General features: G+C 37.1%; 44 protein-coding genes and 1 pseudogene (1 of these 45 running past the window's edge). 35 read left to right on the top strand and 10 right to left on the bottom strand.

Annotation, left to right across the window (positions count from 1 at the left end):
* Window positions 1-293: 293 nt before the first annotated feature.
* Window positions 294-686 (bottom strand): hypothetical protein, encoded by a 393-nt coding sequence (locus EDD72_RS12785; protein ID WP_243643742.1) that lies wholly within the window; start codon window positions 684-686, stop codon window positions 294-296.
* Between the two features lie 183 nt (window positions 687-869).
* Here EDD72_RS12785 and EDD72_RS01310 point away from each other — a divergent pair, with 183 nt between their 5' ends.
* Both EDD72_RS01310 and EDD72_RS01305 read left to right on the top strand, forming a co-directional pair.
* The gene (locus EDD72_RS01310; protein ID WP_132766814.1) at window positions 870-1,112 is read left to right on the top strand and encodes an SHOCT domain-containing protein; all 243 of its coding nucleotides are present in this window, start codon (window positions 870-872) and stop codon (window positions 1,110-1,112) included.
* A gap of 322 nt (window positions 1,113-1,434) precedes the next feature.
* Window positions 1,435-2,346, top strand: a complete 912-nt coding sequence (locus tag EDD72_RS01305; protein WP_132766813.1) for a DMT family transporter — start codon at window positions 1,435-1,437, stop codon at window positions 2,344-2,346.
* Between the two features lie 48 nt (window positions 2,347-2,394).
* On the opposite strand, the gene EDD72_RS01300 is transcribed toward EDD72_RS01305, so the two are convergent.
* Window positions 2,395-2,877: an S-ribosylhomocysteine lyase gene (locus EDD72_RS01300; protein ID WP_132766812.1), complete on the bottom strand. Its 483-nt coding sequence runs from the start codon at window positions 2,875-2,877 to the stop codon at window positions 2,395-2,397.
* Window positions 2,878-3,013: 136 nt separating this feature from the next.
* On the opposite strand from EDD72_RS01300, the gene EDD72_RS01295 reads away from it, so the two are divergent.
* From EDD72_RS01295 to EDD72_RS01260, 8 genes and pseudogenes are all read left to right on the top strand, one after another.
* Window positions 3,014-3,241, top strand: a complete 228-nt coding sequence (locus EDD72_RS01295; RefSeq protein WP_165894907.1) for an SHOCT domain-containing protein — start codon at window positions 3,014-3,016, stop codon at window positions 3,239-3,241.
* A gap of 39 nt (window positions 3,242-3,280) precedes the next feature.
* Window positions 3,281-3,760: a hypothetical protein gene (locus tag EDD72_RS01290; protein WP_132766810.1), complete on the top strand. Its 480-nt coding sequence runs from the start codon at window positions 3,281-3,283 to the stop codon at window positions 3,758-3,760.
* A gap of 808 nt (window positions 3,761-4,568) precedes the next feature.
* Window positions 4,569-5,549, top strand: a complete 981-nt coding sequence (locus EDD72_RS01285) for an ABC transporter substrate-binding protein (protein WP_132766809.1) — start codon at window positions 4,569-4,571, stop codon at window positions 5,547-5,549.
* 312 nt (window positions 5,550-5,861) lie between these two features.
* Window positions 5,862-6,115 (top strand): annotated as a pseudogene (locus tag EDD72_RS12780) (reverse transcriptase domain-containing protein); the annotation flags it as partial.
* Window positions 6,116-6,248: 133 nt separating this feature from the next.
* Window positions 6,249-7,883 (top strand): biotin/lipoyl-containing protein, encoded by a 1,635-nt coding sequence (locus EDD72_RS01275; RefSeq protein WP_165894905.1) that lies wholly within the window; start codon window positions 6,249-6,251, stop codon window positions 7,881-7,883.
* A gap of 3 nt (window positions 7,884-7,886) precedes the next feature.
* Window positions 7,887-8,627 carry an ABC transporter ATP-binding protein gene (locus tag EDD72_RS01270; protein WP_132766807.1) on the top strand — a complete coding sequence of 247 codons (741 nt, stop codon included), beginning with the start codon at window positions 7,887-7,889 and terminating at the stop codon, window positions 8,625-8,627.
* Entirely contained in the window at window positions 8,624-9,793 is a 1,170-nt protein-coding gene (locus EDD72_RS01265; RefSeq protein ID WP_132766806.1) for an ABC transporter permease, read from the top strand. Before EDD72_RS01270 ends, EDD72_RS01265 begins: the two co-directional genes overlap by 4 nt.
* Window positions 9,794-9,811: 18 nt before the next feature.
* Window positions 9,812-10,300 carry a hypothetical protein gene (locus EDD72_RS01260; protein WP_132766805.1) on the top strand — a complete coding sequence of 163 codons (489 nt, stop codon included), beginning with the start codon at window positions 9,812-9,814 and terminating at the stop codon, window positions 10,298-10,300.
* A 311-nt stretch (window positions 10,301-10,611) separates the two neighbouring features.
* On the opposite strand, the gene EDD72_RS12650 is transcribed toward EDD72_RS01260, so the two are convergent.
* The 3 genes from EDD72_RS12650 to EDD72_RS12445 form a co-directional block, all read right to left on the bottom strand.
* Window positions 10,612-11,157, bottom strand: coding sequence for a hypothetical protein (locus EDD72_RS12650; RefSeq protein WP_207893604.1), 546 nt, complete (start codon window positions 11,155-11,157; stop codon window positions 10,612-10,614).
* 329 nt (window positions 11,158-11,486) lie between these two features.
* Window positions 11,487-11,699, bottom strand: coding sequence for a hypothetical protein (locus tag EDD72_RS01250; RefSeq protein WP_132766804.1), 213 nt, complete (start codon window positions 11,697-11,699; stop codon window positions 11,487-11,489).
* Window positions 11,692-11,853, bottom strand: a complete 162-nt coding sequence (locus tag EDD72_RS12445) for a hypothetical protein (RefSeq protein ID WP_165894903.1) — start codon at window positions 11,851-11,853, stop codon at window positions 11,692-11,694. Before EDD72_RS12445 ends, EDD72_RS01250 begins: the two co-directional genes overlap by 8 nt.
* Window positions 11,854-11,998: 145 nt before the next feature.
* Here EDD72_RS12445 and EDD72_RS01245 point away from each other — a divergent pair, with 145 nt between their 5' ends.
* From EDD72_RS01245 to EDD72_RS01205, 9 genes are all read left to right on the top strand, one after another.
* Window positions 11,999-12,334 carry a hypothetical protein gene (locus EDD72_RS01245; protein ID WP_132766803.1) on the top strand — a complete coding sequence of 112 codons (336 nt, stop codon included), beginning with the start codon at window positions 11,999-12,001 and terminating at the stop codon, window positions 12,332-12,334.
* A gap of 69 nt (window positions 12,335-12,403) precedes the next feature.
* Window positions 12,404-13,510, top strand: a complete 1,107-nt coding sequence (locus EDD72_RS01240; RefSeq protein WP_243643741.1) for a M24 family metallopeptidase — start codon at window positions 12,404-12,406, stop codon at window positions 13,508-13,510.
* A gap of 80 nt (window positions 13,511-13,590) precedes the next feature.
* Complete coding sequence (locus EDD72_RS01235; protein ID WP_132766802.1) at window positions 13,591-13,824, top strand: alpha/beta-type small acid-soluble spore protein; 234 nt, start codon at window positions 13,591-13,593, stop codon at window positions 13,822-13,824.
* A gap of 139 nt (window positions 13,825-13,963) precedes the next feature.
* Window positions 13,964-17,215 (top strand): PD-(D/E)XK nuclease family protein, encoded by a 3,252-nt coding sequence (locus EDD72_RS01230; RefSeq protein WP_132766801.1) that lies wholly within the window; start codon window positions 13,964-13,966, stop codon window positions 17,213-17,215.
* A 2-nt stretch (window positions 17,216-17,217) separates the two neighbouring features.
* Window positions 17,218-20,802, top strand: coding sequence for a UvrD-helicase domain-containing protein (locus EDD72_RS01225; protein ID WP_132766800.1), 3,585 nt, complete (start codon window positions 17,218-17,220; stop codon window positions 20,800-20,802).
* Between the two features lie 19 nt (window positions 20,803-20,821).
* Window positions 20,822-22,582 (top strand): LytS/YhcK type 5TM receptor domain-containing protein, encoded by a 1,761-nt coding sequence (locus tag EDD72_RS01220; RefSeq protein WP_132766799.1) that lies wholly within the window; start codon window positions 20,822-20,824, stop codon window positions 22,580-22,582.
* On the top strand, window positions 22,579-23,355 hold the full coding sequence (locus EDD72_RS01215) for a LytR/AlgR family response regulator transcription factor (protein WP_132766798.1): 777 nt from the start codon (window positions 22,579-22,581) through the stop codon (window positions 23,353-23,355). The genes EDD72_RS01220 and EDD72_RS01215 overlap by 4 nt, the downstream gene beginning before the upstream one ends.
* A gap of 150 nt (window positions 23,356-23,505) precedes the next feature.
* A complete protein-coding gene (locus EDD72_RS01210; protein ID WP_132766797.1) occupies window positions 23,506-24,936 on the top strand; it encodes a carbon starvation CstA family protein in 1,431 nt (476 codons plus the stop codon).
* A gap of 33 nt (window positions 24,937-24,969) precedes the next feature.
* Window positions 24,970-25,266, top strand: a complete 297-nt coding sequence (locus tag EDD72_RS01205) for a CC/Se motif family (seleno)protein (RefSeq protein WP_132766796.1) — start codon at window positions 24,970-24,972, stop codon at window positions 25,264-25,266.
* Window positions 25,267-25,348: 82 nt separating this feature from the next.
* Here EDD72_RS01205 and EDD72_RS01200 read toward each other — a convergent pair whose 3' ends face one another.
* A complete protein-coding gene (locus EDD72_RS01200) occupies window positions 25,349-25,696 on the bottom strand; it encodes an SH3 domain-containing protein (RefSeq protein WP_132766795.1) in 348 nt (115 codons plus the stop codon).
* A 168-nt stretch (window positions 25,697-25,864) separates the two neighbouring features.
* On the opposite strand from EDD72_RS01200, the gene EDD72_RS01195 reads away from it, so the two are divergent.
* From EDD72_RS01195 to EDD72_RS12920, 3 genes are all read left to right on the top strand, one after another.
* Window positions 25,865-26,797 (top strand): magnesium transporter CorA family protein, encoded by a 933-nt coding sequence (locus tag EDD72_RS01195; RefSeq protein ID WP_132766794.1) that lies wholly within the window; start codon window positions 25,865-25,867, stop codon window positions 26,795-26,797.
* Between the two features lie 619 nt (window positions 26,798-27,416).
* Complete coding sequence (locus tag EDD72_RS12440; protein ID WP_165894900.1) at window positions 27,417-27,554, top strand: hypothetical protein; 138 nt, start codon at window positions 27,417-27,419, stop codon at window positions 27,552-27,554.
* 103 nt (window positions 27,555-27,657) lie between these two features.
* The gene (locus tag EDD72_RS12920; protein WP_279388071.1) at window positions 27,658-27,789 is read left to right on the top strand and encodes a hypothetical protein; all 132 of its coding nucleotides are present in this window, start codon (window positions 27,658-27,660) and stop codon (window positions 27,787-27,789) included.
* A gap of 1,033 nt (window positions 27,790-28,822) precedes the next feature.
* Here EDD72_RS12920 and EDD72_RS01190 read toward each other — a convergent pair.
* Window positions 28,823-29,896: a TIGR04053 family radical SAM/SPASM domain-containing protein gene (locus EDD72_RS01190; protein WP_424565517.1), complete on the bottom strand. Its 1,074-nt coding sequence runs from the start codon at window positions 29,894-29,896 to the stop codon at window positions 28,823-28,825.
* Window positions 29,897-30,216: 320 nt separating this feature from the next.
* On the opposite strand from EDD72_RS01190, the gene EDD72_RS12435 reads away from it, so the two are divergent.
* The gene (locus EDD72_RS12435) at window positions 30,217-30,393 is read left to right on the top strand and encodes a hypothetical protein (protein WP_165894898.1); all 177 of its coding nucleotides are present in this window, start codon (window positions 30,217-30,219) and stop codon (window positions 30,391-30,393) included.
* A gap of 305 nt (window positions 30,394-30,698) precedes the next feature.
* On the opposite strand, the gene EDD72_RS01185 is transcribed toward EDD72_RS12435, so the two are convergent.
* The 3 genes from EDD72_RS01185 to EDD72_RS01175 all read right to left on the bottom strand — a co-directional run bounded on the left by EDD72_RS01185 (window position 30,699) and on the right by EDD72_RS01175 (window position 32,944).
* A complete protein-coding gene (locus EDD72_RS01185) occupies window positions 30,699-31,394 on the bottom strand; it encodes a Crp/Fnr family transcriptional regulator (RefSeq protein WP_132766793.1) in 696 nt (231 codons plus the stop codon).
* A gap of 14 nt (window positions 31,395-31,408) precedes the next feature.
* A complete protein-coding gene (locus EDD72_RS01180) occupies window positions 31,409-31,990 on the bottom strand; it encodes a 5-formyltetrahydrofolate cyclo-ligase (RefSeq protein ID WP_165894896.1) in 582 nt (193 codons plus the stop codon).
* A gap of 210 nt (window positions 31,991-32,200) precedes the next feature.
* Window positions 32,201-32,944 carry a YwiC-like family protein gene (locus EDD72_RS01175; RefSeq protein ID WP_165894894.1) on the bottom strand — a complete coding sequence of 248 codons (744 nt, stop codon included), beginning with the start codon at window positions 32,942-32,944 and terminating at the stop codon, window positions 32,201-32,203.
* Window positions 32,945-33,095: 151 nt separating this feature from the next.
* Between EDD72_RS01175 and EDD72_RS01170 the strand changes: the two genes are divergently transcribed.
* From EDD72_RS01170 to EDD72_RS01115, 12 genes are all read left to right on the top strand, one after another.
* Complete coding sequence (locus EDD72_RS01170) at window positions 33,096-34,349, top strand: PAS domain-containing sensor histidine kinase (protein WP_132766790.1); 1,254 nt, start codon at window positions 33,096-33,098, stop codon at window positions 34,347-34,349.
* A complete protein-coding gene (locus EDD72_RS01165) occupies window positions 34,318-34,977 on the top strand; it encodes a response regulator transcription factor (RefSeq protein ID WP_132766789.1) in 660 nt (219 codons plus the stop codon). The genes EDD72_RS01170 and EDD72_RS01165 overlap by 32 nt, the downstream gene beginning before the upstream one ends.
* Window positions 34,978-35,016: 39 nt before the next feature.
* The gene (locus tag EDD72_RS01160) at window positions 35,017-35,289 is read left to right on the top strand and encodes a DUF1664 domain-containing protein (RefSeq protein WP_165894892.1); all 273 of its coding nucleotides are present in this window, start codon (window positions 35,017-35,019) and stop codon (window positions 35,287-35,289) included.
* Between the two features lie 624 nt (window positions 35,290-35,913).
* Entirely contained in the window at window positions 35,914-37,230 is a 1,317-nt protein-coding gene (locus EDD72_RS01155; protein ID WP_132766787.1) for an MFS transporter, read from the top strand.
* A gap of 306 nt (window positions 37,231-37,536) precedes the next feature.
* On the top strand, window positions 37,537-41,211 hold the full coding sequence (locus tag EDD72_RS01150) for a nitrate reductase subunit alpha (RefSeq protein ID WP_132766786.1): 3,675 nt from the start codon (window positions 37,537-37,539) through the stop codon (window positions 41,209-41,211).
* A complete protein-coding gene (gene narH, locus EDD72_RS01145) occupies window positions 41,201-42,730 on the top strand; it encodes a nitrate reductase subunit beta (RefSeq protein ID WP_132766785.1) in 1,530 nt (509 codons plus the stop codon). Before EDD72_RS01150 ends, narH begins: the two co-directional genes overlap by 11 nt.
* Window positions 42,720-43,256, top strand: a complete 537-nt coding sequence (gene narJ / locus EDD72_RS01140; protein WP_132766784.1) for a nitrate reductase molybdenum cofactor assembly chaperone — start codon at window positions 42,720-42,722, stop codon at window positions 43,254-43,256. The genes narH and narJ overlap by 11 nt, the downstream gene beginning before the upstream one ends.
* A 2-nt stretch (window positions 43,257-43,258) precedes the next feature.
* A complete protein-coding gene (narI, locus tag EDD72_RS01135) occupies window positions 43,259-43,978 on the top strand; it encodes a respiratory nitrate reductase subunit gamma (RefSeq protein ID WP_132766783.1) in 720 nt (239 codons plus the stop codon).
* 630 nt (window positions 43,979-44,608) lie between these two features.
* Complete coding sequence (locus tag EDD72_RS01130) at window positions 44,609-45,424, top strand: putative bifunctional diguanylate cyclase/phosphodiesterase (RefSeq protein WP_132766782.1); 816 nt, start codon at window positions 44,609-44,611, stop codon at window positions 45,422-45,424.
* A gap of 73 nt (window positions 45,425-45,497) precedes the next feature.
* The gene (locus tag EDD72_RS01125) at window positions 45,498-47,282 is read left to right on the top strand and encodes a methyl-accepting chemotaxis protein (RefSeq protein WP_132766781.1); all 1,785 of its coding nucleotides are present in this window, start codon (window positions 45,498-45,500) and stop codon (window positions 47,280-47,282) included.
* A gap of 172 nt (window positions 47,283-47,454) precedes the next feature.
* Window positions 47,455-48,669 carry a dicarboxylate/amino acid:cation symporter gene (locus EDD72_RS01120; RefSeq protein ID WP_132766780.1) on the top strand — a complete coding sequence of 405 codons (1,215 nt, stop codon included), beginning with the start codon at window positions 47,455-47,457 and terminating at the stop codon, window positions 48,667-48,669.
* A gap of 236 nt (window positions 48,670-48,905) precedes the next feature.
* Window positions 48,906-49,652, top strand: partial view of a hypothetical protein gene (locus EDD72_RS01115; RefSeq protein ID WP_132766779.1) — the 5' portion only. It continues 360 nt past the right edge of the window; only the first 747 of its 1,107 coding nucleotides appear in the window; it begins with the start codon at window positions 48,906-48,908; its stop codon lies beyond the right edge, outside the window.

Genomic DNA, 49,652 nt, shown 5'->3' with positions numbered 1-49,652 from the left:
TACTGCGTAAACTTAGGAACCGTCGTGTACCGAACGGTACGCACGGTGGTGTGGGAGGTCGGTTACTCAAATAATGAGTAACTTCCTACCCGATTTGCATATATTACGGCAACATGCGCCGGTTAAGCATGGAATTTGAAGGAGGTAATTTTATTATGCAAGATGATGTTTTAAATACCCAAACTAATCCAGTTGACCAGAAAGGTTATTTAAAAATTTGCACCAAGGCGGAAATTGAAAAGAAGAAAAAGCGACTGTCCATGTTTCAGTCGCTTTTTAACATCTATGCAATTCTACTCGCTATCTTTTTGGTTTTCTTTTTCATCAGTAGTTTTTTGTGGAATCAATGAATCAGAGATTTCTTCTAAATCAAATTCTTGAATAAATTCATCAATCACCATTTCAAGGGCCTTTAACTCGCCGCGAATTTCAGGATGAATCGCTTTATATTCTTCTTGTTCTAATTGGCGCTTCAACGTATTTCTGCGAATGAACATTCTTTCTAAGAAGTTTAAGATTTTCCCTCTACGAAAAGTTTGGGCCATTGTACGCTTACGGAATATCTCAGGCATTTCTTCACGGCCACAATAATAATGATGTCTCATACCACCACCTCGTTCAAACGGCATCATCATCCCATGTCCATATCCATGAAAAGGCCCTCTTCCCCATTTTTGATGAAACATGTTAAGTCCTCCTTTTTAAACGAATAATGAATATCTTTGTATACAAAAGTATACATTATTTATTTTTGGAATGCAAGGATTAAAAAGTGATTTTTTCTCTTCTCCATAAAAATTTCATAAATCAGTTGTAAATTATTAACCAGAAGGAAGTACAAACTATCAAATAAGAAGGAGGAGACAATTATGGGTCCAGGATTTGGTTATATTGGAGGCTGTGGAATAGGAGGTGGATTTGGTATGATGTTTTTTGGTTTGATTATCATCGGTTTGATTATCTATTTCATCGTAAAAGGTCAAAATAATCATCATCAATATGTACAAAAAAGCGTTCCAAACTCTGAAGCATTAGAGATCGCAAAAATACGACTTGCCAAAGGTGAGATTACAACGGAAGAATATGAAAATATTAGGAAGAATTTACTTTAATTTAAAAACCCGAGAAGGGGAAAAAAGATAATGAAAAAGAAACTTTTGATTGGAATTCTAGCTCCCGCATTGCTATCTCATGTGACAGATGAATCCTGACTTAACAATTGAACAATTAAAAGAACATTATGAAAGCATGCATGGAACTGTTGGATCTTCCAATAGTAACAACTTCCAACTATGATAGCAAAATCTTGATAAAGTGGCCGAATAGGCCGCTTTTTTATATGAGTAAATTTCATACTATCCCAGTCTTTTAAAATCACGAAAAATAGTGTAATCTATATTCCAATATCAGCAAAGACATAGATAGGGGATTAAGATGAAACAAATCTATTATGTTCTACTGCTTTTCACAAGTATGTTATGGGCAGGTAATTTTGTAGCTGGAAAATTTCTAATCGGTCATGCTTCATTTTTAACTTTAACGTCGATTCGTTGGATGATTGCTGTTCTTTTTCTTCTTCCTTTTGTTTGGATAAAAGAAAAAAGATTATTCCCGCCAAAAAAAAGCCTGTTTTTATTGTTCTTAATGGGAATGACTGGGGTTGATCTATTTAATATTTTTATGTTTCTAGCATTGGAAAGAACCAGTGCAGATAATGTAGGGCTGATTTCCGCCCTAAATCCAATTGCGATTGCCATTACCTCTTTTTTTATTTTGAAAGAGAAAATGAGTCTTCGTCAGGTAATAGGGATGGTTCTTTCATTTCTCGGTGTCTTAGTCGTGATTTCTCAAGGAGACTGGCAAAGAATTCTAAACTTTTCTTTTAATACGGGAGATTTATTTATGCTAGCTGCGGTTGGCGCTTGGGGCCTTTATTCAGTTGTTGGGAAAAAGGTGATGAATCAAGTTACTCCCTTTATGTCCACCTTATGGGCAGGAATATTCGGGGTTCTTACCTTGCTACCCTTTAATCTGTTTACGTTTAAAGTTACCAATCCATACGTTTCTTTTTGGTTGGCAACAGGGTATGTAAGTATAGGGGCAACAGTGCTTGGGATGGTCTTTTGGAATCTTGGTGTGCAAAAGATTGGCGGAACGACATCAGGAATGTTTTTAAATTTTAATCCGATCTTTACCGCGATCTTTGCATATGTGTTATTAAATGAACATTTTTCTTTTGTACAAATGATCGGAACGTTATTCGTGATTATTGGAGTTTATATTTTTACATTAAAAAGCAATTCTAAGCAGGCTGAAAAGGATAAAGAGATAAATATATCTGCATAAAAAAAGCGACTGTGTCTACATACAGTCGCTTTCGTATACGATGTAAATTTATTCAAAAACTTGATCCCATTTTTTTCTTTGGGCAAGGACTTTCCTTGCTATTTCTTTAGCCCCTTCAAGACTATGGCTTTTTGCGTTTCCACATTGAATTTCATTGGCTGCTGGGACTTCTGTTGCATGTAAAACATCTTGTAAAGTCTTCTCTAAGACATCTAATATTTCATCATAGTTGGAATGATTCATCACCGTTAAGTAAAAACCTGTTTGACATCCCATCGGACTTAAATCAATCACAGAGTCACAGTGATTCCGAATATTTTCCGCCATTAAATGCTCTAACGAATGAAGGGAAGGCATATCCATAAACTCTTTATTGGGTTGGCAAAAACGTAGGTCATACTTAAAGATTTCATCCCCGTGAATTCCCTTTTTCCTATCTACCAAACGAACATATGGAGCTTTGACTTTTGTATGATCAAGGTTAAAACTTTCAACATTCATCTTCTCACTCACGATTTTCCACTCCTTCATTATGTATAAGTTATTTAAAAATTATCACAAACAAATAAGTATCGCAATGAATAGATCTTCATTTTTTCTGCACATTTATTGTTTATCCTTATTTACGTAAGGGAGAACAAAGTAAATTTTTTAAGGAGGAATGAAAATGTGTGGTCCATTTGGACGTTTTCATGTAGGATATTATGGCCCAATGCAAAGACCAATGGAGTATGATCATCGATCTGAACCCTCGAATATGCAACATCATCAACATGTTAGTGGGACATTGAATCAAGATGAAAGTGCCTTGGGTATTTTACAAAAAAGATATGTAAAGGGCGAAATTTCTGAAGAAGAATATCAAAAAATGAAACGAGTTTTAATTGAGCAATAGTTTAGAAGTAAAAAGTGACGATAAGGAGAGAAAACAATTATGAAGAAAAAGATTGTAACAGGTATTTTGGCTGCAGCATTAGTTCTTGGTGGAGGTACAATGGCTTATGTCAGTTATGCACAATTCAATTCACCACTACTCACGAATAAAGAGCAATCGATTCAGCGAAATGTAAGTGATCGGGTTGAAACACAGCCAATGAACTATGAGTTACCAACAGTTCCATCCGAGTCGCAAAAAAATAGAGCTATACCTAATGTAGAACAAGCAAAAAAAATTATGGAACAGCAAGGAATCAACGTTGAACAAGCTCAAAAAGTTATGGAACAACAAGGTATTGATGTAAACGAGATGTACAAGCTGATGAATTCAGGGGCTAGTTTTGAACAGATGAATGATTTTATGAGCAAACAAAATGTCGATTATGGTAAAATGCAAGAATATATGAACCAAGTGAATCCATATGGAAATGCAAATCGACAAAGCAACAATTTTCAAGGAATGAGAAATTTTAGATAATAAGAGAATACTGTATGTTAATCAATGACCCCCTTTTTATTGAGTGACTGAGTTAGATTCAGTCACTTTTTTTATGTGCGCCCAGCATGGGCGCAAACTAGTCGGTGAAAGTCCGATACGGGGGCTGGTAGTGCCAACCGTTATTTGCCTGCCTTTAATTCTATAAAAATCCATAAAAAATGAATAATTGTAACCGTCAAGTAATTTTGAACACTTTTTGTTAATTAATTTTTAAGAGTTCATTGTAAAATTAAATGCAACAAAATAAATATATAGAAAACGCCATGGTAAATCCGTTATGATTAAGTCGTCCAAAACCATACATAACAGGAGGATTTACCGATGGCTTATTCTAATCATAACACAAAGAAACGTCATTTCAAACATCTCACTCCATATGAACGAGGTCAAATGGCTGCAAGACACCAAATGATCTATTTCTAAAAGAATTGCAAAATGTCGCTTAATCTTACTGGATTTGGTATTTTATATTTTGTTGCATTTATTATTGCAATTTAGGTAAATTTCTAAATAAATAAGCATTTACAAGGTTATCAATAAGTTTTGAAATATAGAATATACAATTTTAAGCGAATCGTCTATTAACTTGAACCTGGCGTTTTTTTCATGGTTCAGGGTATAAAATCAATGGTTATAAAGAATAATGTTCTCTATTTTTTTTCAATGATTATACTTATTTACGAAATTTTAATTCTGTGCTATATTAAAAACCAACAGAATAGAAGATGTTATGTTAGAGTTGAGAATTGGCAAAGAGCCAATGAGGAGAAAATGGAGGAGAGTTTAGATGAGAAGAGGTTTATTTATTGTAATTAGTCTTATTATGGTTTTATCGCTATTTACTGGATGCGTGAAAGAAACCCAACCGGAGAATTCGTCGGTAAAGGATGATTCTTCAAATGCAGTACCACTCAAGATTGGAATTACACAAATTGTGGAGCATCCCTCTTTAGATTCGATTCGTGAAGGTATATTAAAAGGATTAGCAGATAACGGTTTTGAAGATGGCAAGAACATCATCGTAGATTATCGGAATGCTCAAGGAGATCGAAATGTAGCGACTACAATTGCACAAAAATTCGTTACCGATAAAGTAAATATGATCATTGCGATAACCACACCATCTGCACAAGCTGCTTTTCAAGCAACTGAACAGGCAAAAAAGAACATTCCAGTTGTATTCTCTGCGGTTACCGATCCGGTTGCTGCTGGTTTGGTGAAAGCCTTTGACCAACCTGGAGAAAACATTACTGGAACCTCTGATATGGTTCCCATTGAAAAGCAAATTGATTTAATCAAAGAAATGGTACCAGATGTAAAAGCGATTGGTATCGTATATAATTCAGGTGAAGTAAATGCAGAAGTTCAGTTAGGAGCAGCGAAGAAGGCTGCAGAAGCAAAAGGCATCAAAATTGTGGAAGCAGGAGTAACCTCTACTTCAGAAGTGAGTCTAGGAACTGCGTCACTCATCGATAAAGTTGATGCACTTTTTATTCTGAATGATAATATGATTGTTTCTGCTTTGGATGCCGTGTTGAAAGTTGCAAAAGAAGCAAAGATTCCATTATTTGCATCCGATGGGGACTCTGTAAAACGAGGAGCAGTAGCCACTTACGGAATAGATCAATTTATGATTGGGGTTCAAACTGGAGAAATGGCAGCCAAAATTCTCAAAGGTGAATCTCCAAAGAATATTCCTGTTGAGGGAATCAAAGAGGTAACCTTAATCGTTAATGAAGAAGCCAAAAAGAACTTCGGTTTAAAATAGGTAACTGTCACCACACACTTAGAGAACTATTGGAGACAGTTATCTTTGACGATGTTTGAACGGTCTTAAAGAGAATACACTTTGAAAAATGCAGCATTTTGAAAAGGATAGTTTAAATTGAAGAGAATGTATTAAAGAAAAAGGATGGAGTAGATTCCATCCTTTTTTTCGTGCGCCCAGCATGGGCGAAAACTAGTCGTTGAAAGTCCGATACGGAGGCTGGTAGTGCCAACCGCTAGCTTAATTAAGCGGATTGCTAGCGAGCTGAATCATCTCGCACTATGGGGAAATGCTTACGGACAAGGGTGTCCACCGCGAGGTGGTTCATTAAGTCCATTACTAGCTAACATTCTTCTTGATGAAGTCGACAAAGAATTGGGGAAACGGGGACTTAGTTTATGTTGCTTGCTGATGATTGTAATATCTACGATAAAAGTGAAAAGGCTTGCAACAGAGTAATGAGGAACATAAGGAAAATCATTGAAGATCTCCTAAAATTGAAGGTGAATGAAAATAAGAGTGCCGTAGACCTTGTATCCAAAAGGAAATTTCTTGGATTCTCATTCTACTTGGATAAATTACTTTGCATTGCCAAGGCCTTTTTCAATCTTAATACTTTCTTAACAACTTCTAGAAACTTTTGTGAAAAGAAAATGATAGATTAAGCGTAGCTGATGGATAAGAATGGAGGGATCGAATTTGAAGAAAAGGTTAGAAAAATGGAAGACGAAAAAACGATTAACGATTATAGTCCTAAGTGCAGTTGTTCTATTATCAGGTGGGGGATTTAGCTATTATTATCTTACTGCTCAAGAAAATGTAGCAGCAGTATCCTACCAGACAAGCAAGGTTAAGAAAGGTGATCTTACGGTTACGGTGGATAGTTCAGGCGTTATTGAATATGGGAACCAAATGGATATTACGCCTACAGTAAATGGGACAGTTACTAAGATTTATGTTCAAGAAGGTGCAAAGGTTGAAGCAGGTGATCCACTTTTTGCTGTAGACGATAGCAGTTTACAAAATCAGATCAATCAAGCAAAGAATGAGTTGAAAAGCGCTCAGATAAAGTTAGCCGATTTATTACAGACTACTGTAAGTAATGTGAATAAGGTGACTGTTGATCGACTATTAACGATTTATGCACCAGCTGATGGTTATATTCACTATAATGTTCAGACAGGTTCGCCAGTTGGTGGAAGTACAGGAGCAAGTAGTAGCATTGCTACAATTCAAAATAAATCAATAATGAGATTCATTGCGAATGTTCCTGTTGAAAGAATAACTGATGTAAAAGTAGGTCAAGTGGCAGAAATCCAATCTGATGATGGAATAAGTAAAGTTATTGGGAAGGTTGAACGAATCTTCAATACTGAGGTTTGGGTTACCGTCAATAACCCTGGAAATCTGGAAAAAGGGTTAAAAGGAACAGCAGTCATTCAAACAGCAGCAGAACCGATTGAAGATGCAAAAGGGCAATATGAATATGTATCTGATGAAGTTATGGTCTTTTCCAAGGTAAGCGGAAATGTAGAAAAACTATATGTGAACAATGATACCTATGTTAAAAAGGGAACACCGATTATAAAAATTAGTAATCCTTCTTTAATCAATGATATTGAAAGTCAAAAATTAAATATTTCCAATATCCAATTAAAAATTGATCAACTAGAGAAAGAAAAAGACTCCCTAATTCAAAAGGCACCGATTGCAGGAATTATCCGCGATCTATCGATAGCAGAAGGGCAAGCCATAGCTCCATCTAATGCAGGTGGAAGTAGCGGAATCGCAAAGATTGAAAGCAATGATCTAGTAGCAAATATTGAGGTCGATGAAGTGGATATTGCGAAGGTAGCAGTTGGCCAAGAAGCAAATCTAACCATTCAAGCTTTACTAGGGGAAACGATTATTGGAAAAGTTAGCTCCATTTCGACAACTGGAATTGTGAAAGATGGCGTAACAACCTATAAAGTGACGATTATTTTCCCTGCCAATGAAAAAGTAAAAGCGGGAATGACAGTGGATGCTTCAATCATTGTGGCGAAAGCAGAAAATGTTTTAATGGTCCCTAACTCTAGTGTGATTGAAGTAAAAGATGGGAAATCTGTTCGGGTCATGAATGGTGATTTGATCAAGATGAAGCCTGTAGAGGTGGGTATTAGCAACGATACGATGACTGAGATTAAAAGTGGATTATTAGAGACAGATGTTGTCGTCACGGCTGTCGTTACACCCACAACGTCTTCATCCTCTGGTACAACGTCATCTAATTCTTCTCTCGTTCCTTCTAATGTTACCGTTCCAGGTATCAATGGTGGAGGAGGGAGAAAGTAGATTATGTTACGCTTAAATAACATCAACAAGGTCTATGGGATGGGCGATACAGAGTTTTATGCTCTAAAGAACATCGATGTTCATGTGAAGGAAGGCGATTTTGTAGCGATCATGGGACCGTCAGGTTCAGGAAAATCAACATTGATGAATATTTTGGGTTGCTTGGATAAACCGACTTCTGGAGAATACTTTATTGGCGAACATGAAGTGAGTCAGCTTTCGGATGATGCGTTGGCATCGATTCGTAATCAGTATCTTGGATTTATCTTTCAAAACTATAATCTATTGCCAACATTAACTGCCGTTGAAAATGTTGAGCTACCATTAATCTATCGGGGATTAAGTCGTAGTGAGAGACGAGAAAGGGCAGTAGAAGCACTAACAAAGGTTGGATTACAAGAACGGCTCTATCACCGCCCTAGTGAGCTATCTGGAGGACAGCAACAACGGGTCGCTATAGCAAGAGCCATTGCAGGGAATCCTACCGTATTACTAGCAGATGAGCCTACTGGAAACTTAGATAGTCGCTCAGAATTAGAGATTTTGGCGATATTCCAGGATTTGAACCGTCAAGGAATGACGATTTTAATCGTAACTCATGATGAGGTCGTTGCAGAGCATTGTCGTCGAATCATCCATGTTAAAGATGGTGAAATTATGACAAACAAGCTTATCCAAGAAGAATTAAGAAAAGATGCAGCGTATCAATTGACCACACTGCAAGTCAGCGAGGTGGTTGGATGAATCTATTTGAGAGTATACGTATTGCATGGCTTGGAATCAGAGGGAACAAGATTCGGTCGTTACTTACGATCCTTGGAGTGATTATTGGTGTTGCTGCGGTGATCTCGCTGATTTCTATTGGTCAAGGTGTTACGAAAAAGGTATCTTCGCAAATTGAAAGCCTTGGCACAAATTTGATTGTTGTTACAGGAATGAGAAATCAGGGGGGCGTGATTACGAGAGATGACATGAAGTTATTTGACAAATCACAATTAATTTCTAAAGTCGCTCCATCGATTTTTAAAACTGGGGTGAATGTAAAATGGGGAAATTCTACGCTGGGAGTGACGGTAGAAGGAACGAATGAAAACTATATGGATGTTCGAAACTTTCATGTTCAACAAGGAAGATTCATCACAATCGAGGACGTAGAAAAACGAAAACGGGTAGCGATTGTCGGTCAAGATGTGGTAACTGAATTGTTTGCAGGTCAAAGTCCAATTGGAGAAAGCATCACGATAGATGGTCAAAGATACTCTATAGTTGGAGTGATGGAGCCAAAAGGGGAAGTGATGGGGCAAGACCTAGATCACTATATTTTTATACCCGTTAGTTCAGCAGAACGATTATTTGGATCAACAAAACTGAATACGATGTATGTACAGACCGCTTCCTCAGATCAATCTCAGGCTGCGATTAGTGAAATTGCATCCATCTTTGAAGGGAAATTCGGAAAACCAGACCTTGTGAAGATTACTAGTCAAGATCAGCTATTAGGAACGATGGATTCGATGAGTAAAACATTAACGATGATGTTAGGTGCCATTGCAGGAATTTCCTTACTTGTTGGTGGTATTGGAATTATGAATATAATGCTGGTATCTGTTACCGAACGTACTAGAGAGATTGGTATACGCAAAGCCATTGGGGCCAAAAGAAGGGATATTTTATCTCAATTTCTTATTGAATCAATCATTTTAAGTATTTCCGGTGGAATTATAGGGATCATCATTGGAATTATTGTTTCAAAGGTCGTCTCTTCGTCACTTGGTTGGGTAACCATCGTTTCATTTTGGTCGATTCTATTATCCTTCTCGTTCTCTGTATTAGTAGGCATCTTCTTTGGGATTTACCCGGCATTAAAGGCATCAAAACTAGATCCAATAGTCGCTTTACGACATGAATAGAAAATGGGGGAATTGAAAATGAATCAATTTAAAAAAAGCAAGAAAGTAATAGGTATGTTTTTGTTCATTGTTCTAATTGTAACCACGTTTGTCGGTTGTTCGTCATCAACAGCTGCAGATGTAACGACGGATATGACGAAATTCTTTGCTAGTATAAGTCGGATTGAGAGGGAAACCCCTCAAGGATTAAAGCTTACTAAGGAACAAGCAGAACAACTTCTAACCATTATTAATCCAGTTGTAGGAGGAATGCCATTAACTCCAGATTTAGCAGAAACAATGCTAAAGGATGCAGAAAATCTATTAAATAAGGAACAATTAAAAATGATTGAAGATACCAAATCTAAGCTAGGCACACCAACTGAAGGAATGACACCAGGAAGTGACCAAGGACCAGGAAACGGATCAGGAACACCAGGTAACGGTACACCTGGGAGTGGCGCAAATGGTGGAACTAACATGTTCATCCGCTTAGATGAAACAATAACAGAAAACTATTTGAAATAGACGAGGAATCAAACAGCCCATCACTAAGGGAAACTACGACAAAACGAGGCGTGTTACCCCTTGGTTGTTTCGGACCAACCAAGGTTTCCATGTAAATGCAGACTTTAACGGGAGCCTCAACATCTTGTGGCAAGCCTATGAAGGTATTCCCAAGATGATTTAGTCTGTGAGGGATAATGGATGTGTGAACCATCCCAAGCGAATAAGGGTGACCTATTGTAAGGCGGAAACTTAAATACCAATCTTCGCTGAAGAAAGTTCCAATTCTAAAGGATAGGAAGCCCCCACCACTTTAGGTGGTGGGTAGTTCACTATCTTTCATCATCTTCGTCATCAGGTTTTGGGGGTAATCCCATTAGTCCAGGTCCGCCAGGTCCAAAACCACCAGGTCCGCCAGGTCCAAAACCACCAGGTCCGCCAGGTCCAAAACCACCAGGTCCGCTAGGTCCGAAACCATCAGGTTCGCCAGGTCCGAAACCATCAGGTCCGCCAGGTCCAAAACCACCGGGTCCGCCAGGTCCGAAACCACCAGGTCCGCCAGGTCCGAAACCATCAGGTCCGCCAGGTCCGAAACCACCAGGTCCGCCAGGTCCAAAACCACCAGGTCCGCTAGGTCCAAAACCATCAGGTCCGCCAGGTCCGAAACCATCAGGTCCGCTAGGTCCGAAACCACCAGGTCCGCCAGGTCCGAAACCACCGGGTCCGCCGGGTCCGAAACCACCAGGACCTCTCGGACCAGGTCTTCTAGTATTACCCTTATTTTTATTTCCGGGGATTGGACCTCTTGGTCTTCCACGTCTAGTTCTACTTTGTTGAGCCATCTGCCGAATCATATCAAAGAAATTGTTTTGGGCCAAATAATAAACCTCCTTTGATTTTTTTGAAAAGTTCACTATTAAACTATGCACGGGTTGAATAAATTGGAATAAGGGCAAATATCTATTTTTGAAGGAATATCTTCTATGAATGGAGTATCTTTATATCGGATTAATGCTCGCTACGCTTGTCCGATTTTTTCATGGTCGTATTTCTAAATTACTTTTTACGTTATCGGTTTCGTAAGAGTAAGGAAGATTTAGCAAGCCATTATTTTCATGGAGAATATCATTAAGGTTAAAATATAAACAAAAGAATAAAAATAATAAACCAGCCTAAAAATGGGCCGGTTTTTACACTATCTAGGTATTTATTTCAACGATTCAATAAATCTCATCAAGGATTTTCGTTGTTCTGGCGTTAATTCTAATGCAACATCGACTAAATGCTGAATATCTTGCGGCAGGGGTTTATGATTAATTTGCTCCACTCCAAGCTGGTTAATCACATCTTCTAATAATAATTTTGTCTCATCCAATTGTTTATAAATATGTATCAATGATTTTAGAATCGATTCATTCATCGGCTTCCTCTAACACTAATAATTTTTCGATTTCTTTCTTAATCTTAATCAGTTCTTCAGGTGTCATTTTTTTTACATCGCGAATCATATGGTCTAATTTAATCGAACGAAACTCATCAAGATAGGCTGGAATGGATTGAGAACTGATGGCCATTTTTTTACCCCCTTCTATCATTCAGTGCAAGAATTATATTACCACGTCTTTCGGCAAAAATAAACATGAATATAGGCTCAATTTTGTAAGTTCTTGTAGGAAAAAGTCGGATTTAAAGGAATGATTGGTTTTAGGGGGTGGAATAATGGCTTATTTGGTGTATGGTTTGTTTCTCGTTTTACTTGTGGTTGATAATCCGTTTAAAAAAATTCACATTCAGTCAAATTTAAAAAAAATCTTAGACTGGTCTTTATTGATTTCTGCACTGATTCACGGGTTTGTAGAGTGGAGGACTTTAGAACCATTTTCTTTTTCTCCTGCCTTCATTTCTGGGGTTTTATTTTATGGATTGATCTTCACTTTTATTGGTGCAGGTGAAAATAAGGGAATTGAAGATAAAGCAGCAAGAAAAATTTTTAAAAGAATGAGTTGGGTTTTATTGTTTTTTATTAGTTTGTTCCATGTTTTTAAAGTCTTATAATGGAAATAGTTGCTTTTCTAATCAAGTAAAATAGTGGATAAAAATTAAAAAGAGGGGAATTGGGATTCAATGGGTAACGGATTGGATAAAAGAATTGAACGATTCATGAATTGGATGAAAAGAGAGCAAATTGAACTTGCTTTAATTACAACACCAACCAATGTTTATTATTTGACAGGGTTTTATACAAATCCTCACGAACGGTTTATGGGATTATTTTTAACGGTCACCGGTGATGTATTTTTAATTGTGCCTGAATTAGACAAGAATCAAGCGATTGAAAAGAGTGGTTTATCAAGTGTATTAGGTTATTCTGATTCGGAAGGACCTGACTTTATCATCGAAAAAATGGTTCAGGTCAATCGAAACACGCGAATGGGAATTGAACAAGGGAATATCAATTACAAAACGGTTTTATGGCTACAAAGACTGCTTCAGGTTGAAAACTTTCTTGATTTGGAATCAGGTTTTAACGAATTACGACTGATTAAAGATGAAACAGAAATTAAATTCCTTCAAGAAGCAGCTCATTTTGCAGATCGTGCTGTAGAAATTGGAATTCAATCCCTAAAAATCGGAAAAAGCGAATTAGAAATTATTGCCGAAATTGAATATCAATTAAAAAAGCAAGGGATTGAAAGAATGTCTTTTGATACAATGGTTCTTACCGGAAAAAAATCGGCATTACCCCATGGTAAACCGGGAAAAGATAAGATTCAGGAAGGTGATTTCGTCTTATTTGATTTAGGAGTCGTCTTTAATGGTTATTGTTCAGATATTTCTCGAACAGTCGTAATGGGTACTCCTTCAGAAGAACAAAGGAAGATTTATACAATTGTTAAACAAGCCCAACAAATGGCAATTAATGCTGTAAAACCGAATATATCCATTAAACAAATTGACTTAAGTGCAAGAAACTACATTTCCAAAGCAGGGTATGGGGAATATTTTATCCATCGAACTGGTCATGGTTTAGGTCTTGATGTTCATGAATATCCTTCCATTCATGAGAAAAATGAAGGAATCTTAAAAGAAGGAATGGTATTCACGATTGAACCAGGGATATATGTTCCACAAGTAGGTGGGGTACGGATCGAAGACGATGTTATCGTTACTAGAAATGGGGTTCGTGTTTTAACTTCATTCACCAAAGAGTTGATTCAGATCGGGATGTAAAAATTACCAACAAATTTTATGAATGGATATCACCTCTATGACAAATATTATACATACACCACTCAAGGAGGTGATATCAGATGGCAAAAGGACAAGAACGTTCTAGCAACTGGTTAGTAGTACCTCAAGCTGCTCAAGCTCTTGATCAAATGAAATTCGAAATTGCTCAAGAGTTAGGTATCCAAATTCCTGCTGATGGATACATGGGTTTCATCGCTTCTCGCGATAACGGTGCGATTGGGGGTAACATCACCCGTCGTCTCGTTCAAATGGCTGAACAACAATTAGCAGGACAAACTGGTATGACTCGTTAATTTCACTTCAAAACTAAATCACTGGTATACTACGAGGCAGTGGAGCAATCTACTGCCTTTCCTGTTTTTTGTACATCCCCATAAACCAAAAGATATGATAGCATAAAAGGAAAGAATATGGAGGTAAAGGGGATTTGTCATGAAGAAGATCTTTCAATATGATACATATATTCCCTTGGGAACAGGATTATATACATTACCGATTACTCAAGAAAACAAAAAATGGATTTACCTTATTCCAACTGCATCCTTGTTTCTTCGTGTAAAAGAAATCATCAATCGCTTAGAACCTCATTTTGCTCAGATGATCGAGATCATGACTTTTGACCAAATGATGAGAGTACTCACTTCTTATTCTCATTCAAAAAAGATGTTAACTCCATCCAAACAAGAACTCATTGTTAAGAAGGCAGTAGAGAAAGTAAATCAAGAAAAAGGATTTCAATACTTTCGTGATTCCATACATAAAAATGGTTGGCTTCATCAAATTGAAATTTGGTTAGGAGAGATACGACGGGCGAATGTTACTCCTGAACAACTGGCTGTTTTTTGGCGAGAACATTCGCAAAAATACCAAGAATTAATTTGGATCTACCAAACATATAAACAATTATTGGAACATTATTCCTTTATTGATCATGAAGAACCCTACTATTCTTTTCTTTATGATGTCAATACTGAGATTTCTTTGGATCAATATCATGGTATTGTTACCGATCAATTTTATGACTTTTCACCTATTCAAATGAACGTTCTCAACAAAATGGGGAATTTGGGATTAGATATTCTAATTCATCTTGCCATTGATGAAAAGCGAAGCGATTTGTTTCAGTGGACAAGAAATACGATACGTTATTTGCAGGAATTAGACTTTATGATTGAGAAGGGTTCTTACGAAGGAAACGGGGAGCCTATTAATCAAACAATTCAGCAATTAAATCAATCTTTATTTTCAAAGTTTCCTGAGAAAATTCATGCGAATTCAAAGGTTCATCTGTTTGAATCCACAGGAATTCAACGAGAAGTGGAGATGATGGCTGCTGAGATCAAATCTTTAGTTTGGAACCAAAAAGTACCTTTGGAAAAAATAGCTATCATCATCTCTCAACTTGAACAATATGAGGATTCATTGCATAGGGTTATGAGGGATTCAGGAATTCCGATTCGTCTTGCTAAAAAAGAACGTTTGATTCATAATCCGTTTGTACAAGCGATCCTTACCTTACTAAAAGCACTAAATGGGCAAAAAGAATACTGGATCTCTATCATGCTAAGCCCTTATTTTTCATGGAAAAAAAAGATTAATCCTCAGCAGTGGATAATGATCTTTCGTGAATGTGGTTATCCGATCTCTCGATCTACTTGGAATGAACGTTTTGAAAAATATTTGGTTCGGAATGAAGGAAAGAGAGAGAATCTTTTGATCTATAATGATGTGATGCAGCAATTATTTGATCTGCAAGATCAGCTGCCAAAAAAAGGTTCGCATGAACAATTTGCTCAATATCTGCAAAAGATAGAACGAACATTAAAGGTTAAAGAAAAGATCAAACATTTTTTCCTGCAGAATCCAACCGATGAAGCTGCTTTTCGTGATCTAAAAGCGTATGACCAATGGTTTGAAATTAAAAGTGAATTAGCAGAGATCGATCAACTTGTAGAATCGGAGCAAGAAATTCCGTTTTGGGATTGGCTTCAGTCCTTAATTTTAGCTTGTGAACAAAGTACTTATGAATATAGTCAAGGAAAAAAAGCAGGAATTCATATCCTTAAACCAAATCAGATTCGTGGTCGACAATTTCAAGTTGTATTTATTACGGGATTAGTTGAAGGGGAGTTTCCTAGAGCAATAAAAAATGACTGGCTAATGCCCGATGAAGATCGGCGAGAGTTACGACAGTATGGTGTATTTTTGACATTGTCACATGATTATGAGAAACAACAAAAATATCAGTTCTTCCAAAGTATCTCTGCTGCTACAGACCAAATCTATTTGGTATATTCAGCAAAAACCGAAGACGGAAAAGAGCAACTACGTTCCTTTTTTATTGATGAAGTTCTTGATCTCTTTCAAAAAGAGTCGATCGATCATCGAAAACAAGATATCTCAGAAGTGATACCGAGTCATTGGGAAAGTTGTACGTCTGAACGGCAAATGATTACTAAAATTTATCATGAACTTTATCAAGGATTTGACCCTCTTCGGAAAAAAGAGGCTCTGATGCGAAAAAGACAATATGAAAAGAAAGATCGTTTGCTATGGGAGGCGATTGACCGAGGAGTGGAAGTGGAACAGAGAAGGGAAGAACTTGACTCTGCTTATGATGGGATTTTGCAAAATCCACGGTTTAAAAGCGAAATAAAAGAACAATTAGCTAACAAGGTTTGGAGTACTACGCAGTTAAACGAAGCCAATTTTTGCCGCTTCTCTTATTTTGCTACCCATCTCTTAAAACTTTCAGAGTGGGAAGAACAAGAGGAAAGCCTAAATCCAATCGAAAAAGGAGATTTATTTCATCGAATCCTCCAACGGTTTTTTGACCGCTTCCGTCAAGAAAAGGAAGAGAAATTTTCACCTGAACACTATGAAACTTATCGAAAATGGCTGTTGGATATTGCAAAAGAAGAATGGCAATTGATAAAGAATCAAGACCTTCGTTTTCTTGATCCTGTTCTTACGGATTTAGATTTTAAACGGATCCTTCAAGATGTAAAGCAAATTTTGGAACATGAAACCCATTGGCGCGAAAAAAGCAGTACTTATTTCTATCCACAATTCTTAGAGTTGTCTTTCGGTTTGCCAATCGAAGAAGAAATGTTGCGAAATGGTGAGATTGATCCTTCCTCAGTAAAGGAACATGCGAAAGTGAAACTTCGGGAACGGACTCTTTTATTAAGAGGAAAAATCGACCGGGTTGATATCAATCATCAAGGGCAGTTTGTCGTATATGATTACAAATCTGGTCAAGCACCTAACCCAAAAGAAATTAGGGAAGCCGATCATCTTCAGTTGCCGATCTATTTATTCGTTCTTGAAACATTGCTAGGTTTTAATCTTGATCAAGCTGTTGGCGTAGCTTTTTATACGAGAGGTGAAAAACGTCAAGGAGAAAGACCAAAGGATAATCGAAACAAAGGCTTGTGGAAAAGTGATTGGTTAGAACATGTTGGTTTATCGAAACGAATGAAATCACATGTTCAAGAAGAAGATTGGAAGATATGGCTCGAAGGGGTGAAGGAACGAATCGAGCAGTTGTTGGGTCAATTGGAGCAGGGGGATTTTGGCGTATTACCAAACAAGGAATGTCCTACTTATTGTCCTTATCAATATATTTGTCGAAAAGACACTGAGCGAATAAAGAAAAAGCTTCTGGCAAGGGAGGGGAAATAGTCGTGCCGTTTCCATTAACAGAAGAGCAAGCCTATGCTGTGGATACATTACATGTAAATTGTATCGTTCCGGCAGGGGCAGGATCGGGAAAAACGAGAGTGTTAGTCGAACGATATGTAAAGATTATTGAAGAGTCGCAACATATTCCTCACATTCTTGAAAAAATTGTTGCCATTACCTTTACCGAAAAAGCGGCTAGGGAGATGAAAGAACGGATTCGCAAAGAAATGGTGGAACGACAGGATCACGCAAAGGTCAACCAAAATTGGCAACAAGCTGAACTTTGGCAAGAAAATATTCAACGTTTAGAACGGGCGACAATTTCAACCATCCATTCTTTTTGTGCAAAAATTTTGCGTGAGTTTCCGATTGAGGCCAAAATTGATCCTGAATTTCAAGTTTTGGATCAGACACAAATGAGATGGTTATTATTGGATGTGGTAGAAAAAGAACTAAAGAAACAATTAGAAGAGGAGAGAACAAAGGGAATCTCAGCTCTTTATCAATGGGTGATTGCATCAGGATTTCATCGAGCCGTCAGACAAATTGTAAAAGTTTACGAACAAGTGAAAAATTCAGGCTATTCCCTTCAAGAAGTTCGAAAGTTAACAGAAGAACAATTTAAGAAATCTCCTTATGAATGGTTAATCGGTTTTGATGAAGTGATAGATGCAGGAGATGCCCTTTATCATGCGAACGCTCAAGATGGGAACAAAAACTTCAAAACATTTCAAAGTCAATGGCCTGATCTAAAAGAGACCTTAATCAAGGCGAAAAATCAAGGAAATGATCTAGAGCATGTGATTGAAACGCTAGTGAAGTTAACCAGTGGAAACCTAGGAAAGGGAGAAGTAAAAGAACAAAGAGGGCTAGTGAATCAACTAGCCAAAGATCTTCTTGATCAATTAGCAGGGGTCGAACATTTAGAATGGGAAAAAGTCGTCCTTGAATCCTTTTATCCATTATTGGAACAAATCGAAAAAAAGATCAACCAGGAAAAAGAAAGATTAAATGGACTCGATTTTGATGATCTTCAGTTGAGAGTCGTTCAGCTTTTACGTGAAAACCAAGAAGTGAGAAAGAGCATTCAAAATCGTTATTCTTACTTTTTGCTTGATGAGTTTCAAGATAACAACCAAATTCAAAAGATGTTAATTTCTTTATTATTAAAAGATGAAAGAGGAATAATTGAACCAGGACGATTGTTTGTCGTAGGAGATCCCAAACAGTCGATTTATCGTTTCCGTGGTGCGGACGTGTATGTCTTTAAGGAAATGGAAAAAGAGATCATCGAAATGAATGGTCGAGTCGCCCCCTTACAATTTAACTTTCGCTCTCATCCAGATATTATCCAATTTGTCAATCATTTTTTTCAAAAGATCATGTCAACAGATCCAAATTCACCCAACTATTATAAAGACGCAATTGCGAAAGGAAATGTAGAATGTCAGGAAAACCCAATCGAATTCATTCCTATTTATCATGATAGAGAGGATGAGGAATCGGCGCGAGAAAAGGAAGCAGAGGCAATTGCGTTACGGATTGAACAGTTACTGAAAAGAGGAGTTCAACCTGGAGAAATTACCATCCTGTTTCGAGCGATGTTAGATATTAAAACCTATGAACAAGCAATGTCGAAACGAAGGATTCCTTATTATGTGATGGGTGGGCGTGGTTTTTATCAAAAGCAAGAAATTCATGACCTAATTCACGTACTTAAATATATTTTTGATCCTTCAAATAAAATTGCACTTGCTGGTATATTACGTTCACCAATGGTCGGGATTCAAGATGATACATTATATTGGGTCATGAGCCGTTTATCTTCACAACCTGTACACCACCTATCTTTATCGTTGGACGATCTTGAGGAGAATGAAAAGAAAAAATTAGAACATTTCTTCAGTTGGCTCAATCAAGTCCAAAATAAAGTGAGTAGAATTAAGGTTTCGGAGCTACTTCGCTTTTTTTTGGAATTAACCTATTATAAGGCGATCCTACTTTCCTTACCTCAAGGAAGGCAAGCCGTAGCGAACATTGATAAACTCATCCGTTTTGCAGAGAATTTCCCAGGTGATAATCCTTATTCGATCGATGAATTTTTAATGCGATTTGATCGGCTAGTTGAAGATGAAGATCAGGAAACAGAAGCTGCGATTGAATCGGAAATGGGGAATACCGTGAAACTAATGACCATTCATCAATCGAAAGGATTAGAATTTCCATTTGTATTCGTTCCTGATTTAGCAAGAAAACCAATTTCGGAAGACTCTCTCATCCGCTTTGATTCAGATTTTGGATTAACATGTAAGGTTCCTATTGAAGAAGAAGGCTTTGCCGAATCAATTCGCTATCATGTAAGTCGGGAAAAAGAAAAGAAATTAGACCGAGAGGAATCAGCTAGGATTCTCTACGTGGCCATGACGCGAGCCGAAAAGAAACTTTTTCTATCTGGTAAAGTAGAAGAAGCGAAAAACAAAGAGGACTTGAAAGATGTGTTAAAAGAATCGACGTGGATAAAATGGCTTGATGCCGTCTTAAGAATGGAAAACATTTCACTTCAAGACAGGCAATGGCCTTATGTTTTAAAAAATGGGGAAATAGCAAAGATTCAGGTGATGATTGAACACCTTCTTGAAAAAAGCCTAGAAAAGAAACAAGATCTGGAAGAAAAACAAGATATAGATCAAGTTCCACACGAAGAATTAGAGCAAGTTGAGTGGCCAGAAGATCAAGAAGTATTCATTGATTATACGAAATCTTTGGCTTTATCACCGGCGGATAATCGGTATTCTATTTCTTCCATTAAACGATATCAACAATGCCCTCGATATTATTATTTTACCGACCGGTTATCTCTGTTTCATATCGTTGATTGGATAACCGATCAGGATCAAGAGTATTTGTTAGAAGAAGATATAGAAAATGAACAAGAAGAAGAATTTCAACCGTTATCCTTATCGCCAAGTTTAAAAGGATCGATTGTTCATTACGTGTTCGAACAACTTACTTTATTTCCTGAACGAGTGAATGATTGGCAACAGATCACAGAAACTGGACTCATCAATCAGGGATATGAATTATCGCTCGTTAACCAAGAGGAGTGGAAATCATTTCTGATTCAAGTGAATCAATATGTTTCTGATTTTCGAGAAAGTCCATATTTTGCGACAAAAAAAGAGAATATTTGGACAGAGTTTGATGTTACTTTGTCATTAAAAAATGGCCAAGTTAATGGAACGATTGACCGACTCGAGTTTCATTCAGATGGTACTTTTACGATTGTAGATTATAAAACCGATCAAAAGATGGATGTTGAACAATACCGATCACAAATCTTAACCTATGCTCTAGCTGTATGGAAACAATTCAATCGTATACCAAAAGAAGGGAAACTTTATTACATTCGGCATAATCAAACGGAGATTATTCCAATTGATGTAGCTATGTTAGAAAATTGGGAAGCAAAATTGGAAAAGATACTAGAAAAGTTGAATCATTCTACTGTAATCGAAGATTTCCCGAAAAATAATCAACATTGTTATTTTTGTTCTTATCGAAATCTTTGCCAAGGGGTCACACTCTAATGTGGAGGAGTACAAATCAATGCTTCAACTATTATTTTTAATGATTGAAAGAATCGGAGTTATTGTAACCATTGCTTTTATTCTGACTCGTTTCGCTACCTTCCGGAATTTAATCGATCATAAGTCAGACCGATTGACAAAAATCAAACTGATGATTCTTTTTGGGATCTTTGGCATTATTGGAACTTACACAGGAATTGCAGTCGAACCATATCAAGGGACGACATTGTGGGTTTCCGATGTGATTCATATTCAATTTAATGAAGCCATCGCCAATTCCCGTGTCATTGGTGTTGTCATTGGAGGATTATTAGGCGGACCAGTGGTTGGACTTGGTGCAGGGTTGATTGCTGCGATCCATCGAATGTTACTTGGAGGATTTACAGGTTTGGCATGCGGGGTATCAACGGTTGTAGAGGGAGCGATGGCAGGAATTGTTTATAAAAAAATCGGGAATCGACGCATTGTCCCTATTGGAACTGCTTTTTTTACGGGATTGGTTGCCGAGACCGTGCAAATGGCTATTATTTTACTTTTGGCAAAACCTTTTGAAAAGGCACTTGCTTTGGTTCAAGTCATTGGTTTACCGATGATCGTTGCAAATAGTATTGGAATTGCGATTTTTATCGCGATTATTCAGAGTGTTGTTCATGAAGAGGATCGGATTGAAGCTGATCAAGCACAAAAGGTTTTACATGTGGTTGACCAAACTTTATTTCACTTAAGAAAAGGCCTAAATGAAGAATCAGCGAAAGAGATTTCAAAATTACTACTAAAGACAACCAATGCTTCTGCCGTATCGATCACAAACCAAGAGAAAATTTTATCCCATGTTGGATTAGGAGATGATCATCACACACCGGGACATTCGTTACTTACAGAAGCAACGAAACAAGTACTGAAATCCGGTAAGGACTACGTTGCCAAATCTTTTGATGAAATTCGCTGTCAACAGCCTAAGTGCCCATTACAAGCAGCGATTATCGTTCCGATCAAAAAAGCGGGGGAAATCATTGGAGTTCTTAAATTTTACTTTGCGAATCAAAAACAAATTCGACTCGTTGATCGGGAATTAGCTTTAGGGCTAGGTGGCCTTTTATCCCATCAAATTGAAGCGGTTGAGGCTGAAAAGCAGGCAAAGTTGGTGTCTGAGGCAGAAATAAAAGCATTACAAGCACAAGTCAACCCTCACTTCTTATTTAATTCATTAAACACGATTGTGGCGTTAATTAGAACAAATCCAGATTTGGCAAGAAAACTCCTGATCCAATTAGGAAACTTCTTTCGTCAAAACCTAAATGCTTCTTTACATGAATTAGTTAGTATCGGACAAGAAATCAACCATACTAGGTCCTATTTATATATTGAACAGGCAAGGTTTTTCGATCGCTTGCAAGTCGAATTCCAAGTTGATCAAGAAATTGAACATGTTTTACTTCCCCCGCTTACCCTTCAACCATTAGTTGAGAATGCGATTAAACATGGACTTAAAGGGATGAAAAATGGACGAATTCGCATTAACGTACAGAAACAAGAAGAGATGGTCTACTTGGCTGTGATGGATAATGGAATCGGAATCGACTCAAAGCGAATTGAGTTATTGTTGAACCAAAGAGTAAGATCTAAAGAAGGAACTGGATTTGGATTATATAATGTCCATCAAAGATTGATTAGTCGATATGGGGGAGCTTCAGGTCTTCATATTGAAAGTGAACAAGGAAAAGGAACAAAGGTCTGGTTTCTCATTCCAATTGTACAAAAACAGGAGGTTTCTAAATGACGATTAAAGTACTGATTGCAGATGATGAAATACTTGCAAGAGATGAATTAACATATCTATTAAATGAGTATGAAGAGATTGAAATTATTGGCGAGGCAAAGGATGGGAAGGAAGCTTACGAAAAAATTGTTGAACAAAAACCTGATGTCGTTTTTTTAGATATTTATATGCCTGAGATGAATGGATTAGCTGTAGCTAAAAAAGTAATGGAAGAAGATATAAATACACTGATTGTGTTTTCAACGGCTTATAACGAACATGCAATCAAAGCGTTCGAGATGAATGCTGTCGATTACTTGTTAAAACCATTTGATGAAGAAAGACTAGCAAGTACGATCGAAAGAATTAAAAAACGATTAGAAAAGCCAAATCATGAAAAAATAAAAGAACTCATTTACCAAATGATGGGTGAGGACAAATTAAAAGAGGAGAAGAAAAATATCTCGAAGTTGGCAATTCAAACAGATGAACGAGTGATACTCTTAGATCCAAGGGAAATCGTATATGCTTATCGTGAAGGAAGAGGTGTACGAATAAAAACGATGAAAGATACGTATGTGACAAAATTTACATTACAGGTATTAGAAGATAAGTTGAAAAAATATTCTTTTTTTCGAACTCACCGAAGTTATTTAGTCAATCTCGACTACATTGAAGAACTTGTACCATGGTTTAATGGTGCTTATAACTTGACGATGAAAGACAATGAACAATCAAAAGTTCCGGTTAGTAGGCAATATGTGAAGATGTTAAAAGATATTTTGGGATTATGAAATGCGAAATAGAACGAGCTATATACCATTTAGACATGAATTTTAACATTTAGGAAATAATTCGACACAATTCCCTCATTTTTCATTACAATCATATTGCAAACGCATTCATTATCTGATTTAATTTTTTGAAAAGAGGGGGAATTATTTATGATCACATTTATCCTTTCCTTTGTCGCGTTGGTATTAGGATATATTTTCTATGGCCGTTTTGTGGAAAAGGTTTTCGGTGTAAATGAAAACCGTCCGACACCTGCTTACGCGAATCAAGATGGAGTGGACTTTGTACCGATCAGTACGAATCGAAACAGTTTAATTCAATTATTAAACATTGCCGGATTAGGTCCAATTTTTGGTCCGATTTTGGGCGCACTATGGGGACCTTTAGCATTTGTTTGGATTGTTCTTGGTGGTATTTTTGCTGGAGCCGTTCATGATTATTTTTCGGGAATGTTATCGGTAAGAAATAACGGTGCTCAACTTCCAGAATTAGTAGGAAAATACCTTGGAAATGGTATGAAACAATTTGTTAACGTATTTTCATTAATTTTATTAATTCTTGTAGGTGTTGTTTTCGTTACTGGTCCAGCTGGACTAATCGCAACTTTAACTCCTGATTGGATAACACTTGGAATGGTTTCCGCTTTTATTTTCTTTTATTATATCTTGGCAACCTTATTGCCGATTGATAAAATCATCGGAAAGATTTATCCAATCTTTGGTGCATTTCTAATTATCATGGCATTAGGAGTAGGTGGCGGTTTAATCGTTAAAGGATATGCCATTCCTGAATTAACATTTGCTAACCTACATCCAAAAGGATTACCTGTATGGCCATTACTTTTTATTACGATTGCTTGTGGTGCAATTAGTGGTTTCCATGCAACACAATCTCCACTAGTTGCAAGAACGATTCAAAATGAAAAATATGGGCGTAAAATTTTCTATGGAATGATGATTGCTGAATCTGCGATTGCCATGGTTTGGGCGGCAGCAGGTATGGCTGTATTCCATGGAACTGATGGATTACAAGATGCTTTAGTTCAATATGGTGGACCTGCGGGAGTGGTTCGTCACATTGCGATTACGATGTTGGGAGCAGTTGGCGGGACCCTTGCGATTATTGGGGTAATTGTACTTCCAATTACTTCTGGTGACACCGCTTTTCGTGGTGCTCGTATTCTAATCGCTGATTTCTTCAAAATGAGTCAGCGCAAAATTAGTAGCCGTTTGATCATTACCATTCCTATGTTTGTTGTCGGTTATCTACTAACATTGATTGACTTTAACTTCTTATGGAGATATTTCTCTTGGGCAAACCAAACAACAGCAATGATTATGCTTTGGGCTGCCGCAATGTTCTTGGTTCAAGAAGGAAAGAATCACTGGATTGCAAGTGTTCCAGCAACCTTTATGACAGCAGTTTCCTTCACTTATATTTTACAAGCACCAGAAGGATTTAGCTTACCAACAAGCATTTCCTATCCTGTTGGTTTAGCGATTACGGTCGGAATTGCTGTGTTATTTGCAGTGAAAGCACTAAAAGTAAAAAAGCGAGCAACCATTGCAATAGAAAACTAAGTTAATAGTAAAGTAAGAGAGGGTGAGACTCGGATGAAACCAATCATACCCATCTTTGATATTCAGGTAGACATGACAGAAAGGGTAAAAGAATATATCAAGGATCGTGGTGGAATCATCACCTTAGCAGAAGCTCCACAAACTGGGTGTTGTACAAACTTTGTGTTTGTAGGAGCAGAGTTAGGAAAACCAAAAGAAGAAGGTTACTACCGAGTCATGGAACAAGATGGGATAACCATCTATTGGGACCCATTTATTCTAAAAAAGGATAAAAAATATGAACTCGATTTAGAAGGTTTGTTCAAGTGGAAGACGATTGTTGTTCACTAAATAAGTCAGCCATACGACGGTGTAGGCTTGTATGATCTATGAATATACAAACCAATATAGGCTAAAAATAGGAAGCAGCGATCTATTCAGGTCGCTGCTTTTTGTGTTCCAGTTTTTCCTTTGGGACGTAAAAACTAAGGCCATCTTCGGTTTCACAAAGGTACCAACCTTTTTTGATTTTTAGAATCTCAACGCGTGTACCAGCTTTTATCGAACGTACCTCACAACAACCGTGATCCACCATAAATGTTTCCTTAACGGTATAATAATCATCACTTTTAATAAATGCTTCTAATTCATTTTTTGCAGGAAGCGATTCTTTAAATGAACAATTTTTTGTTTGACAGTACAGTTCCTCGTCATCTCTTTCTGAATATAATGTATAACCGCATATCGGACAGGAATACTGGTATAACAATAATGTGGACATATTTACCCCCTCCAATTCGATTTATCTAATAAATGATTTTATCAGAATTTTGCTATGATTAAAAAGAAGCTTTACAGCTTGTCTTATATTCGTATATGATATGTAAGTCAAAAAAAAATTTTTATGAGGTGTTTAATAACATGTAGGAATGAAAAGAAGGTGATTGACATGATCGAAATCTACAAAACCATCGATGATCAATTAAAAAAACTGGAAGAATTAGATAAAGGGGTATGGGTAAACTTAACGAATCCGACAGAAGAAGAAATTTTATGGGTAAGTCAACAATTGGATTTGGAACTAGAACATATTAGGGCGGCATTGGACGAGGAAGAAAGGCCACGAATTGAAACAAGTAATGGGTGTACTCTAATCCTTGTGGATATTCCAATTCCAACTGTTGAAGAACATTCTGGCTTATACACGACTTTACCTTTAGGAATTATTCTAAATGAAGATAGTATTGTCACTGTTTCTTTGAAAAAGAATGCGATTATTAATGATTTTATTGAAGGAAAAGTAAAATCATTCTATACGTTTAAACGGACAAGATTTATATTACAACTCTTATATAAAAATGCCACGTATTTCTTACAATATTTGAGGCAAATCGAAAAAACAAGTTACCGGATTGAACTCGAATTGCATAAATCGATGAAGAATAAAGAGTTAATCGAGCTTCTCGATTTAGAAAAATCCTTAGTTTATTTCTCTACATCGTTAAAAAGTAATGAGATTGTGTTAGAAAAAATGTTAAAGCTCGATTCGATTAAAAAATATCCAGAGGATACGGATTTATTAGAAGATGTTATGATCGAAAATAAACAGGCAATTGAAATGGCGAGTATCCATATTAATATCCTAACTGGTACGATGGATGCTTTCGCATCTGTCATTTCCAATAATCTCAATATCGTGATGAAATTTTTAACATCGATTACGATTGTGTTATCGATTCCAACCATGATTGCAAGTTTTTTTGGAATGAATGTAGATGTTCCATTTGAGAACAATCCCCATGCATTTATGATTATTGTTTCAATTTCTACGTTATTGTCGGTATTCATTTCTTTGATTTTTATAAAGCGTAAAATGTTTTGAATAGATTATAAACCAAAAAGCTGTTGGAACAATTCCAACAGCTTTTTACGTTCAACGGATGCGGATTTCATGAAAAATAGGTGATGGTATAGTCTTGAAAAAGGTAAGATTCATAAACTAGCAATGAACATATATTGAAAGGAGGTTAACTCCGTGGCAAATGCAAGGACCAGTTGGTTTGGAGGTTTTTCATGGATATGGTGGATCATTATCATTGTGTTATTCATATGGTTATTTTGGGGGTTCTTTGGGATTTTGTAACATAAACTGAATTTGCAAAAAGGGTCATCCATGGGGATGGCTCTTCTTCTAATTAAGGCGATCACCCATTTTTATAGAGATTAGGCTTTTCAACTATACAAAGCTAGGGGAATTTACATAGGTTATAGTACAAAGGACATTAAAGTCCAATAGAATCAAAAAGGAGGGTTTGATTATGGCTGATGGAGTTAAAGGTTGGTACGGAGGATATAGAACTCTATTATTGTTCATCCTTCTCGTGATTATTTTCTTCTGGTTTATTGGTGGCACTTGGTGGTAATCCGAAGGGGGAAGGCCTTGGTCTTCCCCTATTTTGCAATTTATCAATATAGCTGATGTGTAAAAAGGAGAGGAAGATATGGCGGCAAAACCAAGTTCAATAAGCGACTGGTTCTGGATCTGGTGGATCATTATTATCTTCCTATTTCTATGGATCTTTTGGAAAATCTTTAGTCTCCGCTTTTATGATCTAGGCTACTACTGGTGTCCATGGTAGAAGTACTCAGGAATGTTTAAGGGAGATCGTCTCCCTTTTTTTTATAGTAGCAAGAACACCTTTTAAATTCATTCTCATACTCCTTTGAAAGGGGGTGAAAGGAATGGCAGCGAATACCAACTTCTTTGCTGGTGGTTGGAGCTGGATCTTTTTGATCATTATTATTGCATTATTTATTTGGCTTCTTTGGGGCTTCAGCTCTTATGGATATGGTGGATACGGTTACTATTACTAATTACTAGGTGAATCACTATTTTTTCTTCAATAATGGATAATTAACTATACACTCTTTTAAGATCGATCATAAAGTATGGTAGAAATGGCAAAGGAGGGATAAAGAAATGGCAGGTGGATACGGCGGAGGATATTTCTTTAGCTATAGAACATTATTGCTGTTCATCCTTCTCGTGATTATCTTCTTCTGGTTTGTTGCTGGGGTTTGGTATTAACCCATTTTTAAGTGGAAATAGACATTTACACATACCTGTTATTCATGTCATTCATAAAGTAATGTAGAAAAAAGAAAAGGAGGGATAAAGAAATGGCAGACGGGTACGGTAGAGGATATTACTGGAGCTATAGAACATTATTGCTGTTCATCCTTCTCGTGATTGTCTTCTTCTGGTTTATTGGTGGCACTTGGTGGTAGTAGAAAATCGGGCATGTAACTAGAGCAGATCAAACTCCAATCACATATTTTAAAATTGAGGGTGAAAAAATCCTCAAAAATCAAAAATGGAGGGATAAAGAAAATGGCAAATGGATATGGAGGCTATTTCTGGAGCTATAGAACATTACTCTTGTTCATCCTTCTCGTGATTATCTTCTTCTGGTTCATTGGTGGCACTTGGTGGTAGTCAATGGGGGATTTATCCCCCTTTTGTACATAACAAATAGCAATTGTTATGTGACTCTCTTGAGTCGATTCTCAAAAAAGTTTTTTAGAAAACCCTCCTCTAAAAAGTCTGCATCAAGCAGACTTTTTCTCAGATCAGAAATTGGACATTTCGCAAATTTCAACGAATCTGAGTTCTAACCTCTAACATCTGATTCTTGGCATTTAACCAATTGTTCAATTTTGACTTCTGACCTCAGACTTCTGCCTTTATTATGCTGGGCACTCATCCATTCGATATATGTTTATGTGTATTGGTCAAGAAAGGTTCCGACAAAAACAAAAAAATAGTCCACTGAATTGGTGGACTATTTTCTTGAAATACTGAGAAATTGACGATTTCATCCATTTCAACGAAACCGACTTCTAACCTCTAACTTCTAACTGCTAATTCCTGTTTCGGCTGATAGATACAGAATGGGTCGCTTTCTAGATAATCTCCTGTTACTGCATAAGCTCTGGCTCTTGAACCACCACAAGTCTCACGATATTCGCAGATTCCACATTTTCCTTTGTATTTATCAGGATTACGTAAATCTTGGAAAATCGGAGAGTTTCGATAAATCTCAGCTAATGGCGTTTCTCGTACATTTCCAGCATAAACAGGAAGAAAGCCACTTGGATAAACCTCACCAATATGGGAAACGAAAACAAACCCTTTTCCATCATTAATCCCTGCTGCTCGTCCAATATGGTCATTTAATTTGGGAACAGAAGCTATGGCCTCTCCTTGATGTTTTTCCATAATGTATCGACGGTAATGAGGAGCTGCTGTCGTTTTAATATCATAGGGTACCTTTGAACTTAAATTGGACAACCATTCGAAGACTTCTTCGTGTTGAACAGGCGAAATCATATCTTTGATCTGACCACGTCCTGTTGGTACAAGGAAGAAAACACTCCACAATTCTGTTCCAAAGTCTTCTACCATTTTGGCGATGTTTTTTAAATCATGAATATTATATCGGCTTACTGTCGTGTTAATTTGAATCGGCATATTTAGTTCTTGTAAGTAGCGTAATGCTCTCATTGTAAGATCATAAGAACCTTTTGTACCACGGAAATGGTCGTGAATCTCGGCAATTGAACCATCAAGGCTAAATGCCCAACGGGAAAGTCCAAGTTCGTATGATTTTTTCATTGCTTCCTTGGTTACCTTAGGTGTAGCACTTGGGGTCATGGATGTACGAATTCCTTTTTTGATCGCATAATCCATCAATTCAAAAATATCAGGTCTCATTAAAGGATCTCCACCAGTAAAAACGAGGAGAGGGCTACCCATATCGATGATTTGATCGATTAATTGTTTTCCTTCCTCTGTTGTTAATTCTCGTGGATCCCGATGGTATTGAGCCTCTGCACGACAATGTAAACAATGTAAGGCGCAAGCTCTTGTTACTTCCCAAATGGTAATAAAGGGAGATTGATTGTAGTCAGGGATTCTCATCCAATACACCTCACAATTATGATACAAATATTGTAAAGTAAACTTTTCACTATGTATATGATAAAAATCACAGACAGCTTGATAAATTTTTCTATATCATAACTATACCATTTTAAAGAATTAGATCAAAGAGGACACATTTATGAAGTAGAACACATCTATGACCCAGAACTTGGCTTAAATATTAGAGATTTAGCTCTAATTTATGATATACTAGTGTTTGAAAATTTTGTTCTTTTGTGCAGAGGTTAGTTGTTAGAAGTTAGATTAGATGAATTGGCGAAAATGCCAGTTTACAAAGAAAGGAGAAATAAAGTCAAATGAAAGTGTTTTATGATTTGAAAATGCCAGTAGAATTAAAGGAAATTAAGGAAATCTTGAAGCCTTATGGGGGCCGTTGCGCCAAAATCAATGATGGAAAGCTAGAATACCAGATTAAAGAGGAAAAGGAACAGGAAGCATTACAGGCATTAAAAGAAAAAGGTTTAGTAGATTGATAATTGGACAGAAGGAGAGTCACGGATATTGACTCTCCTTTATCGATGACATACAAGCCAGCACCATCAACCGATAGTGATGCACGTATACATGGCTTTTTTTATTTCTTCCTCAGACAATGTAATCATTTCATCCACATATAGCTTTGTTAATTTCAAGGGTGAGATCACCAACCTGTTTTACGACTAATTTGTCTGCAATACTTTTAGTGTCTGGTAATTCGACTAATTTATTCTGTTGAAAGGATTCCGTCATCGCTGCCGCTTATAACCCAATCGCTTGAATCTAGGGATTCACAACCATATTAATTAATATAATTTTTCAATTCCTCTAGATTCTTAATACAGATTTCTCCACGTTTCATTGTTAAAATACCATTTTTCTCTAACTGCGACATCATCCGATTCACGTTTTCTCTTGCAGCACCAATAAAGTTTGCTAATTCCTGATGGGTTAATGATAATTGGATTTTAATCCCGTTCTTCGTTTGGATTCCGTAATCTTCTGATAAACGAATCAATGCCGAAGCAAGGGCACCTAATTTACCATAAAGTGTAATATCTCGGAGTTTGGACTGTGCAACATGTAAGCGCTGCCCCATTATCTGAATGATAGAGATCCCGATTTCCGGATAACGGTGAATGATCTTTTCCAGATCTTCATTTCGAATCATCACGACCTCACCGTCTTCAAGCATTTCAGCTGTTGCAGGATAGGTAGTTTTACGGAATAAAGCAACTTCAGCAAAAAGATCACCGGGTTTACGAATATTAAGAACGACTTCTTTCCCTTCAGGGGAAGATTTGCTCAGACGAACTTTTCCTTCCCGTAAGAAATAGACTGCATCTGCAGGGTCATTTTCCACAAATAAAATGGTTCCTTTACGTACCTGTTTGACGGTTAAGGCATTTTGTAAAAGTTCTTTATTTTGATCGGATAACTCAGCTAATAGAGGTATGAGATTAATGATTTGTTTGGTAGGCGATGGTGAATGGATCATGGATACCAACTCCTTTAAAAATTTTTAACAACCCAGCCCTCTTCGGTCAAAATCCCGTCAACAGGGATATCCCAAGGATCAATATTCCAATTCCCTCTAATAATCTGGAATTGATAAGCCAGAGCAATCTTTGGAATGTGTTTAGGTATTTTTCTCAAAAAATGATCATAATAGCCCATTCCATGACCAATGCGATTCCCTTGCATGTTAAAAGCAATCCCTGGAACGATAATCAGATTGAGTTGATCCACTTCAACAGGATCAATCCACTCTTTTTTTGGTTCGCGTAAGCCAAAGTACCCTTGTTCGACTATGGTTAAGTCTTGAATTCGACTAGGGATAAGATCACGTTCTTCCTTTACACAAACCGGAATCGAAACCTGTTTTTGCAGATTGAGCGCTTTGGAAACAAGATTATCAGTCTGTACCTCTTTGGGATAGCTTAAATAGGACATGATATGATTCGCCTGATAAAACATAGTCGATTCAAATAAATACTCTAGAATTCGCGTGGATAACGTGTGGACTAGATGATCGGGTAAGCTGGAACGTCTTGCCAATAATTCTTTACGAATCACTTCTTTTGTATAAATCAAACCGGTCACTTCCGATCTTTATACTGAGGATAGGGACTTGTATGTTCTATCACCGCTCTTAACCTATTTATAGAATCATACAAGCCGAATATAGAACATTAAGCTTTTGTTCACATAAATATCTATGTCCATTTTAATAATTTATGAGTATTAATTCAATTATCAACTTGAAAATAGGGAAAAAAAACCTATAAAAAAAGGGGGACTCCCCTATGAAACAAATAGGGGGTTTTGGTGATAGGATAATAATAGAAAAATCACAAACCATAATGTATTCCCAATCTCTATAATACCAACTGTTTTTGGAACAATTAGTCTTGTTTTGGGGGTAAAAATTCCCCGAATGGTTGAGAACAAGAATGCGATCATCAAGTAAGGACCTGAGAGATAGAAAGATAAGATTGGTAACGCAATCATATAGAAATAAGCAAGCCTACGAAAAGCTAGGTTTTGTTTCTCACGGTATAGGGTTTTCACATAGAGTGCCGAGCCAAAGAAGAACAAAATCTGAAGGGACCACAAGATTAACGCTGATCGATTTATATTTCCTTCTCCAACTTCATAAGTGACCAATACTGTTGAAGTAAGAGCAACTATTGCGCTCAGATCGTTAAATAATGCCCGTTCCTTTTTTTGTTTCGCGTAGTAAAGGTTGATCAAGAAAAAGGGAAGAATGCCGACTAAGATCAAGAGTAGCCGAGGGAAATAGAATAAAAATGGCAACCCCAAGAGTAATGCAATGACTAAATATTGAAAAGATATTTTCCACATTTGTCTACGTTCAACAGGTCGTTTTACTCCTTGAATAAATGGAGAAATAGAAATATAGGCAAAAAAAACGGCAAAAAAAAGAATAGAATGATACCAAATCATTTTTGTTGCTAATGTTCCAATCAAGAAGGGAGCGATCCACATCGCCCAAGCTCCATGTTCTTTTGGTAAGATCAGCTTCATAATCAATCCCCCCTTGAAACATTTCACATTCATCAATTAGATGACAGTTTTTCCTATATTACTTATAATAAATTTTAACAACGTTATTACATGCTTTCAATGAAGAAAATCACAGACAATCTATTGAGGTTATGAATTTGGGTGAGAAAAAATGTCAAATCAGTTTCAGAAACAGAAATGGTTATTTAAAGTATTATTGTCAACCGGAATTTCCCTACTATTTGTATTTGTCGTCATGATATCTTTTCGCACCATAGATAATGGAATCTATCGTTATTTACTTCTCTTTACTATCTCTTTTATTTTTTCTTCGATATTATTTCACTTTATTTTTCGCAAGGATGATGAGTTAAAAGCGGAAAGAGAACGACTAATTAAAGTCTTTGAACATGTATCTGATGGAATTATGATTTTAGATGAGAATAAGAATGTTGTTGAAATGAATCAAGCTGCTAAGGATTTTCTGGGCCATGACATCAAACCTGAGAGTTTTTGCCACCTTTGTGAGGATTCCCATGGTTCACTAAAAATCTGTGAATATGATAAATGTTTCTTAAATCAACAACGATTATCTTATTACGAGTTACAATTAAAGCATGAGAATGGATCAAAAATCCCTGTATCCGTAAGTACATCTCATTATTTAGATGTGGATCAAAAACCTTTAACGATTATTTCTATTCGTAATCTAAGTGATCATCGAAGAGGGGAACAAAGTCGAATTACGAATATTGTGACTGCATCAATGATTCGAGCACAAGAAGAGGAAAGAAAGAGACTTTCCCGTGAGTTGCACGATGGAATTGGGCAGTCCATTTTTAGTGTTTTATTGGGAATTGAATATGTAATGCCTTTAATCGAAAATGAATCGATTCGTGAGCATTTAGAGAATTTAAGAAAGACAACCAAACAAACCTTAGAAGAATTACGCCATATGGCTGTCGAATTAAGACCTTCTGCTCTTGATGATCTCGGATTAATTGCTGCTCTTAAGTCATATATGAAAACCTTTGGAGATACGTTTGGAATTCAAGTGAATTTTGAGTATTCAGGGGATAAGGACCGTCTACCAGCTAGTGTAGAAACAGCGTTATATCGAATCAGTCAAGAGGCATTAACGAATGTAGCCAAATATGCTGATTGTGATCGGGTTGATTTAACCATGTGTAAAAAGATGAATGAAGTGATTTTAAAGGTCACCGATTATGGAAAAGGATTCTCGGTGGATGATCTTCGTCGGCATGATAAAGGCGTAGGTCTTTATGGGATGGAAGAGAGAGCATCGATGTTAGGCGGGACATTTCGTATCACTTCTCAACTAGGGAAAGGTACAGAAATTGAGGTTCATATTCCTTTGCAAAAGGAGGAAGAAAATGGACAAAATCAGAATCTTATTGGTGGATGATCATGCCGTTGTTCGATCGGGATTGACCATGTTAATGAACGTCCAGTCCGATATGGAAGTCGTAGGAGAAGCAGCTGATGGAAATGAGGGAATTGCCAAGGCTTTAGAGTTAAAACCAGATGTGGTATTAATGGATCTTAGTATGCCTCATGGCCGTGATGGTTTTTCCGCTACATCAGAATTAAAAAAAGTGATGTCAAATGTACAAGTCCTTATTTTAACCATGCATGATGATGAAGAATATCTGTTTCGAGCCTTAAAGGTGGGAGCAGCTGGATATGTCCTAAAAAGTGCGCCTGGAAACGAGTTGCTTCACGCAATTCGAACGGTTTATAAAGGTGAAGCATATCTTTATCCAACTGCGACGAAGAGATTAATCGAAGGCTATCTTAAGTTTGCTGAAAAAGAAGAAGAGGATTCATTAGAGTTATTATCACCAAGAGAAAAAGAGATTTTATCTTATGTAGCGACAGGGTATTCCAATAAAGAGATTGCAGATAAGCTGATTATTAGTGTAAAAACGGTAGAGAATCATAAGGCAAAGATCATGGAAAAGCTGCAGCTTACGACTCGTCCACAATTAGTAAAATTTGCGATTAAAAAAGGGTTACTAGAATTAGATGAGTAAAATAGATTATGGTGCAATTACGTTTCGTGATATAATAGGGTGAATAAGTTTAAGGGCGGTGTTGAAATGGATTTGGACAAGCTTTTTGAAGGGATCAATGCCATTCAAAAGCAAATTAAAGGTTTTCAACAGGAAATGAGAGAAGAGATCACAGGGATTAAAGGTGAAGTCTCAGAAATTAAAAGAGACATCAAGAATATTAATGAACGCTTAGATCGTATCGAGGCTAGTTTAGAACTTCTTGCCAATCGTCAATTCAAGCATGAAACTGAGATTGAAGTGATGAAAAAGAAGTTTTTCACAAGGGTATAGCGGAATGCAAACTTGAAATGAAATGTAGGTACCGATGTTTTAAGTGAGACGAGAGGTACCTTTTTTTATTACATAAAAGTGATTCATATCCTTCTATATATTTGCACCTATTTGTTACCATTACGATACTGTTAAATAGTGATAAATGGGTGCAAATCATCAAAGGCTCTAATAATTTGACCCATACCTGTGTATGGACTCACATAAACAGTTACGTAAAAATGATAATTCACAGTAAGAGCGTACCAATAAACTTTATAAGTTTAATATACACCTGTTGGAATTATCCTTTAATGGATAAAGCCAATATTGCTTCAGCAACATCTCTAGCGCTAGTTATCGGAGTATGAATTTTTTAAGGACATTCAAGATTAGCAAAGCGAAAAAGTAAGGCAAGATTTGTTTCCTAAATAATCAAAGTTACGTTTGTGTACAAGTTAAAAATCAGGTGAGGGTTCTTCAACTCTCCCTGGTTCATTTTATAAAAACGACATTTACGTAAGACTAGGGAAATCACTACTAGAAAATAGGGGAGTTCCCTCATACTCCTAAAGCAAACGAAGAAGTAGAATGAAATTAGCATGATATGTAGATAATAAAATATTCAAAAAAGGAATGGTAGAGATGAACAGGGAAGAATTACTACAAAAGTATAATTTAAAAGGGAACCCGAATAAAGGTTTAATCATGGCAACGTTTGGCTTTTTTATTGGATTTGCTGCGGTATCATTATATGGTCCTGTTGCAACCAATTTTAACAAAATCATGCATATGCCAGGACTTATGCTCGGTTTTCTAGTTGCGGCACCAAACCTAACTGGATCTTTACTACGAATTCCGTTTGGAGCCTGGGTGGACAAAGCAGGTGGAAAGAAGCCCTTTTTAACTTTATTCCTTTTATCCATCATCGGAATGGCCGGATTAACAACAATTCTTTACTTATACTATCCAGACAATCTTACATTAAAAATGTATCCACTCATCTTTTTATTTGGTTTGCTTAGTGGCAGTGGAATTGCAACGTTTTCTGTTGGCGTTCCTCAGACATCATATTGGTTTCCACAGAATAAACAAGGTTTTGCTCTTGGGGCATATGGTGGTTTAGGTAATACCGCTCCAGGGATTTTTGGAATATTACTTCCTTTTGCATTAGTAGGATTAGGCTTGCCAGGTTCTTACGCCACATGGTTTGTTTTTTTAGTTGTAGGTACCGCGATTTATGCTGCATTTGCCCAAGATGCCTATTATTTCCAATTGCTTAAAAAAGGTGTAAACCAAGATGAAGCGAAGAAGGTGGCAAGGGAATTAGGACAAGAATTATTCCCTTCAGGAACTGTTGTACAAGCGTTAAAAATCTCTGCAAAAGTGCCTGGTACTTGGGGATTAGTAGCCCTTTACTTTACATCATTCGGTGGATTTTTAGCATTAACAACTTGGTTCCCAACTTATTGGATTCAATATTATGGAATCGGTGTTCGTCAAGCAGGTCTATTAATGGCATTAGGGTTCTCGATTCTTGCTTCGTTTATTCGTGTTTATGGTGGACATATTAGTGACAAATTCGGTGGAGAAAAAACAGCAATAGCTAGTTTTATGATCGTACTTGTCGGATCGGTTATTCTCATTCTTTCAAATAGCTTTGGAATCTCCTTATTAGGTGAAATTGTTATGGGTGTTGGTATGGGAGTAGCTAATGCGGCAGTATTTAAATTGGTTCCTAAATATGTTCCTAATGCACCTGGAGGAGCCAGCGGTTGGGTTGGTGGTTTAGGAGCATTTGGCGGGTTTGTCGTACCACCTATTTTAGGAGTTTTTGTTGATAGTTTTGGTAAAACTGGCTATTCAAAAGGATTCATGGTTTATACCGTTTTAGCCGTTTTTTCCATTGTAATCTCTATGGTATTAATGAACAAATACGGTAAGAATGCCAAAATAGCCTAACGAATCATTGTATATATGCTTTACCCTCCCATTTAAATAGATAAACAAGATTTTTATCATCTCTAAAACCCTGAAAAAGTCTCAGTGAATCATCACTGGGACTTTTGCTTTATATCGTTCAGCCTAACTTCAATGTTTAAGATTTCTTCGAGTCTAACCTTAAGGGTTCCGCTTTCTAGGCTCTGCTATGATAGGGAATCTTCCCGCGCCAAAATAGGGGAGTTCCCCGATATGGTAAAAAAAATAGAAAGGTTACAATGACAGTAAAGATTGTTTTGGTTGATTAGGAAAGAGAGGAGAGACCGCATGAAGAAAAAGCTTTCACCTTTGATGAAGAAGCTTCGTTTCTTTCGTCCGAGTGAACGTTACTCCAACGGATGGAGCGAATTAACGTCACAGGATCGGGAATGGGAAAAGATCTATCGTCAAAGATGGCAACATGATAAAGTTGTTCGTACCACTCATGGTGTAAACTGTACCGGTTCATGTAGTTGGAAGGTTTTTGTAAAAGACGGAATTATTACTTGGGAGAATCAGGCCATCGATTATCCAACAACAGGGCCAGATATGCCTGAATTTGAACCACGGGGCTGCCCAAGAGGAGCCAGTTTTTCGTGGTATACCTATAGTCCACTTCGTGTGAAATACCCATATGTTCGTGGCGTATTGCTTCAATTTTGGCGTGAAGCATTAAAAGAAGCAAATGGAGACCATGTTGAAGCGTGGGAACGCATTGTAGAAGATCCAGAGAAAGCACGTGCCTATAAATCGGCTCGGGGAAAAGGTGGCATGGTTCGTTCTACATGGGAAGAGGTTTACCAAATCATCTCCGCGCAATTAATTTACACGATTAAAAAGTATGGCCCAGATCGCATCGCTGGTTTTACCCCCATTCCAGCAATGTCAATGGTAAGTTATGCGGCAGGTTCCCGTTTCTTAACATTGGTAGGGGCACCAATGCTTAGTTTCTACGATTGGTATGCCGATCTACCGCCCGCTTCACCGCAAATTTGGGGTGAACAAACAGATGTACCAGAGAGTAGTGACTGGTATAATGCAGGTTATTTAATGATGTGGGGATCCAACGTACCGTTGACCCGTACACCTGATGCTCACTTTATGACAGAAGTTCGCTATAAAGGAACCAAAGTGGTTTCTGTCAGTCCAGATTATGCTGAGTCTGTAAAATTTGCCGATACATGGTTAGCGGTGAATCCTGGTACGGACGGAGCTTTAGCACAAGCGATGACTCATGTGATTCTCAAAGAGTTTTATGTAGAAAAAGAAACCCCATATTTTATCGAATATGCTAAGAAATACACAGATCTTCCCTACCTCATTACCTTGAAGAAAAAAGGGGATACATTTGTAACCGATCGCTTCTTGGTAGCTAGTGACCTAGGATACCCATTAGAAAATGCAGAATGGAAAACGGTCGTCCTTGATGAAAAAACCAACCAATTTGTCGTACCCATTGGCAGCATTGGGCACCGTCATGAAGGAAAGGGAACATGGAATCTCAAGATGCAGGATGAACAAGGGAATCCTTATGATCCAAAAATGAGTTTACTTGGAGTAGAAGATGAGATTGTATCCCTTGAACTTCCTTACTTTGATGATACCAAACGAGATGTTCTTCTCCGCTTTGTCCCTGTAAAACGAATTGAGAAAGACGGGGAAGAAATGGTTGTAACAACCGTTTATGATCTCATGCTTGCTAACTACGGCATTGATCGTGGATTACCTGGTGATTATGCGAAAAATTATGATGAGAAAAAAGCCTATACCCCAGCATGGCAAGAAGAATATACCAGTGTCCCAAGGGAGCAAGTGATCCAAATTGCACGCGAATTCGCCCAAAACGCAATCGATACCAAAGGTCGTTCGATGATTATCATGGGTGCAGGAATTAACCACTGGTATAACGCGGACACCATCTATCGGACGATCTTGAACCTCGTATTATTAACGGGTTCACAAGGAGTAAATGGCGGTGGTTGGGCCCATTATGTTGGACAAGAAAAAGTCCGTCCTGCAGAAGGATGGCAAACGGTAGCTTTTGCCCGTGATTGGCAAATGCCACCAAGATTGCAAAACGCTACTTCCTATTATTATTTTGCGACTGATCAATGGCGGTATGAAGAGTTACCGATGAATGAACTTAGTGCAGCATATGTTGAAAAGCCAAGATACCAACATGCAGCCGATTATAACGCATTAGCGGCTCGATTAGGATGGTTGCCTTCTTACCCTCAATTTAATCGCAATTCCCTTCAATTAGTAGAAAAAGCAAAGAAAGCAGGAGAAGAGCCAATCCCATATGTGGTGAAAGAGCTAAAAGAAGGTCGAATGCAGTTTGCAGTAGAAGATCCAGATCATCCAGTCAACTTCCCACGTACCTTATTCGTGTGGCGGGCCAACTTGATCTCTAGTTCAGGGAAAGGCCATGATTATTTCTTAAAACATTTACTTGGCACTACTCATGGTTTGTTAGGAGAAGAGAGTAAAGAATTACGTACAAACGAAATCAAATGGCATGAAAAAGCTCCAGAAGGGAAATTAGATCTACTTGTCAATCTAGAATTCAGAATGTCTGGAACCGCATTATATTCGGATATCGTCTTACCAGCAGCAACTTGGTATGAAAAACATGATATTAGCAGTACGGATATGCATCCATTTATTCATCCGTTCAACCCTGCGATTAATCCTCCATGGGAGGCAAAATCGGATTGGGATATTTTTAAGGGATTAGCGAAAGTTTTCTCTGAAATGGCAAAAACCTATTTACCTGAAGTTCAAAAAGATATTGTGGCTGCACCATTGCAGCACGATTCACCTGACGAGATCGCCCAACCATTTGGTAAAGTAAAGGATTGGCGAAAAGGGGAAGTTGAACCGATTCCAGGAAAAACCATGCCGAAACTCGTCATTGTGGAACGGGATTATACCAAAATCTATGACAAATTCACAGCGCTTGGACCATTAGTAGAAAAGAATCCAATTGGAGCCCATGGCGTATCTTGGTCGGCGAAAGAGGAATATGAAGAATTGAAGAAAATCAATGGCACTGTGAAGTCTTCGACGATTACACAGGGAATGCCACAGTTAGAAACGGCTCGTCAAGCAGCAGAAACGATCATGACCTTATCTAGTGCAACAAATGGGAAAATGGCTTTGAAGGCATGGAAATCGGAAGAGAAGAAGACGGGTTTGCAATTGAAAGACTTGATAGAAGGACGGATAGATGAGAAATTTGATTTCAATAGTATCACTGCTCAGCCAAAAGAAGTGATCCCAACCCCAGTCTTTAGTGGAACGAATAAAGGACGTCGTTACTCTCCATTTACGACCAACATTGAACGCCTTGTCCCATTTCGAACGTTAACGGGTCGTCAACATTTCTATGTAGATCATGAGATCATGTTGGAATATGGAGAAGGTTTGCCTACATTTAAACCAACCTTACCAACACAAGCCTTTGCGAAGCATGAAAACATGCCAGATGGAGAAGGAAAAACCATTACCTTACGTTATTTAACTCCACATGGTAAGTGGAATATTCACAGTATGTATTACGATTCTTTAACCATGTTAACCCTCTTCCGTGGAGGTCCAACCGTTTGGATGAATAACGAAGATGCGGAGGAGGTTGGAATCAAAGATAACGATTGGATTGAAGTATACAATCGAAACGGTGTCGTTGTGGCTCGCGCAGTTGTCAGTCACCGAATGCCAAAAGGAACCACCTATATGTACCATGCGCAAGATCGTACCATCAACGTGCCAAGTTCACAGATTACTCATTTACGTGGGGGTACACATAACAGCCCAACACGGATCCATTTGAAACCCACACACTTAATTGGCGGATATGCACAATTTAGTTACGGATTTAACTATTACGGTCCAACTGGAAACCAACGTGACTTAAAAGTGGTCATTCGCAAACTCAAGGAGGTGGATTGGCTTGAAGATTAAAGCACAAGTCGCCATGGTCATGAATCTTGACAAATGTATTGGTTGCCACACCTGTAGTGTGACTTGTAAGAACACCTGGACCAACCGTCCAGGTGCTGAATACATCTGGTTCAACAATGTGGAAACCAAACCAGGGATCGGTTATCCAATGGAGTGGGAAAACCAAGAAAAGTATAAAGGTGGTTGGGTTCTTAAGAACGGGAAATTAGAATTAAGAGCCGGAAACCGTGTCAACAAATTAGCAAATATCTTTTATAACCCAGACTTACCAACGATTGATGAATATTACGAACCTTGGACTTATGATTATGATAAGTTAACCAATAGTCCCCAAAAAGAGATTCAACCCGTAGCTCGGCCAAAATCCCAGATTACTGGTGAATATATGGAATTGAAATGGGGTCCGAACTGGGAAGACGATTTAGCAGGTGCTCATGAAACTGGAAAACGGGATCCCAACCTAAAAGGAATCGAAGAAGAAATCCGTTTTGAATTTGAACAAGCGTTTATGATGCATTTACCACGAATTTGTGAGCATTGTCTAAACCCATCTTGTGTAGCTTCTTGCCCTTCTGGCGCGATGTATAAACGGGACGAGGATGGAATCGTCTTAGTGGATCAAGAAGCATGTCGTGGATGGCGTTTCTGTATGACAGGCTGCCCATACAAAAAGGTCTATTTCAACTGGCAAACCCAAAAAGCAGAAAAATGTACCCTCTGTTTCCCACGCATTGAAGCTGGGTTACCTACCGTATGTAGTGAAACCTGTACTGGACGAATTCGCTATATTGGAGTCCTTCTCTATGATGCAGATCGTGTAGCGGAAGCAGCATCTGTTGCAGATGAAAAAGAATTGTATCATGCCCATTTAAACTTGTTTCTCGATCCCAATGACAAAGAAGTGATTGAGCAAGCACGTCGTGATGGAATTAGCGAAGACTGGTTAGAAGCTGCTCGAAAATCACCCATTTACAAGTTAGCGATTGAATATGGCATTGCCTTACCCTTACACCCTGAATATCGGACACTACCTATGGTTTGGTATGTGCCACCATTAAGTCCAATTATGAATCGGATCGAAGGAAAAGGTTCTTCATTAGACCCATTAGATATTTTCCCTGCTATTGATGAAATGAGAATTCCTGTTCAATATTTGGCAAATTTACTTTCAGCAGGGGACGAGCAAGTGATTACAACTGTTTTAAAACGAATGGCTGCGATGAGACAGTTTATGCGTGCTAAAAATCTTGGCAAGGAATATGATACCAATATCCTTCAAGGGTTAGGATTAAATGAAACGATGATTGAAGAAATGTATCGTTTACTGGCAATTGCCAAATATGAAGATCGCTTTGTGATTCCGACAGCACATAAAGAGGAATTCATGTACCTCTATTCTGAGCAAGGAAGTACGGGATTTGACTTTAATGGTGGGGATTGCAGTACTTGTATGACAGGAGATTACTACGGAGACAACACTAGTTTCTTCCTGATGATGGGGGACAAAAATGGGAAATAGAGAAATCTTACATCTGATCTCCATCCTTTTACAGTATCCTGATCCAGAGTGGTTTGAAGCCGACTTAGAAAGGGGAATTAATGATCTCTCCGATTTAAATCCTGAAATCTACGAGAAGTTAAGAAGTTTTTTCCAGTTTATTCGGCAAACAACCATTGATAAGTTACAAGACCTCTATGTTCAGACCTTTGATTTTAATGAAAAAACCAATCTTTATCTAACTTATTCAAAGATGAAAGAGGAAAGGGAACGGGGCGTAGTCTTGGTCGAATTAAAACAATTCTACGAACAAGCTGGTTTTATCATGGAGACGGATGAATTACCCGATTACTTCCCCCTCTTCCTTGAATTTATTACGGTAGCAAAAGATGAGGAGATAAAGAAACTCCTTGCAGCTTTTCTCCCAGCGATTGAAACATTAAAGGATGAATTGTTAGCGATTAATAGTCCTTACGCCAATCTAGTAGAGGCTAGTTTATTCATCCTTCATCAGATTTTACCAAATGACACTTTGAAGGAGGTGTAAAGATGAACTTTTGGAATCAATTTTGGTGGGTTATCTTCCCCTATTTGATGCTTGCCATTTTTGTCATTGGCCATATCTATCGCTATAACACAGATCAACTCGGCTGGACAGCAAAATCCAGTGAAATTATGGAAAAGAACACCTTAAAATGGGGAAGTATCCTCTTTCATGTGGGAATTTTGATGGTTCTTGGCGGCCATTTGGTCGGATTACTCATTCCAAAAGCTTGGACAGAAGCAGTTGGGATAAGTGAAGAGATGTACCATGCAAGTGCTATATTTGGTGGTGGTATCGCTGGATTGATTACCTTTACAGGGATCCTTATCCTCTTATTCCGCCGGGTCAATGTAAAACGGGTGCGTATGACTAGCAGTTTCAGCGATATGCTAGTTGTGATTCTTCTATTCATTGAGATTGTTATGGGAATGTACAATACCTTAGGTTATAACTTGTTCGTCGGCGGTTTTGACTACCGAGAAACGCTTGCGCCATGGTTACGGGGATTACTTGTTTTCCGACCTGATCCTACATTAATGATCGATGTTCCCCTTTTTTTTAAGTTGCATACCCTGTTTGCCTTTGCGATCTTTGGCATCTGGCCATTTACGAGATTGGTACACGTGTGGAGTTTTCCGTTAGAGTATTTAAAAAGAAGTATGATTCTTTACCGCAGTAGGAATGCACAAAGAGTTATGCAAATCAGACAATTACAACAAAAATAATAATAGCCATTTCATAACTTATCTTTATATAAAAATAGGAAAAGGATTACTAAATATAGTATCCTTTTCCTTTTTTAATAGGATTAATATAAAATCATTTTTCTATAATCATAAACTATGAGAAAGGCAAACAACTTAAATATTATCATCATTATAGTATTAATTTACTATATATCACGATGTAATACTATTGTAAAATAATAACTTGGAAGGAAATTGAAATTCTTATTCATTAACTTTTTATATGGGGAGAGGAATGCATGGATAAGAAAATATATCTTTTATGGCAATAATCATAAACATTTTTATATTTACCCAAAAGTGCCGCTACCTGATGGATACGATCCAACAACTTGTGAATGGTACCAAGAGGATTTCAAGAATAAGGACAAGAAAGGGGTTGTCCTAATAGTAGATCGGATCTACAGTAAATATTGTAATACAATTATAGTACAAATTTACTATATATAACGGTGCAATATCTATTATAAAATAATTACTATCAAAAAACTTGAAATTTTTAAGCAATCTTATCGATTTTTTATATAAGTATGAATGATTCAGGAAAGTCAATGTTTTAAATGCTTAACACTAGGACCCTAAAAAACGAAAGGTAAAGTGGGGATTTATATGGAGCATTATTCAGAAGATGCTGTTAGAAGGCAACACATTATTATGGCTGATCTGTTACATGCAATTGAACGTGATGAATTTGTGGTTTACTACCAACCTCTTATGAATGTGACAACGAAGCAAATTACGGGGGTTGAAGCGTTAATACGTTGGCAACATCCTACTTTAGGAATGATTCCACCAGTAGAATTTATCCCTTTGGCAGAAAAAACAGGGGTGATTAATGAATTAGGCAAGTGGGTATTAAGAAAAGCAAGTGAACAAATAAAATCGATTCATTATGAAGGATTTTCAGATATAAGGATTATGGTAAATATTTCACCACTTCAATTACAGGAACCAAACTTTGTAGAGATGGTAAAGCAAATATTAGAAGAAACCCAATTAGACCCACATTATTTAGATCTGGAAATTACTGAAAACATAGAAACACAACCAAATCAAAATATCCTTAAAAAAATAAGAGAGTTACAATCGATGGGAATTCAAATTTCAATGGATGACTTTGGGACTGGCTATTCTTCATTGAGTAAACTTAGGGATTTGCCCTTTGATACGGTTAAAATTGATGGATTATTTTTACAAAATGTCCCTATAAATAAAAAGAATGCTACTATCGTTGAAACACTGGTTGCATTAGGAGAAAAATTAAATTTAAGAGTTGTTGCTGAAGGGGTAGAAACCAAGGAACAACTTAACTTTTTAATCGATAAACGCTGCCAGGAAATTCAGGGTTATCTGTTAAGCAAACCCATTCCATTTAATAAGTTAAAAAGTTTTTTGAAATCGAAAATAGTATTTGATTTAATCTAATAGTTATTGATAGTAAACATAGAAATGATAGAAGAATACTCGGAAACTTAGGCATGTAGGTGGGAGGTTAAAAATGAAAACAATAAAATCTAAATTAATCGTTTTTTATGTCATTGTTGTACTTATCATCTTAGGGTTTTTAGGTGGATATAGCATCGTATCTACAATCAATCAAAATCAACAATCATTAAAACAGTATAAAGAAAGTCTGTTAAAAGATTATGATACAATGGTTAAAGGTCAAGTCGAAACCGCAGTTACTCTATTAAATTATGCGTATAATCAATATCGTAATGGAAGTATGACAGAAGATGAAGCAAAAAAGTTTGGAATTCAGTTAGTCAAAGAATTACGCTATGGAGAATCAGGATATTTTTGGATCGATCGAACAGATGGAATTTTAGTTGGACATCCAATGATTCCGAAAGAAGAAGGTACTAACCGAATAAATCTCCAAGATCCTAATGGTGTTTATATCATTCAAAATATTATTAAAGCAGCGAAAAATGGAGAAAATAATGGTTATTCAGAATATATGTGGGAAAAGCCAAAAGATGTAGGAACGAATAAGTTAACGAAAAAAAGAGTCTATTCTAAACTATTTGAACCATGGAATTTTATTGTAAGTACAGGTAATTATATTGATGAAATTGATAGAATAGTGAATCAACAGGAAATGATATACAGGCAAAACATGCAAAGGAATATTTTGATTATACTTGTAGTAATAACAACACTACTATTCATAACGGGAATCATCGTTTATCTTTTTAGCAATAAGTTATCTAAGCAAATCTCAATGATCGTTGATCAAATAGAGAAAATAGCCAATAAGGATCTTTCGGTGAATGAAATTGCGATTGATTCTAATGATGAGATTGGCAAACTTGGTAAAGCACTTAATATTATGGTAGCTAATATTAAAGACTTAGTAAAAGAAATCATCGTAAATACTAGAGATATAGAAACTTCAAGTCAACAATTATCAGCTTCGGTTGAGGAGATTGTCATTCAAAGCCAAAATATCAATGCTGCTACACAACAAATTGCGGCAGGAATGGAAGAAACAAGTGCCGCTACCGAGGAGATTAGTGCATCAGGTCAAGAAGTAGCCAATACGACAAAACAATTTGTCGCAAGCGCCAAAGAAGGAAATGTAATTGTAAAAGAAATTGAAAAAAGAGCGGAACAAATCAAAGAAAATGCGGAACAATCGAGTACATTAGCAGAAACGATGTATGCAGAAAAACAAGCGCGAATTTTGAAGGCTATTGAAGATGGGAAAATAGTTGCTGAAATTGGGAAAATGGCTGATGTCATTGCTGAAATAGCAGATCAAACTAATTTACTTGCTTTAAATGCAGCAATTGAAGCAGCAAGAGCTGGAGAACATGGCAGAGGTTTTGCTGTTGTGGCCGATGAAGTAAGGAAATTAGCAGAACAATCGACGAATACCGTTTCCGAAATACAACAAGTGGTGAAACAGGTACAAGGAAGTTTTCAAAACTTATCAAACCATGCAAATGATATCTTGCAATTTATCAATGATAAAGTGAATAAGGACTACAAAATGCTTCTAGAGACTGGGGAACAATACCAACAAGATGCGAACCTAATTGGCCAAATGTTTGCAGAGTTTACAGAAAAGTCGGAGCAAATCTCTAACTCGATCGAACAGATAAATGCTGCGATTGAATCTGTCGCTTCCTCTGTAGAACAGTCTACGGCAAGTTCGCAAGATATTTCTAACAACTCGGTAGAAATTACTACAGCGATTGAAGAAGTGGCAAAAGTGGCCAATGCTCAAGCTGAACTGGCAGAAAAATTAAATGAAATGGTAAAGAAATTTAAGATTTGATAAATAAATCAAAAAGGGGATGGTTTACAAACTGTCCCTCTTTTTTTCTATTCATGCAAAATAAAACGTTTTTAAGAAGTAACGACACAAAAAAGTATTGTATTTTTAGACACAATATTGTATTCTCATACATATTTATAGTATTTGATATTAAAAATTGGGAGGGAACTAGATGAAGCTGAACTTATTAACCCAAATTTTTATTGCTTTTATTCTTGCTATTTTATTAGGCTGGATCGTTGGTCCAAGTATTGAAGTGATTAAACCTTTAGGAGATTTATTTTTAAGATTAATTAAATTTATCATTGTACCATTAGTCTTATCTTCTTTAATTATAGGGGTTGCAAGTATTGGCGATGTAAAAAAACTTGGACGAATGGGAACAAAAACCATCGCTTATTATCTTGTAACGACCGCTATTGCTGTTTCCATTGGTTTAGTTCTCGGGAATCTTTTTGACCCTGGTAAAGGAGTTAATGTAAGTGGAGTACAAAAGGCGGTAGAAGTTAAGCAACCAACCAGCATTGTGGAAACACTACTGAATATTGTTCCTATCAATCCGTTTAAATCTCTTGTTGATGGAGAAATGTTACAAATCATCTTCTTTGCTCTCTTTCTAGGAATTGGTATGACCCTTATTGGGGAAAAAGGGAAAACATTGTACAAGTTTTTTGATGATTTAGCAGAAACTATGTACAAAATTACGGGCATTGTGATGAGATTCGCACCCATTGGAATTTTGGGATTAGTTGCACCAGTTGTTGGTAAATATGGATTAGATGTTTTATTACCCTTATCGAAAGTCATCTTAGCTGTTTTAATCGGTTCGATCTTACACGCTTTACTGGTTTATTCCTCATCTGTGAAGTTCTTTGCGAAAATGAGCCCTTTGAAATTTTTTAAAGGGATCGCCCCAGCAATGCTTGTTGCCTTTAGTACATCAAGTAGTGCAGGAACATTGCCAGTTACCATCAAAAATACAGAAGAAAATCTAGGAGTTTCAAAGCGGGTAAGTAGTTTTGTTCTGCCTTTAGGTGCAACGATTAACATGGATGGTACTGCACTGTACCAAGGGGTAAGCGCCTTGTTTATCGCTCAATTTTTTGGGATTGACTTAACGCTATCTCAGCAAATCACGATCGTATTAACAGCCACATTGGCTTCAATTGGAACAGCTGGAGTACCTGGTGCAGGATTAATTATGCTGACGATGGTTTTACAATCTGTAAATCTACCGATTGAAGGTATTGGTCTTATAGCAGGTATTGACCGTATTTTAGATATGATTCGTACCACGATTAACATCACTGGTGATGCTTCTGCTGCAGTTGTGGTTGCCGCTACAGAAGGAGAGTTAAGTGAAGACATGTCCGTAAATGTACTATAATAAAAGTAGGTAATAAAGCCAGCGTCATTATGACGTTGGCTTTAGTTTTTGTGTGCGCCTGGGTACAAGAACCCAAAGGCTAAAGATGCATCGGTATATACTCGATTTGCGCTCAAATACTCTGTCGGACAAAGATAGATTTTCTTTTTACCGTCTGTATTAACATAAGATAAAAATTGGGAATTAATTCACATTCACTGTATAATAGGATATATAGACTTATGGAGGTGATAACCATGATATTGCGATTGCTTGAGATTCTTACAGAAACAAATAAAGGAAATATATTCGAGCAAGTTTTTGAAACGATTAGAAAACTCATCGGTTACAGTTTTATGGGAATTATTATGGTTACTGTTATTACATTATTTACTCCACATAGAGAAGGTTTTCAAGTTTTACTTAAACTGCTATCAATCGCTTGGCATTATATCATCAATTGGGGTGATTGGGTATTTATTATTGTACTGATTAGTTTGGGATTGGCACTAAAACCCACAACATTTTATAATAAAGCTGAAGAAATCCGATTAAATATGTTCTGGTTAGAAACAGCACGGTGGGAAAGGACCCCATATATTGCACCTTTACATTTATATTACTTATTGGCTGTTCCCAATTCATATTCACCTTATATAAAAGATATATCCAAAAATAAATTCTATCAAATCGTCATGAATCAATTCAGATCAAGAGTTTATACCAATACTGGACACAGTTCACTAGAACCATCCAGAAAGCCATCAAGACTTAAAATTATAGGAATTAAATCTTTTTTTCCTATCATAGCAGGAATTGGCTTAGAAGTTTTGTTTTTCTATTCACTTTACGATACAAAACCGATCAATAAATGGTTTACTGGATTAGAACGATTTTTAATACCAGTTGTCGTATTTATTGCCTCATGGGTCATTCAACAAATATTAGCGATCATTATTTTTTCTAATCCACGAAAATTGCGAAAAGCAATCGAAAACATGTTT

The sequence above is a fragment of the Tepidibacillus fermentans genome (assembly GCF_004342885.1).
In the GTDB taxonomy this organism is placed as follows: Bacteria; Bacillota; Bacilli; order Tepidibacillales; family Tepidibacillaceae; genus Tepidibacillus; species Tepidibacillus fermentans.
Note: the sequence above shows the minus strand (reverse complement) of the source record. Positions and strands in the feature narration are given on the sequence as shown.

Bases quoted from the DNA above. Each gene is read 5' to 3' on its own strand.
- EDD72_RS12785 (WP_243643742.1), bottom strand. From the start codon at position 686: ATGTTTCATCAAAAATGGGGAAGAGGGCCTTTTCATGGATATGGACAT.
- EDD72_RS01170 (WP_132766790.1), top strand. From the start codon at position 33,096: ATGTCAAATCAGTTTCAGAAACAGAAATGGTTATTTAAAGTATTATTG.
- EDD72_RS01285 (WP_132766809.1), top strand. From the start codon at position 4,569: ATGAGAAGAGGTTTATTTATTGTAATTAGTCTTATTATGGTTTTATCG.
- EDD72_RS12435 (WP_165894898.1), top strand. From the start codon at position 30,217: ATGAAAGTGTTTTATGATTTGAAAATGCCAGTAGAATTAAAGGAAATT.
- EDD72_RS12445 (WP_165894903.1), bottom strand. From the start codon at position 11,853: ATGGCCATCAGTTCTCAATCCATTCCAGCCTATCTTGATGAGTTTCGT.
- EDD72_RS01155 (WP_132766787.1), top strand. From the start codon at position 35,914: ATGAACAGGGAAGAATTACTACAAAAGTATAATTTAAAAGGGAACCCG.
- EDD72_RS01125 (WP_132766781.1), top strand. From the start codon at position 45,498: ATGAAAACAATAAAATCTAAATTAATCGTTTTTTATGTCATTGTTGTA.
- EDD72_RS01200 (WP_132766795.1), bottom strand. From the start codon at position 25,696: ATGTCCACATTATTGTTATACCAGTATTCCTGTCCGATATGCGGTTAT.
- EDD72_RS12440 (WP_165894900.1), top strand. From the start codon at position 27,417: ATGGCGGCAAAACCAAGTTCAATAAGCGACTGGTTCTGGATCTGGTGG.
- EDD72_RS01205 (WP_132766796.1), top strand. From the start codon at position 24,970: ATGAAACCAATCATACCCATCTTTGATATTCAGGTAGACATGACAGAA.
- EDD72_RS01215 (WP_132766798.1), top strand. From the start codon at position 22,579: ATGACGATTAAAGTACTGATTGCAGATGATGAAATACTTGCAAGAGAT.
- EDD72_RS01185 (WP_132766793.1), bottom strand. From the start codon at position 31,394: ATGATCCATTCACCATCGCCTACCAAACAAATCATTAATCTCATACCT.
- EDD72_RS01220 (WP_132766799.1), top strand. From the start codon at position 20,822: ATGCTTCAACTATTATTTTTAATGATTGAAAGAATCGGAGTTATTGTA.
- EDD72_RS01210 (WP_132766797.1), top strand. From the start codon at position 23,506: ATGATCACATTTATCCTTTCCTTTGTCGCGTTGGTATTAGGATATATT.
- EDD72_RS01290 (WP_132766810.1), top strand. From the start codon at position 3,281: ATGAAGAAAAAGATTGTAACAGGTATTTTGGCTGCAGCATTAGTTCTT.
- EDD72_RS01300 (WP_132766812.1), bottom strand. From the start codon at position 2,877: ATGAAGGAGTGGAAAATCGTGAGTGAGAAGATGAATGTTGAAAGTTTT.
- EDD72_RS01305 (WP_132766813.1), top strand. From the start codon at position 1,435: ATGAAACAAATCTATTATGTTCTACTGCTTTTCACAAGTATGTTATGG.
- EDD72_RS01150 (WP_132766786.1), top strand. From the start codon at position 37,537: ATGAAGAAAAAGCTTTCACCTTTGATGAAGAAGCTTCGTTTCTTTCGT.
- narJ (WP_132766784.1), top strand. From the start codon at position 42,720: ATGGGAAATAGAGAAATCTTACATCTGATCTCCATCCTTTTACAGTAT.
- EDD72_RS01250 (WP_132766804.1), bottom strand. From the start codon at position 11,699: ATGAATGAATCGATTCTAAAATCATTGATACATATTTATAAACAATTG.
- EDD72_RS01240 (WP_243643741.1), top strand. From the start codon at position 12,404: ATGGGTAACGGATTGGATAAAAGAATTGAACGATTCATGAATTGGATG.
- EDD72_RS01175 (WP_165894894.1), bottom strand. From the start codon at position 32,944: ATGAAGCTGATCTTACCAAAAGAACATGGAGCTTGGGCGATGTGGATC.
- EDD72_RS01265 (WP_132766806.1), top strand. From the start codon at position 8,624: ATGAATCTATTTGAGAGTATACGTATTGCATGGCTTGGAATCAGAGGG.
- EDD72_RS01230 (WP_132766801.1), top strand. From the start codon at position 13,964: ATGAAGAAGATCTTTCAATATGATACATATATTCCCTTGGGAACAGGA.
- EDD72_RS01310 (WP_132766814.1), top strand. From the start codon at position 870: ATGGGTCCAGGATTTGGTTATATTGGAGGCTGTGGAATAGGAGGTGGA.
- EDD72_RS01120 (WP_132766780.1), top strand. From the start codon at position 47,455: ATGAAGCTGAACTTATTAACCCAAATTTTTATTGCTTTTATTCTTGCT.
- narI (WP_132766783.1), top strand. From the start codon at position 43,259: ATGAACTTTTGGAATCAATTTTGGTGGGTTATCTTCCCCTATTTGATG.
- EDD72_RS01190 (WP_424565517.1), bottom strand. From the start codon at position 29,896: ATGAGAATCCCTGACTACAATCAATCTCCCTTTATTACCATTTGGGAA.
- EDD72_RS01165 (WP_132766789.1), top strand. From the start codon at position 34,318: ATGGACAAAATCAGAATCTTATTGGTGGATGATCATGCCGTTGTTCGA.
- EDD72_RS01260 (WP_132766805.1), top strand. From the start codon at position 9,812: ATGAATCAATTTAAAAAAAGCAAGAAAGTAATAGGTATGTTTTTGTTC.
- EDD72_RS12920 (WP_279388071.1), top strand. From the start codon at position 27,658: ATGGCAGCGAATACCAACTTCTTTGCTGGTGGTTGGAGCTGGATCTTT.
- EDD72_RS01245 (WP_132766803.1), top strand. From the start codon at position 11,999: ATGGCTTATTTGGTGTATGGTTTGTTTCTCGTTTTACTTGTGGTTGAT.
- EDD72_RS01130 (WP_132766782.1), top strand. From the start codon at position 44,609: ATGGAGCATTATTCAGAAGATGCTGTTAGAAGGCAACACATTATTATG.
- EDD72_RS01235 (WP_132766802.1), top strand. From the start codon at position 13,591: ATGGCAAAAGGACAAGAACGTTCTAGCAACTGGTTAGTAGTACCTCAA.
- EDD72_RS01195 (WP_132766794.1), top strand. From the start codon at position 25,865: ATGATCGAAATCTACAAAACCATCGATGATCAATTAAAAAAACTGGAA.
- EDD72_RS01295 (WP_165894907.1), top strand. From the start codon at position 3,014: ATGTGTGGTCCATTTGGACGTTTTCATGTAGGATATTATGGCCCAATG.
- EDD72_RS01270 (WP_132766807.1), top strand. From the start codon at position 7,887: ATGTTACGCTTAAATAACATCAACAAGGTCTATGGGATGGGCGATACA.